Below are 48,210 nucleotides of genomic sequence, written 5' to 3' on the forward strand. Positions count from 1 at the left end.
TGAACGAACTAAAGATGGTCTTCAGCGAGATGGGCATCGACGTCTGGGAGGTGATCGACGCCGCCAAGACCAAGCCGTTCGGCTTCATGCCCTTCTATCCGGGCCCCGGACTGGGCGGCCACTGCATCCCGATCGACCCCTTCTATCTGACCTGGAAGGCGCGGGAGTACGATCTGGCGACGCGGTTCATCGAGCTGGCCGGGCAGATCAACACGGCGATGCCGCGTTACGTGGTGCAGCGCCTGTCCGAGGAACTGGACGCGCGGTTCGCCAAGGGGCTGAACGGCGCGCGCATCTTGCTGGTGGGCGTGGCCTACAAGAAGAACGTCGCCGATGTGCGGGAGAGCCCCGCGCTGAAGATGCTGGAACTGCTGGAGGAGCGGGGCGCCGACCTCCGCTTCGTCGATCCGCATGTGAGTACGGTGCGCGCCTCGACGCATCCGCGTCATGGGGCCTATGCGGCCTCGGAACCCTGGCCGGCGTGCGACGCCGCCGTCATCGTGACGGATCACGATGCGATCGACTACGCCGCGCTGGTTGCCCACGCGCCCTTGGTGCTGGACACCCGCAACGCCTGCGCACAACGTGGACTTCGCGGCGACACCGTGGCCAAAGCGTAGCCCAGTTTTCGGCGCGCGGTTCTAGAAGTTCGGGGTTGCACCGTTCTACATGCTAGAACTGTACCATCGATTCCGACGCGTCGGCAGGGTACTCCCTTAGGTGTGGTCGAGTCCCTCGAGCGTTACGGTTAGCCGTGGTGCGGCTCGCAGGGGTTCTAGGCTCCGCCAGTTGGCTATGGCCCGCGCGAGTGTTTCATCGCCGCTATACTTTTCGCTTGGTCTTAGTCGTTCGATGGCAGCCTCATTGCCCCCGTCGAGTTTAAGGAAGTTACAGACCTCGAGAAATCGATCGCGGTAGGCTACAGAATACAGGTCCTCGTAGCGGATCAGATGCACCGGTTTACCGCTGGCTCGCACCCGCTTGGCCTGGTCCAAGACGTCCGCCTTTAACTCTCCGCAGAAGCGTTTGATCTGCGGGGGCGTGATTGTAATCGGTCGAACTATCTCCTCGGGATCCACCCGGTTCCAGTGCCCGAGGCTCTTGGCCAAAAAGGTGGATACGGCGACATCGAACAAGTTGGATCGGTAGAGAAAGATGAGTCGCGACACTTCGGGATGGCTCATCAGTGCTTGATTTGACGCCGGCGGGAGCTGCGTCCAGAGATGTTTGATAAAGTCGCGCTCTATCAGCTTGGTGTTTATACGCTTGACAAATTCGGGCCCCTCTTTGCCAATCCCTGCTCTAGCCATGGATTTGCCAAACGGCTCCATCTCGCCGTCCAAGCTAGCGTATTCCCTCAGTGCCCTCGCGAGTTCGCTGGAGCCAGAGCGCCCATGGGCCCATATGATAAAACAGGACAGGTCCGATCTCCGCTTAACGTTGCTGTGTCCAAACACGTGTCACAGTCATATCAAGAAACCTCGGCTGGACAGCCACCCATTGACCTGGTCCGCGAGCTCGGAGGCGTCCCGGCCGTCGGTGCGCAAATGCAGATCAACCTGTTCGGGCACCTCATAAGGCGAATCCAGGCCGGTAAAGTTGGCGATCTCGCCACGCAGGGCCTTGGCGTACAGGCCCTTGGGGTCGCGCTCGGCGCAGACGTCGAAGGGCGTGTCGACGAAGATCTCCACGAACTGGCCCTCAGGCATCAATTCGCGCGCCATTCTACGCTCGGCCCGGAAGGGCGAGATGAAGGAGACGATGACCAGCAGGCCGGCCTCGGCCATCAGGCGGGCCACCTCGGCCACTCGGCGGATGTTCTCGACACGGTCGACCTCGGTGAACCCCAGATCGCGGTTCAGCCCGTGCCGCACATTGTCGCCGTCCAGGATGAAGGTGTGCCGCCCCTGGGCGTGCAGCTTTTTCTCCAGCAGGTTGGCGATGGTCGACTTGCCCGAGCCCGACAGGCCAGTGAACCACAGCACCGCCGGCCTCTGGTGCTTAAGGGCGGCGCGCGCCTCCGCATCAACGGTGATCGCCTGCCAATGCACGTTGGCTGCGCGGCGCAGCGGATGCAGGATCATCCCCGCCCCCGCCGTGGCGTTGGTCATCCGGTCGATCAGGACAAAGGCGCCCGTCACCCGGTTGTCGGCATAGGCGTCGAAGGCGACCGGGGCCTGGGTCGACAGATTGCACAGACCGATCTCGTTCAACTCCAGCGACTTGGCGGCCTCGTGGGCGAAGGTGTTGACGTCCTGGCGATGCTTCAAGTCGGTGACCGTCGCCGGAACCTGATCGGTTTCGGTGCGCAGCCAGTAGGAGCGGCCCGGCAGCATGGGCTGCTCGTCCATCCAGACGATGTGGGCGGCGAACTGATCGGCGACCTCGGGCCGCTCGGTCGGGCGGCACAGCATATTGCCGCGCGACGCCTCGACCTCGTCCGCCAGCACCAGAGTCACCGCCTGGCCCGCCGTCGCGCGTTCTTGATCGCCATCCGGGCCGATGATGCGGCTGACCTTGGTCGAGACGCCCGACTTGGCCACCGTGACCGGATCACCGGCGGCTATCTCGCCCGACGCCACCGTTCCGGCGAAGCCGCGGAAGTCCAGATTGGGCCGCGACACATACTGGATCGGCAGGCGGAAGGGCGCGGCGCCCGCCCGGTTCGCCGTGGGCGCTCGCTCCAGCAGCTCTATCAGCGTCGGCCCGTCGTACCAGCCCAGCCGGTCCGACCGCTCGGCGATGTTGTCGCCGTACCGGGCCGACAGCGGAATGGTCTCGACCCGCTCCAGCCCCAGATGCTCGGCCACCTCGGCGTAGTCGGCGACGATGTCGTCGAACACCGCCTGGTCGAAGCCCACCAGATCGATCTTGTTCACCGCCAGGATGACGTGACGAATGCCCAGCAGCGACGCGATGAAGGAATGCCGCCGCGTCTGGGTCAGCACGCCCTTGCGCGCATCGACCAGCACGATGGCCAGATCGGCGGTCGAGGCGCCCGTGGCCATGTTGCGGGTGTACTGCTCGTGCCCCGGCGTGTCGGCCACGATGAACTTGCGGGCGGGCGTGGCGAAGAAGCGGTAGGCGACATCGATGGTGATGCCCTGCTCGCGCTCAGCCTCAAGCCCGTCGACCAGCAGGGCGTAATCGACGTCGTCGCCGGTCGTGCCGTGCTTGCGCGAATCCCGGGCCAGGGCGTCGGCCTGATCCTCGAAGATCTGGCGGGTCTCGTGCAGCAACCGGCCGATCAGGGTCGACTTGCCGTCATCGACCGAACCGCAGGTGATGAAGCGCAGAAGCGTCGTCTCGGCCATCAGAAGTAGCCCTCGCGCTTCTTCTTCTCCATCGAGCCCGCCTCGTCGCGATCGATCAGCCGGCCCTGGCGTTCGGAAGTGCGCGACACCTGCATCTCGGCGATGATGTCGTCGAGTGTCGCCGCCTCGGACTCGATCGCCCCGGTCAGCGGGTAACAGCCCAGGGTCCGGAACCGCACCACGCGCTGCTCGATGCTTTCGCCGGGCCGCAACGCCATCCGCTCGTCGTCGGCCATGATCAGCATGCCGTCACGCTCGACCACCGGCCTCGGCTTGGCGAAGTACAGCGGCACGATCGGAATGGCCTCGCGCTGGATGTATTGCCACACGTCCAGCTCGGTCCAGTTCGACAGTGGAAAGACCCGCATCGACTCCCCGTCCGCGACCCGCGTGTTGAACACGCGCCACATCTCCGGGCGCTGGTTCTTCGGATCCCAGCCGTGGTTGCGGTCGCGGAAGGAGAAGATCCGCTCCTTGGCCCGCGACTTTTCCTCGTCGCGCCGGGCGCCGCCGAAGGCCGCGTCATACCGCCCGGCGTCCAGCGCCTGGCGCAGCCCCAGGGTCTTCATGACGTGGGTGTGGACGCTCGAGCCGTGGCTGAACGGGCCGACGCCGTCGCGCACGCCGTCCGGGTTCATGTGGACCTTCAGGTCCAGGCCGTGCTCCGCCGCCATCCGGTCGCGAAAGGCGATCATCTCCCGGAACTTCCAGCCGGTATCGACGTGCAGCAGCGGGAACGGCACGGGACCAGGGGCGAAGGCCTTGATCGCCGTGTGCAGCAGCACCGACGAGTCCTTGCCGATCGAATACAGCATCACCGGCCGCGCGCAGGTCGCCGCCACCTCGCGGAAGATGTGGATCGCCTCGGCTTCGAGGGCGTCGAGATGGGAGAGAGAGGTCAAGCTGTATCCGGAGAAACATAGGAGCGCGTCGAGGCGAAAGCCTCGTTCTCGGTCCGGGTGGGCATCATTGGCAGGGGTCAGACAGCATCGAAGGACGCGGCATAGGCTCGAGAGCAATTCGAGACAAATGCAAGATAGTCATCGAGCGTCGCCGGATTGGCGACCCCTTCGCGAACCATCAGCAAATTGAATTGCCCCCGATTCATCCAGTCGCGACCTGCAAAACGAAGTCCGCAGTTGGAGAACAGCTCGACAACGCGTTCAAACGACGGCGTGCGGTTATAGTAGTCCGTGGTTTCGACCTCGAGCAGCATGACGTCAACTCGCGAGAGCGCGTCACCGAAACCTTCGACAACGCGGTCGGCGTTCCCTTCCACATCGACCCACGCCGCGATGCCGCCTGACGCGGCTTCCTTGGAGACATAGTCGTCCGCGCGCTGAACTGACACCCCAACGATGTTAGCAGCCGGATATTTGCGATGCATGTTAAGCGACGACACCCCCGTGATCTCAGGGCTCGGGATGTAAAACCGCTCAACCACCGATGCGGTGTCGCCCAAGGCGAAGGTGTTGAGGCGCAGGCGCTCGTCGCGAATGTCTCGGAAATGGTGATACAAGAAGGGGTTCGGCTCGAAGGCGTGCACGATCCCCGGAAAGCCGGCGATGAAGCGTCGAGTGTGACGGCCATCGTTCGCGCCAATTTCGAACAGATGCTGGCAGGCCTCCGCCAATTGCAGAAAGACCCGCTCCAAAGATCTCACCGACCCCCGCCGCCGTTTCGAGAATCCGGTCATGAAGTCGTCGAATCCCGGCGAGAAGGCGGAGCCGAACATCGCCGCCTCGACCATTCCCAAGGACCCGGCGCGCGCCGTTTCGGTCATTCGTCGTTCGTCTCCTGAGCGGAATCGGCCTTCGCGGATTCGGCATGGTAGTTGATGATCGTGAACCGCTCGATCTCGGCATCGCGCTCCAGCCAACCCTTGGACACTGCGCTCACGATCTCTCTGATAGCGCCTAACCGACCTGATCGAGCGCGTTCCTTCAACTTCTCGACGTAGGCCGGATTCTCATAGGCCCCCTGGGACTTCAGACCTCCAAACAGCCGCTTGGCACGGGGCGCATACCGTGCCTTCCACTCCGCAGCCTGCGCATAGAGAGCGCCGCGTTCAGCAGAGACGCGACGCAGGTATCCTTCGTACTCGGAACCGTCGATCTCAAGCTCCCCTTGGCGAGCCTCCCAGTCCGCATACCCGTAGCGCTGCAGCAGAGGGTCGAAGGCCGTTCGAAAGCGTTCGATGTCGCGCGTCGAAAACCACTTCATCCACTCGCCGGTCCGGCCGCCGCGATGGTTGCGGGCGATATCGCCAGTCAGGGCCACGGACCTCAAGCCATCAATCCGGCCGGCCACGAAATCCTCGTAGCGAATGAGCCGCGTGGCCGGATGCCGCCGAACCTGATCCAGCGTTTCGAACGCCGCGGCATACTCCTGAGGATCGAGAGCGCGTGACCCGTGGCTCCGATAGATGGCCTCAATGGCGGTGACATCGATCGATGTGTCCCCTTCGGCCTTGCGTCGGAATGCGTCCATGAGATCTTCGCGCAGACCCGTTAGGGCGAAACTGCGAGGATTGGCCACCGCGCGGAAGGGCAGCCAGCTGACCACCACGTCGCGGGGATCACGCAAGGTTGCCATGATACTTGACGCGCTGATCAACCACTCCGGCGGAGGTTTGGCACCCAGAACTATCTTGATTACGATATCGAGTTGACCCTCGTTCGCCAGGGACTCGATGGCCGGATATTCAACAGGCGAGGGCTCCAAAAATGTCACCGCGTCCGGTTGAGCCTTCAAGGTTGTGGCGTAGACGGCAGTGGTCCCGCTCTTGGGCACGCCCGTGATCCATGTCAGTCGGCCGTTAGGCACTTCCCGCCCATCAACCGTAGCGTCCGCGTCCAATGCCTGCGCTACCTTGGTCATGCGTTCGGGATCTCTCGGTCCGTAGTGAAGAACGCCAGCTTGTGCTCCTCGGCGTAGCGACGCTTGAGCGCTTTCAGCTGAGCCGACTTGGCTCCGGCCGACTGGACTTTGGAGTTGCTGCGCCAGGAAAGCGCGATCAGCAGGACTGCGACGTCCTGAAGGACAGTGGATCCGCCGAAAGCTGCCGAGACTCGGGCCTTGAACTCCAGATCGCCCCGCGTCCGCACGGGCGCGAACCCACCCAGCCGATCGAACACCTCGCGGCGATACAAACTGGTCACCGGTCCATCGCCTATGAAGTGAAAGTCGTTCTCGAGGATCAGGTCGCCATTGCGGTCCATGCGCACATGCCGGGCGAAGGTCGCCATGGCCTCTGGGTGGGCGGCGAGCAGTTCGACCTGACGAGCGACCTTGTCTGGGTGGGCCCAGTCGTCGGCGTCCTGAAAGGCAATGAACGCGCCCTTCGCCTCGGCCAGACCGACGTTACGGGCGACATAGGGGCCAGCGTTCTGCTCCAGGCGAACAAGACGCACCCGCGGGTCCGGCACGGCGATTTCCAGCGGTGGGTCGCTGGCGTCATCGACCACGATGACCTCGATGTCGAGATAGGACTGGTCGAGTATCGAGGCCAGGGCGTAATCGATAGTCTCTCCTGCCGCGTGAGCGGTCATGATCACTGAGACCAGCGGCCCGTGGCGCGGCCCTACCGTGGCGCCGGCGCTGAACGCCCCCAGACGAATTGGCGCGTCGGGACGCGAAATGTTTAAAGGGCGTAATCCCGATACGGCGAAAGTTGTATTAAGGGCGGTCACGACATGCGCAAGGTCGCCATCCCGCTGAAATCGAGCTTCAGAGCGCCACAGCCGCCGCTCTTCGTCGGAATCGAGGAAATCGAGTGACAGCAGTTCAGCTGGCAATGGCTGTTTGGCATGCAGCAGGATTGCCGAAGCCATCTGGCGCGTCGCTTTGAGCGTTTGAGACGGGAGGTTCCGCCAACGTCCGGCGTGTATGCGGACATCTTCCCGGCCGATGACGATCTGCGCCAGCAGCCTCTGGTACTTCGAAGCCTGACGGCGATTGTCGCTAAACACCATCAGCAGATAGTCTTCGGTCCAGGCTGCGCCGCTTGCAAGGCCGATCTCGGCCATAACCACCTCGGCTCCGAGGTTGTTTCCCTCATCAGCCAGAGGAGCCGCCAGCGCGATCGCGCCGGCGAAATCGCTGCGCCAGAGTTTGACCCGCGCGAGCTGGATCGCGGTGTCGGGGTCTCTATCACCCAGAGCCATCAGAGCGCGCCCCACCAACTCGGCCGGCTCATCCAGACCGAGGCCGCAAAGCTGCGCGAATAAGACCCGGGCGATGTCGACATCAGGACTGTCGGAGGCCAGACACCGCACCATTGCGGTCGCAAGCGCCTCATTCGCGAATCCAGTTTCGCTGAGCGCCGCGAAGGCCTGGATCAAGAAGGCGGTGTCCGCATTCACCAGTCCAACGTTGAGGTTGTCGGCGTCGACGCCGATCAGACGGGCCACCTCGTTGCGGCAGACGCTTCGAATATCTGACCAGGCCTCGGAACTGCTCATGCCGGGGCTCCGTCGAAATAGGCCCGCAGGCGGTCAGCCACGACCTGCCGTTGCAGCGGCGTCCATCCCAATTGCTGAGCAATTGTCAGGATTTCCGCCTGTTCGCCGTCGATGATGATTTCTTCAGCTCGCCCCTCTTCCACCGCGCGTCCGTATTTAAGAACCATCGTTGCAGCGGGGTGGAGGCGCACGCGCGCGTCACCCAAAGCCTGCTCGATGGCTCCAAAACCCCACGGTGCTGCACCGGCAAGAAATTCTGCAGGGCCCTTGGTCTGTTTGGCCTCGGCATACAGCGTATCACTCGAGGCGCTCTCGGCTTGATCGTTAGCATCGACCAGCCATTTGTCGGACCGGGCGACGGCTAGGGCTGGCACGCCATTAGCTTTCAGAAAAGCCGCCAGACGCAGATCGGCTATCCCTCCGTCGCCAAAATCGGCCAAACGCGGCTTAACAACCGAGGTATGAAATGCGGTTGTGCCGGTACCTAGCACCGAAACTGCAAGAGTCTGATCCAGAGGCCGCTGAAAATGGACAACGCTGCGACTGAAAAAACTGGCTGGTACTCGAGGATAGATGGCGCCGTGCACCCCGACCGCTGCTTTTAGTTCGAAGCTCTTTAGCGAATTGACCAATCGCCACACATAGTCGCTCGGATAAACGATATCGTCGTCGACGCTGAAGAAGAAAACATCCGACTTCAAGTGGTCAAGGATAAAAAACTTCCCGTTATCACGAAGGTCGCCGTGATCCTGACTTCGGAACACCGTGATATTTGCCTTATTGAGGCACTGAGGGACACTAACGTGATTGTTTAGGTAAACAAAAATATGGTCGACTTGGCCCTGCAAACTATCGATGGCTAGCGATAAAGACTTCTCCCGCCCCGGGATCGACGCCATGCCAGCGATGACCGGACTGCCGTACCGGCCACTGGGCGGCAGATCGGGGATTGCCAGGATGTTGCGGCGCAATCGTGCAGACAGAACCACGACACTGTGACCCTGCGGACTGCCGCTGCTGAACAAAACACCTACGACAGCACGTCCGTCGTCAGGCGTTCGGAATTTGACCTTCAGCGTCTGAACCCCTTCGCCGGATTCAGCAGGCGCGGTAGCCAGCTGACGCTTGTCACCGTTGCCGGCCCAGGCGGTACACCCGCCGTCGGCGATCACGTTCATCTCGAGCACATATGCCGCGCCCGGCTCAAGCTCAACACGCTGCAACAGGCCAGGGGTACTTCGATCGGAGTCCCGAGACATGCGAAGGCCGCCCCCCGGATGCGCTGACCCCGATGCCGCCTGGTTCCAGAACCATGGCGAAATGGGCTCGGCGAGGTAGGGGTTCGCCAGAAGGTTGGTCGTCTCGTCTGTCATTTCACGTCCTCAGCTTAGGATGGCATCCACTCGTGAGTTCCACCTTAGATGTACAACGGCATGATCGAGAGCGGTTGCTAACAGCACACCGCCAGCTGCAGGTCACCCTCTATTTTCAACCAAATTTTATCGCAGCTTCTCCTCACAGGCAGCCGCCGCGAAATCAGGATTGCCGACGTTTCGGATTTGCGGTCAGTGGATGATGGCCTGCTCCTTCCCGGGCTGACGGAAATTTCCCCATGGAAACATTTGCGCTCTTCATCGTGGTGGGCTTCCTGGCGCAGGCGGTCGATGGCGCCTTGGGGATGGCCTACGGGGTAGTGTCGAGCACGGTTCTGCTGGCCTTCGGCGTCCCGCCGGCCGTGGCGTCAGCTTCGGTGCACGCCGCGGAGGTTTTCACGACCGGGGCGTCGGCCTCAAGTCATATGCTTCATCGCAACGTCACTTGGCGCCTGTTCTTTCCGCTAGCGATCGCTGGAGTGATCGGCGGCGCTGTGGGCGCGTATGTCCTGACCGGGATCGATGGAGAAATCATCAAGCCCTTCATACTCGTTTACCTCGCCATTCTCGGTGCCTGGATCGTCATCCGGGGCCTCAAAGATATCCTGCCACGACATATTCGCAGCGTCTGGGGCGCACCGCTGGGTCTGGTCGGGGGCTTCATGGACGCAGTCGGCGGCGGGGGCTGGGGGCCGACCGTCACCACCGCCCTGGTCGGGGCCGGCAAGGAACCCCGACGCGCCATCGGTACAGTGAACACCGCCGAATTTCTGGTCACGATCGCGATTTCGGCGACCTTTGTCTGGGCGCTGCTAACGGGCCACTGGGAGGACGCGGGCGATCTGCGCGATCACGCTTGGGCGGTGGGCGGGCTCATTATCGGGGGGTTGATTGCAGCGCCTTTCGCAGGCTGGATCGCCAAGTCGATGCCGACCCGGGTTCTGACCCTGATGGTCGGTGGGCTGGTGCTCCTGCTGGCGGGGTACCAGGGGCTACAGCTGGCGGGCTGGGTCCCGTGATGCAGGTTAAGGCGCTATATGCTTAAGCAGCACCCATTCATCGGCTCATTAGATAGGTGCCAACGTATGATGATAATCGGCGTCCGCCGCGCTACGATATTGGCGCTAAGCCGACAGCTTGGCGCGGTTTGAACGCTCGATGTGTCGACGCAATTCCTCGACGCTGGCTTTCAGTGTGACAAGGTCGTGCGAGCTGATGTCATAATTATCGGAGTAGCGAGCTTCGACATAGGCGCGCTTGAGAAGCTCAAAGCGCCGACGATCAGCTCGCCGATCGCGATGCCAAGCTGATGCCAGAGAGTGATCAATGTCCTCGGCAAGGGACCGTAAAAATGTTAGATTGTGGGAGCGGGGAAAGTAAAGCGTGTGGACAAGCAGAAAGCATATATAAGCTCGCTCGACAGCTTGATGAAGCATGAAAGCAGCGTCACGGCTATTACCACGGTCTGCAAAAAACTCCGCGCCCGACATAGCCTCACTCATCTTGGGCATCCACCGATCGAAATATTCTTGCGCGAGCCGGCGAGCCTCCTCGGGGTCGGGGGTTCTGGGCTTGGCGAGGGGATGGCCGGGGAGCTCGTAGAGGGTGACGCCGTCCTTGTGGATGTCGGTCCAGAAATACTCGCCGCGTTCCAGGCCCTGGTTCACCTCGGGGAGGGTGTGGACGATGAGGTTGACGGTGCGACCGATCGAGAGATCGCGCAGGATCCTGTCCTCGGCGATCCACCAGTAGTCGGCGATGTCGGTGAGCCTAGGATGGCTGACAATAATCAGCAGGTCGAAGTCGGAGAGGTAGCCGTTCTCGGGTTCGTCGACCCAGTCCGAGCGTGAGTAGCTGCCGAACAGGATGATCTTGAGCACCTGGCCGTTGCGGCGCCAGTCCGAGGTGGCGCCGCCGCCGCGTTTCAGCGCGGCGTCGAACTCGTCCAGTAGGATGGTGCGGATGCGGGCGAGTTCGTCCTGCTGCTTGTCGGGGAGATGGTCGAGATCGGCCTTCATGGGACGAGTCTAGCGTCTTGGCGGGCGGAGGCGAGCCTTTATTTGGGGGATTTGATTGGCGCGGACGCGGCTTCGATTTGAATGACCACGGTGATCACCTTCCGGCGTAGGCTCGTCCCCCGCCTCCTGCTAGGCTGGGTTTAGGCCTGGGCAGGGCCGGGTAGAGGGGTGTGAAGACCTTGGCGTTGAAGGCGAAGATTGTTCAGCTGTCCTCGGTGGCCATGACGCCGATGGCGCTCAAGATACGGGCGCAGCGCGATGCGCGCTGGGGCGAGGCGGTGGCCCGCAAGAATTTCCCGGACTACGAATGGCAGAGACTGAGCTATGTGGGACGCCGCCTAAAGGGCTCGCCCTCCCTGCTTGAGGTCGGGCCGGGGCGGGGGTTCCTGAGCCGGATGATCGCCAAGGGCGGCCGTTATGCGCGCCATGAGGTGGTCGATGTCGCCGAGGCGCCCAAGAGTGTGGCCGGCAGGTTCGGACCGAAGGTCGTGTATCGCCGCCAGAGCGTCACCGACCTGACGGACGCTGACGGCGCCTTCGATACGGTGCTGTGCACGCACGTGCTGGAGCGGCTTGATGACGAGGAGCTGGCACGGGCGCTGGACCAGCTGCGCCGCGTCTGCGCCCGCCGCCTGATCATCACTCTCCCGTTCGCCCAGCCTCTGCCGCTGCCGGACTATCTGCATCAGCGGTTCGATACCGAGACGCTGGAGGCCCTGTTTCCGACGGGCGCCTTCACCCTGCTGTTCAAGGAGCCGGTGACCCGTGTTCCCTGGGTCGTGGTCGAGGAACACAAGGCCGTCGCCTGAGCGACTTGTAGGCGTTTGCGGCGGGGTCACTCATTCAAGGACCTCCGCGTTTTCCGCCTGTCTACGGCTGCCTGCGCTGCGAGCAGTTGCGAGGCCGACAACGGTAATCGCCGCGCATCAGGCGTAGCGGCCAGAGAGCGCGACAGGTGATCAGGGCGCCCGGGGCCATGGCCTTGGACTTCGGCGCGTCGCTCATCGGCGCGACCCGGAGGGCCGAGCCGGGAGGGAGCTAGGGCTTGATGCCGTGATGCGGCCGCGGAGGGGGCTAGTGGCCGGCGGTTTCCTGACGGGCCTGAGCTAACCGGTCCGCGGCGCCTTGGGCGATCCTGAGGAAGCGCTCGCGGTCGGCGGGGAAGGGCGACAGCCGCGCGGCCTTTCGTGCTTCGTGTTCGTCGCGCTCGGCGCGCTCGAGATCGGTGAGGGACGTCATGGCGGTCTAACCGCTGGGGGCGTCTCGCGGGTTCAGCGTCACCGCAAAAAGAGTCCGGGCACACGTCATGGCGCGGGCGGCCAGAGATCTCGACAGGCGGCCAGGGCGCCGGCGGCCATGCCCTTGAACTTCGGCGCCTCACTGATCGGCACGACCAGGAGGGCCGAGCCGGGAGGGAGCTGGCGTTTGATGCGATGATAGAGCCGGGAGCGGGCCAGGGTGCTGACCACCAGCTGAAGGTGAGGGTCGAGAGGCGTGACGTGGTCGGCGGGAAAGACGACGTGGTCGGCGCCGGCAGGCAGATAGACGAGATAGGGGGTCGGGGCTGGGGCCGGGGACGACATCGGTAGCCTCGCTGTCGGGTTCGAAGCACAGGTTCTGAAGGAAGCGGCCTGCGGGGCGTCGGGTTCACGGGGGCGTCGTGTCGCCGAGGCTTTGCGGACTGAACCCGCTCTTGCGGTCTGGTGCGGCCCGGGTTCGCTCCGCGTCTGCCCTGCTCGCCACCGGTGTCCGTCGCAATCTCTGGGTGGCCGCCTGAAGTGAGGGTCGTCCGTTCTGGCTCCCTGTCGCCGAAGAGTAAGCGCCTCGACCCTGCCGGACCTTTAGCCAGGCTCCGAACGTTGACGCCTAGTGGCGGGCGCCGGGCCCGGCGCCAAGCCGAAGAGACGCCATGACGCCGCACCTCAACCGCATCTCGACCGCGACGCCGCCCCATGACGTGCATGAGGCCTTCGTAGCCTTCGCCACCCACAAACTGGCGAGCACGCGGAGCCTGCCGCTCTTTCGCCGGCTCGCGTCCCGCAGCCAGATCGACCATCGATGGTCGGTGCTGGCGACCGAGGGCCCCGGGGAGCGGGTCTCGGACGTCTATGTGGAGGGTCAGTTTCCGACCACCGCCCGGCGCATGGCGCTCTACGAGGCCCACGCGACCGATCTGGCCGAGAAGGCTGTGCGGGGGCTGGCGATCGAGGACCTGAGCAGCATCACCCATGTGGTCATCACCTGCTGCACCGGCCTGTCGGCCCCCGGGATCGACCTGCAGCTTGTCGACAGGCTGGGCCTGGACCCGACGGTCGAGAGAACGGTGATCGGCTTCATGGGCTGCTATGCGGCGGTGAACGCGCTCAAGCTGGCGCGCCACACGGTGAGATCGGAGCCCTCGGCGAAGGTCCTGGTCGTTAGTCTCGAACTCTGCACCCTTCATCTTCAGGACACGCTCGATCTCGAGGAGATGCTGAGCTTCCTGATCTTCGGCGACGGCTGCGCCGCCGCCCTGGTGTCGGCCGAGCCCGTGGGCCTGGCCCTGGACGGCTTCAAGGCGGTGACGGCGGCCGGTACCGCCGACCAGATCACCTGGTCGATCGGCGACCAGGGGTTCAACATGGTCTTGTCGGGGCGCGTGCCGGGCTCGGTGGGCGCGGCCCTGCGCGATCACCGCGACAGCCTGTTCGGGCCCGAAGGGACGGTGGCGATCTCGCTGTGGGCGATCCATCCCGGCGGGCGCACCGTCCTCGACGCCGTGCAGTCGGCCCTAGGGCTCAGCGACGAGGCCATGGCTCCCTCGCGCGAGGTGCTGCGGGCCTACGGCAACATGTCCTCGGCCACCCTGCTGTTCGTGCTGGACCGGGTGATGGCGTCGGCGAGGCCGGGCGAGCGCGGCTGCGCCATGGCCTTCGGCCCGGGCCTCACCGCCGAGACCATGATGTTCAGCGGCGCGGCCTGATGCGACGGGATTTCTCGGTCCGGTCCGGGGAGGCCGAGCTGATGGACGGCTTGGACACGGCCTATGAGGTGTTCCGCGACTGTCTGGCGGACCTGGGCCGGGTCAACCGGCTGACGCTCGCCCACCGGCCGACGCTCGCCTATCTCGAGACCCTTCGCGGGATCGGCGCCTTCGACCTGGATCGTCCGGTCGAGATCCTCGACATCGGCAGCGGCGGCGGCGACCTGCTGCGGCGGATCTCCGGCTGGGCCGCACGGCGGGGCGTCCCTGTCGCCCTGACGGGGCTCGACCTCAGTCCGTGGTCGGCGCGGGCGGCGTCAGAGGCCTGGCGGGGCGGACCGGAGCCGCGCTGGGTCACGGGCGATGTCTTCGACCACCCGTGCGCCGCCGATGTGATCGTCACCTCGCTGGTCACCCATCACCTGACCGGCACGGAGATCGTCCGCCTGCTGGCCCGGATGGACGCGGAGGCTCGGGTCGGCTGGTTCGTCAACGATCTCCATCGCCATCCGCTGGCCTTTCACGGCTTCAGGGTCTTAGCGGCGGTGATGAGATGGCACCCCTTCGTGCGTCACGACGGGCCCGTCTCCATCGCGCGGGCCTTCACGGTGGATGACTGGCGACGCTACCGGAGCTTGGCCAGGCTCGATCCCCATGAGGCGCGGATCGCCCGCCGCTTCCCGTTCCGCATCTGCGTCTCGCGGGAGCCGAAATGACCGGCCCCGTCGCGGTCGTGGGGGGCGGGCTGGCCGGCGCCTCCGCCGCCGTGCGGCTGGCGACGGCGGGGAGGGCGGTCGTCCTGTTCGAGCGGACGACCGGGCCGCACGACAAGGTCTGTGGCGAGTTCCTCAGCTTCGAGGCGATCGAGGCGCTGCGCGAGATCGGGCTGGAGCCCCGCGCCCTCGGCGCCGTTCCGATCGACCGGGTGACGGTCTGCGTCGGCGGTCGCCGAACCACTTCGACGCTTCCCTTCGAAGCGCTCAGCCTGTCACGGCGTGTTTTGGACGAGGCCTTGCTGGAGCTCGCGGAACGCTCCGGCGTCGAGGTTCGTCGCGGGAAGCGCGTCCGGGCCCTGGCGCCGTGCGCGCAGGGCTGGGCGCTGGCGCTGGCGGCGGGGGCGGGGACCCTGACCGCGTCCGACGTCTTTCTGGCGACCGGCAAGCATGAGGTGCGGGGGTACGGCCGACCGCCGGGCGGCCACGACGATCTCATCGGGTTCAAGCTGCACCTGGCGCCGCCGGCGTCGCTGCGGGACGCCGTGGCCGGCGAGGTCAGCCTGCATCTCTTCGACGGCGGCTATGCCGGCCTGGAGCCCATCGAGGGGGATCTCGCCAATCTCTGTCTGGTGGTCCGCAAGGCGCGGTTCGCGGCGCTCGGACTCAGCTGGCCGCGCCTTGTGGAATCGCTGGCGCGGACCTGTCCCTTCCTGGCCCCCGTCCTGGGCTCGTCAAAGGCCGGGACCGCGAAACCCCTGGCTATCGCCGCCATTCCCTATGGTCACGTCCAGTCGGCGGCCGAGCCGGGACTCTGGAGACTGGGCGACCAGGCGGCGGTGATTCCGTCCTTCGCGGGGGAAGGCATGGCCATCGCCCTGCACAGCGGTCGCCTCGCGGCCGATCGCCTGCTCTCGGGGGCGAGCTCGGGCGTCTACCAGCGAGCCCTGGCGACGGATGTCGGGCGACGGGTTCGGGGCGCGACCTGGCTGTCCAGGGCCATGGTCACGGGGCCGGGCAGGATGGCAGCCTCGGCGCTGTTGGCCGCCGTCCCGTCCGCGCCGGTCCGGATCGGACTTTGGACGCGGTTGCCCACGCGCGTCGCCACGGGCCGACAGGCGCGCCTCGAGCCCGTGTGAGCCTCCTGAAACCGCGTGACCGGCCCTCAGGTCAGGCGGAATCGGCCCAGGTCGGGTGCGATGTCAGGCGACGCCCGCACCAACAGTCACGCCATAGAGTTCGCCCGTGACATAGCTAACCTCCTGCGAGGCCAGCCGCATATACGCGGGCGCGATCTAGACCGGCTGGGCCGGTCGCCCGAGTCGCTTTGCTCGCCGAACCGGACGACCTTCTTCTGGGGCTGCCCGCCTTTAGGCTGGAGCGCGGTCCATATCGGGCCCGGCGCCACCACCTTGGCGAGAACGCCCCGCTCGATAAGCTGTTCGGCCAGGACTAGGTGTGGGCGACGATCCCCGCCTTGGTGGTCGCCGGAAAGAGGACAAGGGCGTCGGCCCTGGTAAGCTCAGCTGGCTGTCCTTGCTGCCGCGTTGGTGGACGCCGGCCACGACGCAGTGGTCGCGGCCCGATTGACACGGCACGCAGGTGGTAACGCCTGCAAGCGCCCGCCGACGCGCATCCGGTTTTCGACGCACGCCTGGGTCCCCGCGCTGGCGGGCATGCGGCCGCGCGCGGTAAGGACGCCGAAGAGGACGGCGCCGTCGAGATGTTTCACGACTTCTCCGTCGCGGGTCCAGCCTCCGGCCTTCTTCCAAACCCATGCCTGTGTGAACACTGGAGATGGAACCTCAGGCCCAAGATCCACTGGCGGGCGCCCTGTTCCAGGCCGCAGGGATGGGGTTGCCGAAAGAGGGCGGAACACCGCGGGTTCTAAAGCGTGAGCGCCGACGCGATGCTGTCGCACGCGCGCTTGGTGCTTCACCGCCGAGAGGTCGTTCGATTCCGTATCGGCTGAATCGCGGAGCCCTCAGCGAACTCGCCGACTTTATCTTAGCCGAATGTGGCGGACGGAAATCTGCGGCCAAGCGTCAGGCGGCGTAACGCTCGGCTGTTGGGCGCCGAAGAACGTGCCCAGGAATACCAAGACGACACTCGTGGGGCAGGGTCTCGCAAGTTGACCGACAGGGCGGATATACGACCGCGACGTGGGCGGAGTTCATCGAACGATTTCGTCGATACCAAACGTCAAGCTCTTGCCGGTCTATCGGCCGGCTGACCCATTGCGTCGCGCAGGTTCTTCATCGTGGCGTAGCACTCGCACGCCTGTCGCTCTAGGGCGGGGACGTCGCGTATCCGGATGCGGCCGCGCGCATAGTCTAACATCCCGCGCCGCTTCATTGAGATCGCGACGCCCGAGATGGTCGTGCGCTGGGTCGCCACCATCGTGGCGAGCATCTCCTGGGTCATTTCCAGTTCGTTCAGACCCGACTTGTCCTGGCAGACGAGAAGCACCCGCGCCAGACGGTGTTCCGCGCGGTGCACCGCGTGACAGGCGATCTCCTGTCGGGCCTCCGTGAGCAGAAACTCGATGTGCCGCCCTATCGCCCGACGAAAGGTCAGGCTCGTGTTGAACGCCTTCCGATATGGTTGGGTCGGCACCCGCCAGAACGTCCCCGGCGTCTGGACGATGACACGGGAGTGCATCAACCCGCCCCCGCAGGCCTCGACGAAGCCGGCGCCGCTTTCGCGCCCCAGAATCGAGCTTACGACGTGCTGACCGCTGAACAGCACCGACACGATCGACACCAGGCCCCGGCGTGGAAAGTAGACGTTGTCGATCTCGGAGCCGGGCTCGTAGAGCACCTCGCCCGCCTCAACCTCGCTTTCGACCAGATGCGGGCGCAACCTCGCCAGGTCGTCGGCAGGGAAACTGTCGAGCAAGAAATTCCCTGTGGGAACCGCGTCCGACGACGGCTCCGCTGTTCTTTTGACGCTCATCGCCCCTCCCGAACGACTATGTCGAGTTCTGTCAGACGACGACGCTTCAAGTTGTTACGCCGTTCATCTAGCTGAAAGAGATGAGATGCGCCATGGGACGTTTTCTCGATCGACTCTCGACGGAAGACCCCACCTACCGATTGGAGGAGACCGCTGACGGCTTCGCGTTGATCCGCCGGGACGGTCAGGCTGAGGCGTTTAACGCCTTCGCGCGGAACCTGATCGATCAGGCTACGGACGAATTCGCTGTTTTCGCCACATCGGATGGGCATCTCGGCTACGAGCGTGTGTTCTTGATCCCCGCCTGATCCAAGCCGCGCTGGCGGCATCGGCGGCATGACGCGGAGGTCGGGTTTGCGCGCCGGCGTCACGTGATCAACCAATTCCCCCCTCCATCAGGGCTCGAAGCGCTCGCCGAGTTGAACCAGACCCCGGCGAATTCAGCTTATCATCGTGCTCAGCGGCACTGCCTCTTTCTTGGCCACGGCGTCGTAGGTGAGGTTTTCAAAGAAGGCCGCGCGGATCGCGTTTCGGCTGCGGTTGTGGAGCCCATCGAGGCACGCCTTGAGCCTCGCGCGTCTTGCGAACTCTGAATGGAGGCGACGGCCTGCGCGGCGCATCGTCGGCGAGATTGAGGGCTCCATCGACCAGCTTCCAAGGGCTATGGGGCCGGGTTGCCGTGGTGGGGGCCATGGGGGGGGGGCCGCGGGGGCCGCTGTATTGTGGAAATCGGGCCGGCGTGGCGGTGTTGGCTTGGCGCTACTGACGACCGGGATAGCCCGCTCGATGCGTCCGGTTCAGAATCGTCGATGAAGGCCGAGCCGGATCACGCGGCCGCGCGGGTCGGCGACCATGGGGTCGTATCCGAGGGCGTACTGGGCCAGGGGCGGATCCTCGTCGGCCAGGTTGGTGACGCCGAGGCTGACGTCGAGCCCGGCGCCCAGGGTTCGGACATAGTGGACGTCGACGAGGGTCTGGGAGGCGATGTCGGAGCGGGTGATGCCGGCGCGGTCGTTGCGGTAGCCTTGGGTGTAGCGCGCCGACATGGTCAGGGCGTTGCTCGCGTCCCGCCAGCCCAGGTCGATGCGCCCGCGGTTTCTCGGCATGGACCGGGCGAGCGTGTTGAGATTGGTCGATCCCACCGCCGAGAGGGGCGGGGCGGCGTCGTCCTCCCGGAGCGCGTAGCGATCGATGTAGGTCCAGTGGGCCGATACGGACAGCGTGCCGGCGGCGAGGGGGCGATGGTACCGCGCCGCGAGATCGAGGCCCCGGGTCTCGACCCGCGAGGCGTTGACGAAATCCAGCCAGATCAGGGTGAGGGTTCCATCGGGGCCACGGCTCAGCCGTGACTGGGCTTCCGTTCCGCTGAGGCCGTCCGCGGTGTCCCGGGCGGACCGGTCGATGACCGCCTGGGCCGATTGTTTGACCACCAGGTCGCGGGTGTCGACGTGCCAGGCGTCGACGGACAGGGTCAGGGCGTCCGTGGGCGTCCAGTCCAACCCCAGGCTCGCGTGTTCCGAGCGCTCGGGGGCGAGATCGGCCCCGCCGGACGCCAGGGTGTTGACGAAGACGAAGGCGCCGCGATCGAGCACCGACGGCTGGGCGGCCTGGGTCCCCCGGGTCTGGAAGACGGACGGGGCGCGAAAGGCCCGTCCGGCCGAGGCGCGGGCGGTGAGCTGGGGCGTCAGGCGCCAGGACATCGCCAGCCTGGGGCTCAGCGCCGCCTCGTCGCCCTGGCGCTCGTGACGCAGGGCCAGCTGCAGCTCCAGCCTGTCGTCCAGCCGCGCCCGGGCCTCGGCGAAGGCCGCCCGGCTGTCCTGGGCGCCGGCGAAGTCCGGAGAGAGGCCGGCGGTCAGGAGCTCGCCGGCGTTCACCAGATCGCTCCAGTCGTGGCGGAACCGGGCGCGCCGCCACTGCGCGCCGAAGACGGCCTCGAGCGACAGGCGGTCGCTCCGATACAGGGTGCGGCCGGCGTCGAGGTCGACCGTGTGGAGGCCCGCGACGCCCCTGAGGCCCGTGGAGCCGATCAGACTGTCGACGAGGGCGTCGGAGTTGGGCGTGCCGACGCCGAGCCGGGCGCTGCCGAAGGGGTTGAAATAGGCGCAGCCGCCCTCGCCGGGCGCGCCGGTGTCGGGATCGCAGTCCGGGCCGCCGAAGCCCAGAAGGGCGGCCTGGAAGGCGGAGCCGATGACGTCGGGCTTGTCGTAGCGCACCTGCTGCCGGCTGGAGGCGGCGGTCACGGACCACCGCCAGCCGAGGTGGTCGCCCGAGGCGCCCCCCGCCAGCCGCCACGTCCGGTAGTCGAAGTCGGCGACCGAGGCGCCGGCCTCGGCCCCGAGCAGCCGGCCCCGGAACAGGACCGTTTCGCCGAAGGGATTGTCGGGGTGGTCGGCCGGAACCACCAGGCTGCGCGCCAGGATGGGCAGGGACGGCGACTGGCGGGCCCGGGTGCGGGTGTCCGAGCCGGCGGCCTGGGCCCAGACCTCCATGTCTCCCCAAGGGGCCCGCAGATCGGCGAACAGCTGGGTCCGGGTCTCCTCGGGCGCCGGGTCGAAGAAGTCGGAATAGTCCAGGCGGCAGAAGGGATCGGCCGGCCCGGTGCGGAAGGCGGATTCGAACCGGGGGTCGTCGCAGTCGGGATCGGGAACGAAGGCCCCGGCCCCGGGCCGGAAATAGGAGCCCGGCTGGCCGTAGCTGGTCACCGCGGTCCAGGGCGCCCGCCCGTGGGTTTCCGCCTGGGTGAAGGCGCGCTCGTCGGAGGACAGGGGAGACCGATGAAAATGGGAGGCGGCCACGACCAGCTCCGCCGGGCCGAGCGGCCGTCCGGCCAGCCCCTGGACCAGGGTTTCTCCAAAACCCCGGCCGAGATCATGCCGGAGATCCAGTTCGGGACGCCGCGGGCCCCGCCGGGTGACATAATTGACGACGCCCGCCACCGCGTCGGAGCCGTAGAGGGCCGAGGCGCCGTCCGTCATCACCTCGATCCGTTCAAGGGCGATGAGGGGGACGAGCGAATTGATGTCGACGAAGCTGGAGCCGTCCGTCGCCACCACGGCGCTCGACGTCCAGCGGACGCCGTCGACCAGCACCAGGCTGGAGCCGAGGCCCAGATTGCGGAAATTGAACTGGGCTGTTCCCGAGGACTGGGGCTGGTTCAGCTGGTCGATCTGGAACTCCGAGCCGGAGTTGGCGGTGGACAGCCCGGGCAGCCGGGCGGCGTCGCCGCCCATCCTGTCGATGTCCTCGCGGGAGATCAGCGCCAGGGGCGTCAGGCGACGGCCGCCCGCCAGGCGCGATCCGGTCACCACCACCTCGTCCAGGCGGGTGACGTCGGATGCGGTCTGGGCCCTCGCCGGGGTTGCGGTCCCAAGGGCGGCCAGGGGGGCCGCGACGAGAGCGGCGCAGATCGCCGCGGCGCGGGGGTCGCGCCGAATCGGGGGACGAGACATGGGGGCTCTATAGAAGCGGCGGGAAGGTCGGACCACCGGGCCCGATGTGCGGGAATGACGGTCGTCAGTCCCACCGGCGATGCCGCCCGAAGACGGGACGACACGACTTTCGATCCGACGGCGAGGGGAGGCGGCCGACAGGGCGGCGGCGATACCGCGGAGGCGGGGCCTTGTCAGTCTTTCCGCAGGATGACGCTGACCCGGCGCCCCAGCTCATCCATGGCGAAGGGTTTGGTCAGGACCTGCATACCGGGATCGAGGTAGCCGTGGCTGAGGACGGCATTCTCCGCATAGCCCGTGATGAACAACACCTTCAGCCCGGGTCGCGCCAGCCGGGCGGCGTCGGCGACCTGCCGCCCGTTCATGCCGCCGGGCAGACCGACGTCGGTGATCAGCAGATCGATCCGTCGGTTGCTCTGCAGGACCGCCAGGCCGCTGCGGCCGTCGTCCGCCTCGATCGTCGTGTAGCCGAGCTCCGACAGAACCTCGGAGGTCAGCATGCGGACCGTGGGCTCGTCATCGACGATCAGCACCGTCTCGCCCTGGGTGGTGTGTGGGGCGTCGGCGAGGGCGGCGAGCTCATCCCCGTCCTCGGCGCCGCCGAGATGGCGGGGCAGATAGAGGCAGACCATGGTCCCCTCGCCGGGCTCCGAATAGATGCGGACCTGGCCGCCGGACTGTTTGACGAAGCCATAGATCATCGACAGGCCCAGACCGGTGCCATGGCCGATGGGTTTGGTGGTGAAGAAGGGCTCGAAGGCCCGGGCGATGATCTCGGGCGGCATGCCCCCGCCCGTGTCGGACACGCACAGGGACACATACTGGCCGGGCTCCAGCTCGCGCTCGGCGGCGGCTCGCGCGTCGAGCCACCGGTTGCCCGATTCGATCGTCACCGTGCCGCCGCCCGGCATGGCGTCGCGCGCATTGATGCAGAGGTTCAGAAGGGCGTTCTCGAGCTGGCCGGGATCGACCAGGGTCGGCCAGAGACCTGCAGCGTGTACCGACTCGACCGTGATGTCGGGCCCCATGGTCCGCTGGATCAGCTCCTCCATGCCGCTCGTGAGCTTGCGGATGTCGGTGGGCCTGGGATCGAGCGTCTGCCGCCGGGAGAACGCCAGCAGACGATGGGTCAGGGAGGCGGCGCGCCGCGCCGCGCCCTGGGCCGCGGTGATGAACCGGTCGGTGTCCGAAATCCGCCCCTCCGCCAGCCGCTTGCCGATCATGTCGAGGCTGCCGGTGATGCCGGTCAGCAGATTGTTGAAGTCGTGGGCGATGCCGCCCGTCAGCTGGCCGACCGCCTCCATTTTCTGGGATTGGCGGAGCGCGGACTCCGCCTCCATCAGCGCGGAGGTGCGCTCCTCGACCTGCCGTTCCAGGGAGGCCGCCAGGGTGGCCAGATGCCGCTCGGCGCGTCGGCGCTCGGTCGCGGACCGGGTCCGTTCCGCCACGTCGCGGATGAAGGCCATCTCGTCATCCGGCCAGGCCCGTGCGGTCTCGTGATTGAGATAGAGCAGCGCGACCAGCCCGCCCTCTTCGGTCAGGGGCATGTTGATCACCGCCCTGGCGCTGATCGATTCGAGCGCGCCGGCCGTGGCCGAGGTGCGCGGATCGGTGCGCGCATCGACGATCTGGACCGTCTCTCCGCGCTTGAGGTCCTCGATGTAGGTCCCGAAATCCCGGAAGCTGAGAACGCCGGCGAGCGTGTGGATGCCGGGCGCATTCCAGTCCCGGTCGATCGTTATGGTCTCGGCGTCGCGGTCGACCAGGCCGTAGCCCGCGCGGCTGACCTCAAGGGTCCGGCCGAGGATCTCGGCCACCGCGAACGAGATGTCCGCGGGGTCCTTCAGGTCACGCAGGGCGTCGCCGAGCTCGATCAGGGCGGTGCGCATGCGCTCGGCGCGAACCTGGCGGGTGATGTCGGTCGTGACGCCGGCGATACGCATCGGACGTCCGTCAGCGTCGGGAATGATGACGCCTTTGGCCGACATCCATCGGGTCTCGCCGGCCGGGGTGACGATCCGGTGGACAATCTGGTAGTCCGCGCCGTTCTCGATCGTGGCCCGGCTCTGCGCCCGCACCGCCTCGCGATCGTCGGGGTGGATCAGCGACTGACGGTCCTCGTAGGACAGGGGCCGGTCCCTGGGCCATCCCATCAGCAGACGATAGCTCTCGGACGCCGTCAGCGACCAGGTGGCGACGTCGACGCTCCACGCCCCCATCCCTCCGGCCTGCATCGCGAGCGCGAGCTCGCGATCGCGTTCCCGCTCGCGGGTCATGGTGGCGGTGAGCTGCGCCGTCAGGGCGTCGTTGTCGCTGGCGAGCGTGTTGAGCGTCTCGAGTTCTTCCGTGACATCGACCAGGCTCGCGAAATAATAGGCCAGGTCGCCGTGGGCGTCGGACACGGGCGCCATGACGAGCCGGTTCCAGAACGTCGTGCCATCCTTGCGATAGTTGCGGATGTCGACCTTGATCGGCTGCGCCCGATCGACGGCCTCGCGGATCTGTCCGACCGTTGCGGGGTCCGTCTCGGGGCCCTGGAGGAAGCGGCAGTTTCGGCCGAGGATCTCGGCGCGGTCATAGCCGGTCAGACCGCAGAAGGAGTCATTGGCGAAGACGATGGGATTGTCGGCCAGACGGGGATCCGTGATGATCATCGGCATCCGCGTGGCGCGGACGGCGGCGACGAACGGATCAGTGCCACGGTCCAACCCGACGACTTCGTCGGCGATCCGTTCGGCGTCGCGGGCTCGCAGGGACTGCTCGCCGGATGCGCTCTCCACGTCCTTGGCCAATCTCATCCCCCGAGGGTGATGCCCCAGACGCGTGCCGCGCCAAACGGAACAGAGACCCTAGAACACGGTGAGCGCGGTTCCGTTCTCAGTCGCGCCGAAAAGCGCGAGATCGTCATCGTGCAATATCGGCCGGCGGGTCATGCCGTGGCCGGGGCCGAGCCATACACTCCTTATGAACCGGGTGAATCAACCATTGATTCCATTGTTGAATGGCGCTCGGAACCGGGGAGATCATGCGCGGTTGGGCCTGGAGCGCGTCGGGAGGCCTGGGCCGCCTGGCCGGCCGCCGCCTGTCCGTCACTCGGCCGGGTCTCTCCATTCCTTGTGGCGAAGCTGGCGGTTGTTGAGCGCGGCCCGCGTGCGGGGGGGGGGGGGGGGGGGCGCCAGGCTCGACGCGTCCTCTGCGGCCTGCCGATACCCGGGCAGAAAAGAGAGACGACCGTGACGCCAAAGCGTGACTAGCCGGACCCGCGGAAAGCGCGTCACTCGGGACCGGCTGGGCGCGGCCGCCTCGCTCATGATCACCACCCAGGGGCACAGGGCGACGACCCTGCGAAAGATCGCCCGGGCCGCCGGCATGTCCACGGGGGCGGTGTTCGCCAACGGGCGGGACAAGGCGGCGATTTACGCCGATCTCTTCGGCGCAGCGCCGGTCGATCCCCCCGTGAGACGTCTTGCGCTCGCTCTGCTCGCCAAAGCCGCGGCGGGGGCGGCCGATCGACCCGGCCGCCGCGGTCGAGATCCTAGAGACGGACCGGAGGATACAAGAGGCGCGCGCCGACGTCCCCGATCCCCTCTAGCCGGCGAAAGCGGGTCGGCGGATCGACCGCGCGAGCCTCCGGGGCGCAACAAGGGTTTTTTACCTTTGTCTGGCTTGAATGGCGGCGTGTTTTCGGAGCGTCTCTCATCATGTCCTGTGTCGCCTGCCGGGAGGGGAATGGTTTCGACCTCCCGATCACCATGGCCTTCCAGCCCATCGTCGATGTGACGACGGGGTCAGTGTTCGCCCAGGAGGCCCTGGTGCGGGGCGCCGGCGGCGAGGGGGCCGGCGTGGTGATGGCGCAGGTGTCTTCGGAGAACCGCTACGCCTTCGACCAGCTGTGCCGCACCACCGCCATCGAGCTGGCGTCCGGGCTCGGCCTTGCCGAAGACGGCGAGTCCCTCTCGATCAACTTCCTGCCCAACGCCGTCTATGAGCCCAGGGCCTGTATCCGGGTGACCCTGGCGGCGGCGATGCGGACGGGGTTTCCGCTGGACCGGATCATCTTCGAGTTCACCGAGAACGAAGCGATCGACACCAACCATCTGCTCAACATCCTGCGGTCCTACCGGGCCATGGGGTTTCGCACCGCCATCGACGATTTCGGGGCCGGATTCGCCGGCCTGGGTCTCCTGACCAAGTTCCAGCCCGACATCGTCAAGCTGGACATGGACCTGATCCGCGGGATCGATCGGGACACCGTCAAACAGGTGGTCGTGCGCAACACCCTGGCAATGTTGCGCGATCTTGGGATCCGGCCGGTTTGCGAAGGGGTGGAGACGGCCGACGAATACGGCGTGCTGGTCGAGCTGGGCGTTGAGCTCATGCAGGGCTATCTGTTCGCGAGCCCCGCCCTGGCCCAGAGGCCGCGGGTGGCGTGGCCCGAGTCCGCGGTGAGCCTGGCGGCCGGCGGCGCAGGGGCCCTCTGACGGCGCCGGGAAACGGACCCTTCGTCCCGTTCAGGGGCGCGGCGAGAGTTCAAGGCCGTTGCCCGATCGGCACGCTCACCAGGCCGACGCGGCGCCGACCGGGCTGCGCCACGAAGGTCCCAGCGGCGCGTGCCGCTGTGTGGGGGCGAGGTGAGAGGCCCGACCGCCGACAGACGGGCCGGACCTCCCTGCCCAGGCTGGAAACGCGGAATGTCCGGGCCCCGGATGTCAAACACAGCACCCTCCCAGCGCCAAGGAAAAACGGAGTCTCGGAGACGGGGGGATCCGAGACTGGAACTATTTGTCCGTCGGGAGGATTCGTCGGAGCATAACAGGGAGACCGCCATGTCCGATCGAGAGCTCATCGAACCCACCCCCGGCGACAAGCGCTACACCCGACGCGATGACAAGGGCCAGTTCACCGAACAGGCGGACGTCGGTCGCGCGTCAGCCCAGGACCAGAAGCGCGAGGCCAAGGCGGAGGCGAAGCCCGGCCAGGGCGACCGGGGCGACCGCCGGTCCTAGCCGGCGCGCCGCCGGGCCGCGGCGCGGGGTTTGGCGGCGGCCGCCTTGCTTGACGCGGGGCGGCGCGCCGACGTTCGCGCGCCGGACTTGCCCTGTAGGCTGGCCCGGAGCGCGGCCATCAGATCGGTGACCTCGGCCGTCTCCGGCGCGGGGGCGGCGACGGTCGGCTGTCCACGCTGCTTGGAAGCGATCAGCGCCTTGAGCGCCTCCTCGTAGCGGTCCACGAAGTCGTCCGGCTGGAAGGGACCCGACTGTTGCTCGATGATGCGCCGGGCGATCTCGATCATCCCGGGATCGGGGGCCTGGTCGGAGATCGGGGCGAAGACCGCCTGGGCGTCCCGGACCTCGTCGCGGGTGCGCAGGGAATAGGCCAGTATCCCCTGATCCCGGGGCTCGAGGGCCAGGAGCCGCTCCCGGGTCGAGAGGACGACCCGGCCCAGGGCGATGCGGCCCTCGGCGCGCATGGCTTCGCGGATGACCCCGAAAGCCTCCTCGGCCAGCTTGCCGGAGGGGGCCAGGAAATAGGGGTTGTCCCAGTAGAGCCGGTCGATCTCCTCTTCCGGCACGAACCGCTCGATATCTATGGTCCGGGTGCTCTCGAGCCTGACCGAGCGGATCTCCTCGTCGCTCAGCAGGATGTATTCGTCCTTGGCGACCGCATAGCCCTTGACCAGCGACGAGCGATCCACCGGACCCGTGTCGGGGTCGGTGGTCACCATCTTGATGCGGTTGTTGGTCTCCGGATTGATCAGGTTGAAACGAACGTCGCCGCCCGAGCTGGTGGCGGCGTACAGGGAGACCGGACAGGTGACGAGCGACAGTCTGAGATGGCCCTGCCAGGTCGGTCGGAACGCCATGGGCTCGCCTCCGTCGACGCCGTTCGCGACGCCGGCGACTCAACTCGTCCGCCGCTGATTCGCTCCCTCAGTCGCAGGGCGCCGCCTGACCGTCATCCAGATCGATGACGAAACAGTGCTCCTGGCCGTCGTCGAGGCCGATCACGAAGACCCGGATGTCGTCCTCGTCGTCGACCGGAGGCGAGTATAGTTCGGCGTAGCCCACGGCGGCGGCCTCGAAGCTGGGCGCTTCGACGACGTGGCCGTGGGCCCGACCCACGCCCTGGGCGTAGGCGAGATAGCGATGCTGTTCGAGCGGGATCATGAGCGCCTCCGTCCAGCCATAACGCGCGAGCCGGAAAAGGGATTCATGGTCTCGCCGTCCGGCTCACGGGAAGGGCCGGCTGAGCCAGGGCGAGCCGCGCAGTCCGAAGCGCCACGGCGTCTCGGCGCCGCGACGAATGCCGATCCGAGTCCCGGTCACGACCGAGGCGGGCGTGGCGGGGGGCGACCAGGAGAACGGAGACGCGCAGGCGTCGGCGCCGTTAAAGACCCCGGTGACTCCGAGCGCCTGGCAGAGCCGGCCGGGCCCGCGGGCCAGATGACGATCCGGGACCGCCGGACGGCGCTCGCGCATCCGGTCCAGGCCCAGGGTCGGTTCCAGCGCGCGAATGAGCACCGCGCTGCCGGGGCGGGCGGCGTCGCACACGACGTTCAGGCACCAGTGGAGACCGTAGATCCGGTAGACATAGGCCCGGCCTGCCGGGCCGAACATGGGCAGGTTGCGCGCGCGCGGCCCCCCGAAACTGTGCGAGGCCGGGTCGTCGACGTCATAGGCTTCGGTCTCGACGATCACGCCGCCGACGCCGTCCACCGCCAGCGACCAGCCGATCAGCCCCTCGGCGGTTCGAGGGGCGGCGAGGCTGAACCCCGGGACGTCGCGAGGGGTCTCGGTTCCGGGGTGGCTCAGACCGGCTGGTCCGGGTGGGTCTGGGTCCCCGGCAGCCCCGTGTCGACCCGCTGGAGGTCGTCCTCGACCTCGACCACGTCACCGATGGACTCGTGGGGCTTGGCCAGGGCGACGGCGGCGTCCTGCGCCTGGACGCCGGTCTTGGCCGGGACCCGGACGACACGATCGCCGCCCAGGCCCCCGATCAGGGTCACGTCGAAGATGCGGACGGTCATCAGCCGTCGCCCATGCGCGATTTGAGGCCTTCGGCCATTTCCAGATGGGCCTCGATCTTCGGCAGGACCGTGCGGGCGTGCTCGGCGAGCTGCGGTGCGTCGGTATTGTCCGAGAATCCGCGGTGTAGCGTGACCGCCTCGTTGTGGGCCGCGATCTGCTGGTCGATATAGACGCGGTCGAACTCGTCCGCCGAGGCGGAGCGCAGATTATCGAGCATGCCCTGGCGGCGCTCGTCGAGCTCGCTCGGCAGGGTGACGTCCGGAGCGGCCTGGGGAACGAGCGACTTGAACCGCTCGCTGGCGGCCGTGTGGTCGGTCTTGATCATCTCGGCCAGGCGACGGACGTCCGCGTTCTGGCTCTTCTCCAGGGCGATATCGGCCGCGGCGATCTCATACATGTCGCCTTCCGCCGCGTTCGGCACATAGCCGCCGACGGTGTTGGCCCCCAAGGTGGCGGCGGAGGCCTGGCCGACGGGCGCGGCGGCCGCGTCCTGGGCGGCGTCCACGGGGTCCTGGCTGTTCTCGCCGCCGCAGGCGGCGAGGGCGAGCGCCGAGACGGCGAGGAGGGTGGCGGTCGTCTTCATGGGAAGCTCCTTGATCAGCTTCCGGGGCAACACGGGCACGCCGCCAAGGTTCCTGTGTCGGATATCGGTCAGCCGGGTGGGACGGCGGCCCAGATCGCCCCCCGTCTCTGTCCGGGTCGGGCGGTTGACGGCGCGCGCGACGGCCCGGTCCCCATGAGCTAGCCCAGTCATCTATCCGGGAGCCCGCGGAGCCCAAGCAGAGGACAGCGGCGCGCCGTATCCGCATCACTTCGGGCAAGTCGTCGGTGGCTCTGACGCTCCCCCGGATTGATCACCTCTGACAGCAGGGCGGACGGGTCTTGCTGTTATCCTCTCCCTTTCAGACTGCAAACGACACGCATCTAGCTTGGCTGCAGGAACAACTGATCCTGGTCTCGCTTGACGCCACTCACAGCAAGGAAAATACGCCAATGTTCATGCACAACAAAAGACTGATGTATACCGTCCGGGTCGCCGAGCCGAACCCGGTGCTGGCCAATATGATGCTCGAGCAGTTCGGGGGCGCGGACGGCGAACTCGCCGCCGCCATGCGCTATTTCACCCAGGCTCTCGCCGAGGACGACGCCGGCCGCAAGGACATGCTGCTGGACATCGCCACCGAGGAGTTGAGCCACCTCGAGGTGATCGGCTCCATCGTCGCCATGCTCAACAAGGGCGCCAAGGGCCGGCTCGCCGAGGGCGTCGAGCGGGAGGCGGACCTGCTGGTTCAGCTCAACGCGGGCGGCGACAGTCACATCACCAGCCTCCTCTACGGCGGAGGGCCGGCGGTCGTGAATTCCGCGGGCGTGCCGTGGAGCGGGGCCTATGTCGACAGCCGCGGGGAACCCACCGTGGACCTCCGGTCGAACATCGCCGCGGAGGCGCGCGCCAAGATCGTCTACGAGCGGCTGATCAACATCACCGATGACCCGGGCATCAAGGACGCGCTCACCTTCCTGATGACGCGGGAGGTGGCTCACCAGAAGTCGTTCGAGAAGGCGCTGTACGCCATCGAAAACAATTTCCCGCCCGGCAAGCTGCCCGGTCACCCGGATTTCGCGGACAAATACTACAACATGTCCCAGGGCGACGGTGACGCCCGCGGGTCATGGAATGAAGGTGAACAGTGGGAATTCGTCGAAGAGCGCGACCAGCAGGCCGCGGTCGATGGCGGAGACGGCCTCGCAACCGTGAAGATCGACAAGGACGACAAAAAGATCCTCGCCGCGGTCGCCGCCCGCACGGCCTCGGATCCGTCGATCAATCCGATCACCGGCGCCGACCTGGGCGCCGGCCCGGGGGCGGGCTCCACGACGCCGCTCGAGCCGGCGTCCTAGACGGACCCGCGCGTCGTCGCTCGGCCCCAGGGGGCGGGGCGGCGACGCCCGGCCGCCCGCCCGGCTGCGTTGGGCCGAAATCCTGATCGCCGTGCCGCGCGGAAGAAGCGCGGGGTAGCGCTCGGCGCGCCGCCAAGCCCAATTTCTGGGAGGGCGCGGCGCCGCCGCTCAGTGGGGCGGCCGGCCCGCGCATTGTCGACGTCGCCGCGCGAGCCGTGGGGCTCCAGCCTTCCCTTGCGGCCCCCGGTAGCCGGTGGGTCCCCCCGAGCTGCCCCCCCGGCTGATCCACGCGACCGTGACCTGGACAGGCTGGCGTCAGAGCGAAGCGATCGCGGCGGCGATCACCGCCACCGCGATGACGGCGGCCCCGGCGTACCAGTAGCTCGGCGGGAGGATCGGTCCCCTGCCGCCGTCGGCGCCCGGGGACGGCAGCGGAGCGCTCGGGCCGGGGCTGGGATCGCTGGGAATCGACGCCGCACCACCCGCCTCGGAATCAACGCCCGGTCCGGCCATGCCGGGGTCGACCACGGGAGACGCGCCGTTGGGCCGCCGCCGCCAGTGAGCGTCCTTGTCTTGAAGCGCATTGGTCATGACGGTCGAAAGTGTCCGCGCTTCCGGAAGTTCCGCGGGCGCCCCCCGTTTCCGCGCGACGGCGCCGCGCCGCGGGGTCCAGCGACGGTGGCGGACGTTCGCGTCGTCTTCCGGACTCAAGGCGCCCAGGGTGCGATCGCGGCGTTGGGTCGCCATGACATCACCCTCGAATTTCCCCCCGCCCCGCACAGGTCGCGCGCGCTCCCGCGGCCGCCCCACGGCCGTGTTCATCCTGATCGCGATCGTCGGCGCCTTCGTCATCTGGGCCCTGGTCGCCCAAAACCTCTGGAACTCCGGGGACCCGCCCGGAGACGACGCGTTCATGCCGCCCAGTCCGCCGGCCGCGGATCCCGTGGAGCCGCCTGCGACGCCCCAGGCCGATCCAACCGGGGACGCGTCGCGCGGGCAGTCCGCGGTTCTCGGCGACGGGTCCGCCGTCAACGGGTCGACCCAGGCGCCGGGCAAGGGTGAACGCCCGTGACCTGACAGGGCCGCGCGCGCGACGCCGTTGAGCCGGTCGGCGAGGGCTTTCGATAAGGCGTCGTCGCGAGCTCCACGCGGGGCCGAGCTGCTCAGCGAAGCAGGCCGGCCGCCCTTAGAGCGTCATTGATGGTCGCGCCCACGGTGCTCGGGTCAGCCCCCCTCCACGACAGGGGGGTGAGAGGCTCGGGCGCCGGATCACCGGCCGGCTCGGCGGCGTGGTTGAGCACGTCCCGCTCGACGAGCCCCCATCCCAGCGCGATCTCGAAGGTCGAGGAGAGCCCCGTTTCCGGCGTGTGTCGTGAGGCTTGACCGCATCCGTTGGGGCCGTGCGCCCTGACCGGCGCCCCGTGTCCGAGACCGGGGACGCGATGCAATTCGACCGCGGGGTCGCCCTTGGAGGACCGCCAGACGACAAAGTCGCGCCCGTCGGGAGTGCGGGCGGTCAGCGCCGGGCCGGCCGCCTGGTGTACGTCGCGCCACTGGGCGGCGGCCGCCTCTCCGGCGGAGGGCCTCACCACCCGGTCGACCTGGCCGTGCCAGACGGTGACGGTGGGCCATGGCCCCGGATGATCGGTGGCGCCGCGGACGAGGTCGCCGAGCCTCTCCGCGGAGAGCGGAGAGGCCGTCGTCATCGCCTCGAGGGCTTCGCCGACTGAACCCGCAACGCCGTAGGGAAGCCCCGCGACGATGGCGCCGCCCGCGAACATCTCGGGATGGGTGGCCAGCATCACCGAGGTCATCGCGCCTCCCGCGGAAAGCCCCGTGACGAACACCCGGGCCCTGTCCAGGTCGAAGGTTCGGATCGCGTGGGACACCATCTGGGCGATGGAGGCCGCTTCCCCGCCCTGACGCTGACTGTCCCCGGGCTCGAACCAGTTGAAACAGAGGTTGGGATTGTTCGACCGGGCCTGTTCGGGCGCCACCACGACGAAGCCGAAACGATCCGCGAGATCGAGCCATCCCGCCGGGCCGGCGTAATCCTCCGCCGACTGGGTGCACCCATGCAGGACGACCACGAGCGGCGCGCGCGGCCCCCGGGTCCTGGGAGCCCGCACCTTCATCCGCAACTGGCCCGGATTGGAGCCGAAGCGGGCGATCTCCTCCAGGCTCCCGGCGCGCGGCGCGAGCCCGCCATGGGCCTGCGGCCCGGATCGGGAAGCGATGCGGCCTAGTCGGGTCATGGACGTCCTCCAGGACCCTCCTGGCCCGCCTTCCATATGGATGCTGCGCCGCAGCAATGCATGGTGCGCCGCAATAATAATTGTCGGGCGCGACAGCGGCCGCAGGCGGGTCAGCGATCCCGACGGTTAGGCGAGGGCGCCCTGCGATCCCGACCGCAGGGCCGACTCCACCTCGCCGAACAGGGTCATGGCCTCGTCCTCGTCAAGCTGGTCGAGATCCGCGTCGACGAGGAGGGCGTTGAGTTTACGGACCACCAGGCCACACTCGGCGCCCCCCCGCTCCGGGAAGGTCACGGCCCGGACCCATTGGGCGATCGCCGAGATCGACTGCAGGGCCTCCTGGTCGGTCATCCGGCTGTCGCTCAGGGCCGCGACCGCCGCGATCTCCCTGATCTCCCTGAGAGCGCGACGGCAGGTTGTGAGCGGCGGCGACGTCATGGCCGCTCAACCGGCGGCGCCGGAAAGGGTTCAACGCCTTCGGCCCCGAGCCGACGACCGCGAGGCGCGGGCCGTCTCGTCGAAGGATTGATCGCCCATCGCCACGAGGATGCGGGGGCGCGGATTTAACCTGGGTGATTGAGGAGACGGAGGACCCTGGTCATGTGGCCCCGTCAATCGGGAGCAGACGCATGAGGGCGATCGTTCGGTGGACCCGGGCCGCGTGGAGCCGGGTGGCTCGCCTGCTGACGGGGCCGGAGCCCAGGATGCGCGGAGCCAGACGTTCGGGTCGCTGACACCCACCCCTTAATGTCGGTTGATCACCTGCGCCGCGGCTTCAGATACAGATAGGCGGGATCGAACTGGGCGGTTTCGCTCAGTCGCGCGAAGTTGTGGACCGCGACCCACCCGTCCCGGAATTCGACCAGGCCCTCGCTGCGCAGCTGTTGAAGCGTCCGGTTCACATGCACGGGGGTCATGCCCAGACACTCCGCGAGCTGGGCCTGGGTGATGTCCAGCGGGTAGCGGCTGTCCAGAACCAGACCGACAAGGTCGAGGCGGACGTAAAGTTCGCAGAACAGATGCGCCAGGCTCTCCAGGGCGCTGCGTCGCCCCAGGGACAGCACCCATTCGCGGTGGATGGCGGCGTCGAGATTGGTCCCGAACCAGTAGATTCTGGTCAGGTGGGGGTGGCGCTCAGTGATCTCGAGCAGCCTGGGGTGGGGGATGATGGCGACATCGCACGCGGTGAGGGCGATGACCTCATGATCGAGCTGTTTGAGCGTGAAGCTGTGGAGATCCATATAGTCTCCGGGCGTCTGGAGCTCGGTGATCTGGCGCCGTCCATCAGCCAGGTCCTTGGCGCGACAGGCCAGGCCCGAGACAAGGATGTTGGAGACGCCGAGCGGCGTGTGGGACGGCGCGATCGTCTCGTCGGGGCGGTACCGCCGGATTTCCGACACGGAGGCGCGGACCACCGCCTCCTCCTCGTCGCTGATGTCGTGGCGCGCCCGCAGTTTCTGAAGATGCCGCTCGATCATTGGGAAGGTCCAGCTCGACGTCGATGACTTGAAGAAAACGGCGCGGTGCGCAGACGGCGCTGACGCCTCGGGACGATCGACATCCGCCTGCCGTTTGGATCTGCCGCCGTCACGGTGTCAGCGCGCGGGACCGTATGCCTTGAGCGGCGGGGCGTCGAGCCCCGTCGGGCGCTCACGGGGAACAGCCCGCGCCTGCGGCGGTTGTCGGCCGATGATCGAGCGCAACGGCTCTCTTCCGGCGATAAGACCTAGCGGGTGCGGGCGTGGTTTCGCATCCGGGAGCGGTTCCGCCGGATGAGGATCTTGTTCACCACCTTCGAGGGGGGCGGCCATGTCCCGCCCGCCCTGGTGATGGCTGAGGCCCTGCGACGGCGGGGCCACGATGTCCTGGTGATTTCCGACGAGGCCAATCGGATCGACGCCGAGGCGATGGGACTGCGCTTCGGGACCTGGGTCCGGGCGCCCAACCGCAAGGCCAAGGGCGCCGCCGACGATCCGCTCCAGGACTGGCGCCGTCGCTGGCCGCCGGGGATCGTCAAATCCGTGGTCCGCTCGGTCCTGTGCGGCCCCGCGGCCGCCTATGCCGCGGATACGCGCGACCGGATCGAGGCCTTCCGACCCGATCTGATCATCACCAATGAGTTGCTCCTCGGGGTCATGATGGCGGCCGAGAGCGCGGCCGTGCCGATCGCCGCCCTGACCGCCAATGTCTGGTGTTTCCCGACCCGATCCGATGTCCCGCCGTTCGGCCCGGGCTGGGCCCCGGCCCGCTCGCCGCACGAGACGAGACGCGAAGCGGTGGCCCGGCGCTGGATCGCGGCCTGGTACGACGCCGGTCTCGGCGACCTCAATGCGGCCCGAGCGTCGCTCGGGCTCCCGCCTCTGGCGAGGACCCTCGACCAGCTGGCGACGCTTGAGCGGGTGGTGCTGGGGACGAGTGCGGCGTTCGATTTCGGCGCCTCGCCCGCGCCGCCCCCCTTTGTCCACGCCGGCCGGCTGCTGCCCGAACCGGACCTCCGCCTCGCGCCCCATGTCCGCGACTGGATCGACAGGGGAGGGCCCCAGGTGTTGGTCTCCTTCAGCACCACCTACCAGGGCCAGGCCCCGGTCCTGTCGCGGTGCATCCGGGCGCTCGAGAGGCTCGGGGTCCGCGCTCTGGTGACCACGGGCCCCGCGGTCGATGTCACGAGTCTGCCGCGCGCGCCGAATGTGCTGGCGGTGAGCCACGCGTCCCACGACGCCCTGATGGGCAGGATGGACCTGATGATCTCCCACGGCGGCCATGGCACCGTCATTCGCGCCCTGGCGGCGGGGACCCCGGTCCTCTGCCTGCCCATGGGGCGCGATCATCCCGACAACGCCCGGCGGATCGTCGAGCGCGGCGCCGGACTGACCCTGTCCCGCGGCGCCTCCAGCGCAGCCATCGCCCGCGCGGCGTCGCGCCTTCTGGGCGAGGAGCGCTACGCCGCCGGAGCGCGCCGTCTGGCCCGGGCCCTGGCGGTCGATCCCTCGTCGCGCGACCGCGCGCTCAACGCCCTCGAGACGCTGGCCGGCCGGGTCGCGGCGGAATGGCCGCACCCGGACCGGGGGCGAGAGGGTCTGGGTCCCAGCCTGGACGCCGCGGCCTGACCCCCGTGGCGCGGTATCAGGTGTCCCATGAGCAGGCGGAGGGCTTCGTGGAGCGGAGCGCCGCGACGGGGAGCGAGGCTGTGACCCTGGCGCGGGCCTGGGAGGCGCAAGGCCGGCCGGGCGTCGCAATCGAAGATCGCGAGACGGGGGAGATCTGGTCGCCGGAGGCCTTTCTGGCCTGGCGTGACGAGCGCTGCGACGCGCCAGGGGCCGAAGACCCCTTCACCGGGTAAGGGCGAGCCCTCAGTGGGTCCTCCACCGGCTGCGTTCGGGTAGGCGGAACCGTCCGATCGCCACCAGGCCGTCCGGCTCATAGATGCGTTCGATCTCTCCGTTGAGTTCGTGACGCGCCAGCCGCTCCATGAGGCGAGATCCGAACCCCTCGCGCGTGGGCGGCGTCACCCTGGGCCCCCCAGTTTCCCGCCACTGGAAGGAAAGGCCCGCGTCCTGCGTGAGGGACCACCGGACATCCACGCGACCTTCCGGCCGCGAGAGCGCGCCGTATTTGAGGCTGTTGGTGGTGAGCTCGTGGATGCACATGCACAGGGCGAGGGCGGCCTCCGGCGGCAGCAGGATGGAAGGGCCGCTCGAGGTCATCCGCTCGTCCGGCTGTTCCCCGCAGCGGGCCACCACGTCCCGGATGTCGATTTCGCTCCAGGTCGTCTGGGTGAGCAGGTCGTGGGCCCCTCCCAGGGCGGCGAGCCTGCGTTCGAACTTCACCCGCGCCTCGGCGTCGCTTCCCCGGAAGGTCTGCGCCGCCAGGGCCTGGACGGTGGCCAGGGTGTTCTTGACCCGGTGGTTGAGCTCGTGGATCAGCAGGGTCTGGCGCTCCTGACGACGCTCCAGTTCGTGGGACGCCTTGCTGACGCCCTCCTGGACCCGGTCGAAGTTGAGGATGCGACCGGGACGAAGCGCCACGGTTTCGCCGCGGCCGAGAGCGCGGACGTCGCGCTCCAGCGCGTCCAGCTCGCCGGAGATCGCCCCGGACTGTCGGGTCGCGACCACGAGGCTGATGCCGACGAAAAGGACGAGCAGCACGGTGACCCCGCCGACACTGGTCCAGATCGGGGCCTCGAAACGTTCGCGCGGAACGACCACCATGGCGGTCCACCCCGAATGCCTTGAGGTCGCATAGGCGACCACGGTGCGCTCGCCATCGAGCGACCGGCTGGGCACGACCCCCTCCCGGGCGGCGTCGAGCGCTGCGCGCATGTGCGGCGTCGCGAGGGCGCCGAGATGGGTGGCGTGGTCACGGGACCGGGCGATCACCCGCTGCTCCCCGTCGACGATGGTCACCATCGAGGACTCGGGCAGGACCTCGCGTGTGAACAGACCCACGAAGCGCGCCGGGTCGAGGACCACGGACGCCACCAGCGCCTGGTCGCCGGGCGTGGGCGTGTCGATCGCCACGACCCTCCGGCCCGACGGGGCGTCGGTGAACAGGTCGGACACCGGCAGGCGCTGGTCGCCTCGCGCGGCCTGCAGGACCGGGCGAGGACGGCTCCGGACCGTTCCGTCGTCGTCTCCCGAGGTCGTGAGAAGCCGGGCCCCCGAGGCGTCGGTGATGGACACCCAGCTGTGCCGGCCCAGCCCCAGCTCCCCGGCGCGCTCCGCCACGCGCGGCCAGTCCCGGTCCGCGACGGCGTCGGAACTGGCCAGGGCCTCCGCCGTGACCCGGGCCCGCGCCAGGTCCATGTCGACCGCGCTCGAGACGGCGCGCGCCGTCGCCAGCAGGGCCCGTTCCTGAGAGCGGTGGGCCTCGACCATGCTGAGGACCACGAGGCACCCCATGGCGACCACGGCCGGCGCGGCGACGCCGAGGATCATCAGGGTCAGTCGTTCCCGCAAAGACCGGGCCTTGCGCATGGATTCCCTCTTGCCGAACAGACCTGTGACCCCGGCTGAGCGGGGCCCCGCCGGGCCGTCCCCCTCAGGTCATAGCGCAACCGGCGGGGGAGCGAAGTCCCCCCGTTCCCCGAGGTCGATTTTGCGGCGAAGTGCGCCCGACGCGACGCACCGCATCCTAGCGGCGGCCGGACCGTTGAGACTTCGCACAATCCGCCGAGACCGCCATGGATGATATCGCCCTCGCCAAACTGATCGTTGAGAATGTCAGGAGCTACGGCATCATCGCCTTTCGCCGGGACGGCGTGATCACGGCCTGGGCCGCGGGCGCCGAGGCGATCACCGGCTTTAGCCGCGACGAGGCGCTGGGAATGTCGGTGACGGCGCTGTTCACCGAGGCGGACCGGGCCGCGGGCATGTCCGAGGCAGAGATCGAGACGGCCCTGCAGGTCGGTCGCGCCGAGGACAGTCGGTGGCACCTGAGACGGGACGGGAGCCTGTTCTGGGGAAACGGCGTCACGATCGACCTGGGGCGGGACGGGCTGCTGGCCAAGATCTTCCGTGACGAGACGCCGGCCAAGAAGGCCGAGGAGCAGCGTGTCCTGCTGCTCAACGAACTGAACCATCGCGTGAAGAACACCCTCGCCACCGTCCAGTCGGTCGCCGACCAGGTGCTTCGCGGCGCGGGGGTCGCCCGGGAGATCCGGCAGAGCCTGACCGAACGACTGATCGCCCTGTCTCGGGCGCACAATGTGCTGGTCCAGGAAAACTGGGCCGGGGCGGACCTGCGGTCCCTCGTCTGCGAGGTCCTGGGCGCCTATGAACGACAGCCCTCGCCACTCACGCTCATGGGGCCCACGGTCCGGCTTCATCCCTCCCAAGCCGTCAGCGTGTCCTTGGTGTGTCACGAACTGGCGACCAATGCCGCCAAACACGGGGCGCTCAGCCGCCAGGAGGGCCGCGTCGAGGTGGAATGGAACCTGGCCCACGATGGCGAGGGGAGGCGGTTTCTGACCCTCCTGTGGCGCGAGCGGGGCGGCCCCGCCGTCAGCCCTCCCGATCGAGAGGGATTCGGGACCAAGCTCATCCGGCGCGCCTTCGCCGACCAGAAGGGCGGAAGCGCCCGGCTCGTGTTCGAGCCGGACGGACTGCAGTGCATCGTGGTCCTGCCCCTCCGGGATGAGACGTCCGGCGAATTCGGCGGCGACGGGGTTGGAGGTCCCGCTGCGCCGGCGCCTTGCGACGGGGCGGCCTCCGCCTAGGCCCCGCCCCTTCTTCGGGCTCTCACGCGTCTCCTAGCCCCTAGGCCGGGAGGGGAGCCGGGCGGCGGCGCCACCCGAGCTTCGGGGCCCGGGTCAAAGACCCTTGGAAGGATCGTCTCCGGGCGTATCGGGGTCCACCTCGTCGTCCCGCTTGCGTGACTGGCGCTGGCCCCAGGCCAGGGCGAGCCCCAGCAGGATCGCCCCGCCCAACACTACGAACAGCCACATCGGGGCCCCGTCGGTCATCGCATCTCTCCCTCTTCCTCTGGTGAAAGCGACTTGGTTTCCCTAGGTGAAGGCGACCCGGGTTTCGAAGGTTCCGCAGCCCCCCCCCCCCCCCGGACGCGGCGGAGGGCCCGCGCCCGTCCGGAACGTTTGGGCCCCCTGGCAGGTTGAGATTGCCCAAGCCAACCCCACGGAGACCCGCCATGGCGACCAAGACCCTGGACAATCTCTTCTATGACACCCTGCGAGACATCTATTACGCCGAGCGCAAGATCCTGAAGTCCCTGCCCAAGATGGCGCGCGCCGCCCAGGCCCCGGAACTGAAGGCCGCCTTCGAGAAGCACGAGGCCCAGACCGAAGGCCAGATCGAGCGCCTCCAGCAGGTCTTCGAGATCATCGGCAAGGCCGCGCGCGGCAAGACCTGCGACGCCATCGAGGGCATCCTGGCCGAGGGCGAGGAGATCATGGAGGAATACGAAGGCAATCCCGCCCTGGACGCCGGTCTGCTGGCGGCCGCCCAGGCGGTAGAACACTATGAGATCACCCGCTACGGGACCCTGAAGCGGTGGGCGACGGTGCTGGGACTGAAGGATGCCGCCCGGCTTCTGGAGCAGACCCTCGAGGAGGAATCCCAGACCGACGAGGACCTCACCACCATCGCCGACGCCGCGGTCAACGCCGAAGCCCTGAAACCGGCCGCCTGAGATGCAGGCGGGGTTGCGTGACGCCATCCCGCAAGGCGCGGTTCATCTCTGCGTCGACATGCAGCGCCTGTTCGCCGAGGACACGCCCTGGCGAACGCCGTGGATGCAGCGGGTGGCGCCGGTGGTCGCGATGATGTGCGACCACCGGCCCGCGCAGACCGTCTTCACCCGCTTCGTGCCTCCGTCCGGACCGGACGAGGCGCGGAGGGCCTGGCGGCCCTACTGGGAGCGATGGAGCGCCATGACCCTGCGAGAGCTGGGCGCCGACTATGTCGAGCTCATGCCGGAACTGGCGCGCTTCACGCCGCCGGCCCTGGTGTTCGACAAGCGCGTCTATTCTCCATGGTGGAACGGGCGCCTCCACCAGGGCCTCCAGGCGCGCTCGGTCGACACGCTCATCGTGACGGGGGGGGAGACGGACGTCTGCGTTCTGGCGACCGTGCTGGGCGCCGTCGACCTGGGCTATCGCGTCATCGTCGCCGCCGACGCCCTGTGCAGTTCCGCGGACGCCGACCACGACGCCGCGCTGCAGCTCTATTCCGAGCGGTTCGGCGTGCAGATCGAGACGGCGCCGACCGCGGAGATCATCTCGGGCTGGGAATGACGATGGGCGCCTTCCAACTTCGCTACCAGGGGCGCGAGGCCCCGGACCCCGAGACCCTGACGGCGGTCGACGTGATGGAGGCCCTGGCCCTGGCGAGGCTCAAGGTCCTGGCGGCCGGCGACGTCCCGGCCTGCCTTTGGGTCGATGGCGCCGTCGTCCACGTGTTCCGTCCCGGGGACGACGAAGCCGCGGCCCCCAATGTGGAGCAGTTGATGGCGGCGGCGGGCGTCTATGTGTTCACCTCGCCGCCGAGCCTCCCGAGCCGCGGAGCGTCTAACGGCTGGGGTTCTCCCCGGCCGCTTTGAGATCGACGTACTTGTTGGTGAGGTCGGCCAGGTAGGCGTCGACCCAGGCCGCCATGGCCTCGTCCTCCCCGAGGGTCTCGCACAGAAGCGTCAGGGCGTCGTCGAACGAGCCGCGCTTGGCCAGGACGACAGGGATTTGTAGGCCGCGACCTCGAAGTTCTTGAAGGCGAAACTGGCGAAGGCGTTCTTGAGGACCTCGTCCTCCGCGAAGGCGTGTCCCACCGCCGCCCTGTTTCCCGACACGGTCATGGCCGCATCCTTGAGGCCCGGGGCGCTATCGCCGCAACCCGCCAGCCGCGTCTCGAGGCGGGCGATCTGGCCTTCGGTCTCCCGAGGATGGTCGGCGAGGCCGGCCTCGACCTCCGGATAGTTCCTGGACCGGTCGATCTGGCGGCCCAGAAGGGCCATGGCCTGGTGCTCGACCGCGTGGGCGTTCTTCAGGCCGGTGATGAAGACCTCTCGCAGGACGTCATCGGGATTCGACTTGGGCATGAGTGTCTCCAGGGTCCGTATTCCCGCCAACCGGCGGGACGCGCGGAGCTTCCGCGCTGCCGGGCGGGGAACGGACCTGCCGCCGGCGCGCTCTTGTGCGATGCAACATATGAAGCGGAACACCGTCGTCGCCGGAGGCGTCGACCTGGCCTGGGTCGAGCAGGGCCGAGGCCCGCCGGTCGTCTACCTCCACGGGGCGCTCACCACCCTGGAGGAGGGCTGGCTCGGTCCGCTGCCCGATCTGGCGACGGAGCACCGGGTGATCGCCTTCGATCGGCCGGGCCACGGTCTGAGCGGGACGGCCCCCGGCCTGGGCGCGGTCTGGCGCCAGGCCGCCGTGATCCGCGGCGCGGTCAGGGCCCTGGACGTGGTCGATCCCGTGCTGGTCGGCCACTCCTTCGGGGGCGCGGTGGCGCTCGCCTACGCCCTGCAGTTTCCCGACGAAATCCGGGGCGTGGTCGGCCTGGCGCCCATCGCGCTTCCCGAGGCCCGGCTCGAGACCGCGCTTTTCGGCGTGCGGTCATGGCCGGGCTCCGGTCCGTGGATCAACGCCATGGCCGCGCCCGTCGACGCCGCCCTGCTGCCGATCCTGTGGCGCGCCATGTTCCTCCCCCAATCCATGCCGGACCGGTTCGCCTCGGATTTTCCCCGCGATCTGGCGGGTGGCCGGTCCCAACTCCGCGCCGATGGCGAGGAGGCCCTGGCCATGCCGATGGAGCTTTCGAGGAGCGCCCTCGCCTATGGCGGCGCCCGGGCGCCGCTCATCATCCTGCAGGGCGAGCGCGACGCCGTGGTGAGTCCCTGGCGGCAGGGGCGGATGTTGGCCGCCCTGTGGCCCCGCGCCGAATTCCGTGGGCTCGCGGGGCTGGGTCACATGGCTCATCACTTCCGCCCCGATGCCGTCATCCAGGCCGTCGAGGACCTGGCCTCCGGGTCACTCGCGCGGCGGGCGGAGCGTGCGCCGGCCTTCGCCTGAGCCCCCGCCCAAGCCGAAGCCTCAGGCGGGCAGGGATCGGGCGAACTCCAGAATGAGACTGTTGTAGGCCTCCCGGCGTTCGAGGAAGCCCATGTGATTGGCGTTCTCCACCAGGGTCAGCCGGCCCTGGGGGGCGGTTCGGGCGATGTGGGCGCCCGCCTCGGCCCGGGTCACGAGGTCGACCTCTCCGGCCAGCACCAGCAGGGGCTTGGCCTCCACCCGGGTACCCGCCCCCGCCTCCCAGCGGAACATGGCGAGATTGCCGCCGGCGAGAACGCCGGGGGGATTGCGGGTGGCCAGGAGGGTCACGTGTTGCAGCTGGCTGTGGGTCACGCAGCGCCCGAAGCCCAGCCTCTGGGCCAGATGGGCCGAGCCGCTGAGATAGCTCTGCCACGCCGCCAGACGGGCCAGGGGCTCCAGCCAGATCGCCAGCCGCATCAGCGGTTCCAGGACCGGCCAGCGCAGGGCCTGGGCGAGACCCGGCGCCACCATGGTCTTCAGGGGATTGGTGTGGGTGGTGTTGACCAGCACCACGCCTCTCACGCGCGCCTGAAAGGTGTCCGGATGGTCGCGGGCCAGAGTCTGGATGATCATGCCGCCGATGCTGTGTCCGACCAGGATGACCGGGGCGGGACCGGCCTGATCCAGGATGAGCCGGAGGTTGTCCGCCATCCGGCTCAGGCTGACGGGCCCGCGCAGCCGCGAGCGGCCAAGCCCCGGCAGATCCCAGCTTACGACCCGGAGGTGGGGGGAGAGGTCGCGCTTGGCGTAGTCCCAGATTGTGCTGTCCATGCCCCATCCGTGGGTCAGGACCAGCGCCGGCGCGTCACCGGGGCCCGTGCTCTCCACATAGAGGTCGTCCCCGTCGGCGCCGGCCATCATCTCCCCCTCGCCCCGCCTCGCGGAGGTCCGGTCGACGTCGGCGCGAGCCAGGAGGGCCACCAGGGGGAATCGACCCAGCGGACCAGGCCAGCAGGGCCAGGGACGTCCACAGCTTCCAGTCTTCCCGAATCTTCACCCAGGCGCCCAGGGGATCCTGGACCAGTTCGCCCCGCCACCAATCCCAGAGCAGATAGGCCCCCGCGGCAAGGACGAGCAGGGAGAGGAGCCCGAAGGCCAGGCGGGCGAAGGCGATCAGGGGCATGCTGTGGGTCCAGGGGCCGGAGGCGACCGGACCCGACAACCGCGGGCCCCGGCGGGCGTTCCCTCAGGGCGGAATGCCGGCGTGTCCGCGAGACGCCGGAGGAACCAAGTCTTCCCGCCGGGCTTGAGCCCGGAGCCGAACGTCCCACCGGAAACCCCATGGCCGCCGCCGTCCCGATAAGTCCGAAACCGGTCTCAGGCGCTCGCGACGGCGAGCTCCCGGCCTTCGTCAGCAATGGGCTGATCGGTCTGCGTATCCGCGAACAACCCCTGGCGGCCGGCGTCGCCATCGTCAGCGGCGTGGCCGGACTCCATCCCGAACGCCGCGTCGAGGCCGCGGCGCCGGCGCCCTATCCGCTTGCGGCCGACCTGGCGATCGACGGGGTCTGGCTGAGCGACCAGCCCTGGTCCGTGACGGAGCTGGAGCAGTCCTACGATTTCGCCTCGGGGGAACTCACCAGCCGGTTCGTGTTCGCCGCCCCCGGCGCGAGTGTGCGGGTCGAGGTCCTGACCTTCGCAAGCCGGTCGGCCGCGACTCTGGTGCTGCAGGAGATCCGGGTGATCCCCGACAGACCGTGCGACCTCGTGGTGAGGGCGATCACCGAGACGGCCGGGCTGCGCGGCCGTGTCCTGGAGCGTCGGTGCGACACCCCGGGCGAGCCGGAGCCCGTCGTGGACGGCTATCTGCTGTGGGAGACCGAGGGCGGCCTCAGCCGGTGCGGCGTGGCCCTGCACACCGAAGCCTTCGAGGGGGATGTCCCGAGACGCGCCGTCCGGCCCTGGGACGAGAGCGGTCCGCTGGTGACCGAATACAGGGGGCGGGCGACGCCGGGCGCCCCCCTGGGGGTGCGTCAGATGGCGGCCCTGGTTCCGTCCGTGGTCCATGCCCGACCGCAGGAAGAAGCGGTGCGGCGTCTGGCGCGCGGCCGCCAGACCGGCTTCGAGACCCTGCGCGCGCGCAATCGCGCGGCCTGGGACGAGCTCTGGAAGGCCAGGGTCGTGGTGCGCGGCGCCGGCGCCGAGGTCCAGGCCCTCGTCGATGCGGCCTTCTTCTATCTCAACAGCTCGACCCACCCGGCGTCTCCCGCCGCCACCTCCATCTTCGGCCTGGCCGCCTGGCCGGACTATCACTACTATTTCGGTCACGTGATGTGGGACGTCGACGCCTTCTGCGCGCCGCCCCTGAGCCTGTTCCAGCCCGGCGCCGCCCGCTCCCTTCTGGATTTCCGCAGTCGCGGGCTGGACGCCGCCCGCGCCAACGCCCGACTGTCGAAGCGCGCGGGTCTGCAGTTTCCCTGGGAGGCCGCGCCCCTTTCGGGCCAGGAGGCCTCGCCCGGCGAGGGGTCGGGGGCGGCGCACGAGGACCACGGATCCCTGCACGTGGCCCGCGCCTTCGCCCTTCATGCCGACATCACAGGCGACCAGGCCTTTCTGCGCGAGCAGGCCTGGCCGGTGCTTCGCGGCGTGGCGGACTGGATCGTCAGCCGGTGCGTCCTGACCGCCCGAGGCTATGAGATGCCGCGCGCCATGGGCCCGGCCGAGGTTCCCGAGCCGCCCGACAACGACGCCTCCACCCTGATGGCGGCGGGCCAGATCCTGCGCCGGGCGGCCCGGGCGGCTGAGCAGCTGGGCGAGCCCGTCCCCTCGACCTGGCTGGAGACGGCCGGCTCTCTCTACCTCCCGGTCCGGGCGGACGGCGCGATCGCCGCCCATGACGACTTCCGCATCGACGAACCCAAGGGCGCCACGCCCTCGCCCCTGGCGGGCTATTTTCCCTATGATCACTCAGGACCGGCGACGCAGCGGCAGCGGACCCTCGACCTCTATCTCGCGCGGTGGAGGGACTATGTCGGGACGCCCATGTTCCCCGCCCTCTACGGCGTCTGGGCCGCCATGGCGGGCGACCGGGACCTCGCCCTGACCCTCTTCGAGGAAGGCTATTCGGCCTACGACAGTGGCCGCTTTCACCAGTGCCTGGAATATCGTCGGGATCACCCCGACAGCGAGACGCCGGCGGGACCCTTCTTCGCCAATCTCGGCGGACTGCTGCTCGGGCTCGTGCTGGGCTACACCGGCCTGGTCATCGATGACGGGGACCCCCGCGCCTGGGCGCGGCGCCCCGTGGTCCTGCCGCGGGGATGGTCGGCCATCGAGGTCGACCGGCTGTGGGTCCGCGGCCGCGCGGCTCGGCTGGTCGCCCGCCAGGGCGCCGACCGGGCCGAGCTCAGCTTCGACGATCCGCCCTCCGGAACGGGCTGACGGCGCCCGCGGTTGACGGCGCGAGGAGACCTCTCGATGTCGACATCGCCCGTTTCGAACGCCGGCCCCTCCGGCGACACGCCCTCGACCGTCTCCGGCGAGCTCGAGGAGATCCAGCATACTCTTGACCGGGTGCGCGACGGCGGCCTCGGCGAGGAGGTGGGTTTCGAGGCGATTGCGCGCATCGTGAGACGCCGGCGCGTGGCCGCCGAAACCTACCAGAAGCCCTGGGGCTGACTTAGGTCCGGGTGAGGATCGCCCCGACGGCGGCGATCCGCTCCACCTCGCGATAGGCGGGCTGGCCGAGGCTCTCGGGGAAGACGTCCGGATCGATTTCCTCAAAGTCAATCCGGCAGCCCGTCCGGGCGGCCAGGTCCTCCAGGGCCGCCTTGACGGCATCGCGACCCTGGACGATGGCGCTTCCCGTATAGAGCAGAAACCGGCCGCCCGGGTTGAGCCGCGGGATCGCGTCCCGGGCCCAGTCCAGGGCCAGGCCTTCTCCCCGCTCGCCGCCGCCGTCGCGGTAGAGGCGGGTCTGGGCCCCGGCGATATAGGGGGGATTGGCGGCGATCACATCGAAGGTGGGGGTTGGGGCGGTAGTCCGCTGCATTCGACCAGCCGGATATCGACGGCGTTGTGGCGCGCATTGACCCGCGCCAGGTCCAGGGCCCTGGCGTTTACATCGCTTCCCCAGACCTCGGCCCCGGGGAAGCGATCGGCCATGACCATCGCCCCCACCCCGGCGCCCACGCCGATGTCCAGCAGGCGACCGACGCCGCCGCGGCGGGCGAGCGCATCGCGCAGGAACCGGGCGTAGCGGTAGGTGTCGGGGCCGAGAAAGACGTCGTCGGCCGCTCTGCTGGGGGCCGAATGCAGATAAAGGCGTCCCGCCACCCGCGCGGCCCGGACCGTCAGCCTGTGGCCTCCGCCGTCCGGCTCGAGGACCCCCGCCCGGGTCAGGAGCGTCTTGAGGCATCCTCGCCACCCTCGGGGGCCAGGCCCTGTTCAATGTCCAGAACGCCCTGGCGGCGGCCGCCATGGCCGTCGCCGCCGGTCTGACGCCGGAAACGGCGGCCGGGGCGTTGCGGACCTTCGCCTCGACCTATGAGCAGAATCCCGGACGCCTCAATGTGTACGACGGCCACGGGTTTCGCGTGGTCATGGATTACGCCCACAACCCCGACGGCCTTCGCGCCCTGGGAGGTCTGATCCGGGCGATCAAGCCGGAGGGAGGCCGCAGCATCGCCATGCTCAGCGTGCCGGGCGACCGGCGCGACGACGAGATCCTGGCCATGGGCGAGATCGGCGCGGTCTTCTTCGACGACCTGGTCTTCAGGGAGACACCCGACAATCGCGGCCGCTCGCCCGGCGAGGTCATCCGCCTCATGACCGAGGGCGCGCTGGCCGCGAACGCCGAACCCGGACGAATCCGCGGGGTGCGCCGGGAGGAAGACGCGGTCCAAGCCTCCCTGGACCTCGCCCGGCCCGGGGACCTGGTGGTGCTGACGCCCACCCGGGTGGACGCCGTGTGGCGCCAGGTGCTGGACTATCGACCGCCGCGCCAGGTCGCCCCTGAGCCCCGCTTCGAACCTATTGTGGACCCTCCTCATGGATGACGCCGGCGGCCCCCTGATCGTCATCGGGGGACATGAAGACAAGGAGGGCGACCGCGTCATCCTCAGGGAGGTGGCGCGCCATTTGGAGGGACGGCGCCTGGTCATCGCGACCGTCGCCTCCCATGAACCGGACGGCTATTTCGACAGCTACCGCAAGGCTTTTTCGGCGGTCGGGGTGACCGATCTGGTGGAGCTCTATGTCCATGAGCGGTCCGAAAGCCTCGGCGGCGATGTCCCGGCCACCCTCGGCGGCGCCGGCGGGGTGTTTTTCAGCGGCGGCGACCAACTGCGCATCTCGAGCCAGATCGGCGACACGCCCATCGATCGCAAGATCCGCGAGCTTCACCAGGCGGGGGCGGTCATCGCCGGCACCTCCGCGGGCGCCTCGGTGATGAGCGAGACCATGCTCGTCAAGGGCGCCAGCTCGGAATCGCGCAGGATCGGCGATCTCCACATGGCGCCGGGCCTGGGGCTGGTCCGGGACGTGATCATCGACCAGCATTTGCCGAACGCGGCCGTTATGGCCGACTGTTGGGCGCGGTGGCCCACAACCCCCGCCTCCTGGGCCTGGGCGTCGATGAGGACACGGCGGCGGTCGTCACCGGTCGACGGCTGCGGGTGATCGGAAGCGGCGCCGTCTATGTCGTGGATGGTGAGGAGGCGAGCCATTCCAACATCGCCGAGGCGGGGGCCGACCGCGCCCTGTCCATGTTCGACGTCCGGGTGCATGTGCTGTCCAGCGGAGACAGTTTTGACCTGGAGAAGAGACGGCCCCGGCCGGGCGGTCACGACGGCTAGACCGGCCAGGGCTTCGCCGCCTTCTATCCGGCCCCGGACACACTGCCCGGCGAGGGAACCGAAGGCCGCCCGGCTTGATTGAGGACGCCTGGGGTAACGCGCGGAAAGGCCGCGCGTCCCGACGCATGAGGGGCACGCGTGTACAACAACACCGGCTACGAATTCATCGGCTGGGAGGCGCTGCTGCAGGTCTGGCTGCCGCGCGCCCTCGGGGCCATCGTCATTCTTATCGCCGCTTGGTTCATCGGCAAGGCGATCAAATGGGCCATCGCCAAGGGGGTCGACCGCATTCCCGGCGCCGCCAAGGCCAACCTGTCGGACAATCCGAAACATTCCGTCGGCGCCAGCCTGGGCGATGTGGCCTTCTGGCTTATCGTGCTGTTCGGCGTGGTCGCGGCGCTCGGCGTCCTGAACCTCGGTGGCGTGGTCACCCCGCTCAACACCC

The 48,210-nt window shown here is 68.2% G+C and carries 53 protein-coding genes; 25 read left to right on the forward strand and 28 right to left on the reverse strand.

The window, feature by feature from the left end; translation table 11 throughout:
* A partial coding sequence (locus EES48_RS14410) for a nucleotide sugar dehydrogenase (protein ID WP_276309641.1) occupies positions 1-620 on the forward strand: 620 nt, incomplete at its 5' end.
* 96 nt (positions 621-716) lie between these two features.
* On the opposite strand, the gene EES48_RS14415 is transcribed toward EES48_RS14410, so the two are convergent.
* The 7 genes from EES48_RS14415 to EES48_RS14445 form a co-directional block, all read right to left on the reverse strand.
* Positions 717-1,343: a hypothetical protein gene (locus EES48_RS14415; RefSeq protein ID WP_122468903.1), complete on the reverse strand. Its 627-nt coding sequence runs from the start codon at positions 1,341-1,343 to the stop codon at positions 717-719.
* A gap of 123 nt (positions 1,344-1,466) precedes the next feature.
* The gene (cysN, locus tag EES48_RS14420) at positions 1,467-3,314 is read right to left on the reverse strand and encodes a sulfate adenylyltransferase subunit CysN (protein ID WP_122468906.1); all 1,848 of its coding nucleotides are present in this window, start codon (positions 3,312-3,314) and stop codon (positions 1,467-1,469) included.
* Complete coding sequence (gene cysD, locus EES48_RS14425) at positions 3,314-4,216, reverse strand: sulfate adenylyltransferase subunit CysD (RefSeq protein WP_122468909.1); 903 nt, start codon at positions 4,214-4,216, stop codon at positions 3,314-3,316. The genes cysN and cysD overlap by 1 nt, the downstream gene beginning before the upstream one ends.
* A 77-nt stretch (positions 4,217-4,293) precedes the next feature.
* Complete coding sequence (locus EES48_RS14430; protein WP_122468912.1) at positions 4,294-5,097, reverse strand: FkbM family methyltransferase; 804 nt, start codon at positions 5,095-5,097, stop codon at positions 4,294-4,296.
* The gene (locus EES48_RS14435; RefSeq protein ID WP_162998187.1) at positions 5,094-6,194 is read right to left on the reverse strand and encodes a sulfotransferase domain-containing protein; all 1,101 of its coding nucleotides are present in this window, start codon (positions 6,192-6,194) and stop codon (positions 5,094-5,096) included. Before EES48_RS14435 ends, EES48_RS14430 begins: the two co-directional genes overlap by 4 nt.
* On the reverse strand, positions 6,191-7,777 hold the full coding sequence (locus EES48_RS14440) for a glycosyltransferase family 2 protein (RefSeq protein ID WP_122468918.1): 1,587 nt from the start codon (positions 7,775-7,777) through the stop codon (positions 6,191-6,193). Before EES48_RS14440 ends, EES48_RS14435 begins: the two co-directional genes overlap by 4 nt.
* On the reverse strand, positions 7,774-9,150 hold the full coding sequence (locus tag EES48_RS14445; RefSeq protein WP_122468921.1) for a hypothetical protein: 1,377 nt from the start codon (positions 9,148-9,150) through the stop codon (positions 7,774-7,776). Before EES48_RS14445 ends, EES48_RS14440 begins: the two co-directional genes overlap by 4 nt.
* A gap of 239 nt (positions 9,151-9,389) precedes the next feature.
* On the opposite strand from EES48_RS14445, the gene EES48_RS14450 reads away from it, so the two are divergent.
* Positions 9,390-10,169: a sulfite exporter TauE/SafE family protein gene (locus EES48_RS14450; protein WP_122468924.1), complete on the forward strand. Its 780-nt coding sequence runs from the start codon at positions 9,390-9,392 to the stop codon at positions 10,167-10,169.
* A 105-nt stretch (positions 10,170-10,274) separates the two neighbouring features.
* On the opposite strand, the gene EES48_RS14455 is transcribed toward EES48_RS14450, so the two are convergent.
* Positions 10,275-11,168 carry a HEPN domain-containing protein gene (locus tag EES48_RS14455; protein WP_122468928.1) on the reverse strand — a complete coding sequence of 298 codons (894 nt, stop codon included), beginning with the start codon at positions 11,166-11,168 and terminating at the stop codon, positions 10,275-10,277.
* A gap of 185 nt (positions 11,169-11,353) precedes the next feature.
* On the opposite strand from EES48_RS14455, the gene EES48_RS14460 reads away from it, so the two are divergent.
* The gene (locus EES48_RS14460) at positions 11,354-11,977 is read left to right on the forward strand and encodes a class I SAM-dependent methyltransferase (protein WP_205679491.1); all 624 of its coding nucleotides are present in this window, start codon (positions 11,354-11,356) and stop codon (positions 11,975-11,977) included.
* Positions 11,978-12,242: 265 nt separating this feature from the next.
* On the opposite strand, the gene EES48_RS14960 is transcribed toward EES48_RS14460, so the two are convergent.
* Together EES48_RS14960 and EES48_RS14465 are read right to left on the reverse strand one after the other, a co-directional pair.
* A complete protein-coding gene (locus EES48_RS14960) occupies positions 12,243-12,407 on the reverse strand; it encodes a hypothetical protein (protein WP_162998188.1) in 165 nt (54 codons plus the stop codon).
* 65 nt (positions 12,408-12,472) lie between these two features.
* Positions 12,473-12,751 carry a hypothetical protein gene (locus EES48_RS14465; RefSeq protein ID WP_122468931.1) on the reverse strand — a complete coding sequence of 93 codons (279 nt, stop codon included), beginning with the start codon at positions 12,749-12,751 and terminating at the stop codon, positions 12,473-12,475.
* Between the two features lie 326 nt (positions 12,752-13,077).
* Between EES48_RS14465 and EES48_RS14470 the strand changes: the two genes are divergently transcribed.
* Genes EES48_RS14470 through EES48_RS14480 form a run of 3 tightly spaced genes read left to right on the forward strand, consistent with a single transcriptional unit; the run spans position 13,078 to position 15,982 of the window.
* Entirely contained in the window at positions 13,078-14,130 is a 1,053-nt protein-coding gene (locus tag EES48_RS14470) for a type III polyketide synthase (RefSeq protein WP_122468934.1), read from the forward strand.
* Positions 14,130-14,846 carry a methyltransferase domain-containing protein gene (locus tag EES48_RS14475; RefSeq protein ID WP_122468937.1) on the forward strand — a complete coding sequence of 239 codons (717 nt, stop codon included), beginning with the start codon at positions 14,130-14,132 and terminating at the stop codon, positions 14,844-14,846. Before EES48_RS14470 ends, EES48_RS14475 begins: the two co-directional genes overlap by 1 nt.
* Positions 14,843-15,982 (forward strand): NAD(P)/FAD-dependent oxidoreductase, encoded by a 1,140-nt coding sequence (locus tag EES48_RS14480; RefSeq protein ID WP_122468940.1) that lies wholly within the window; start codon positions 14,843-14,845, stop codon positions 15,980-15,982. Before EES48_RS14475 ends, EES48_RS14480 begins: the two co-directional genes overlap by 4 nt.
* Before the next feature lie 1,063 nt (positions 15,983-17,045).
* Here the strand turns inward: EES48_RS14480 and EES48_RS14495 are convergent.
* A complete protein-coding gene (locus tag EES48_RS14495; protein WP_162998189.1) occupies positions 17,046-17,741 on the reverse strand; it encodes a Crp/Fnr family transcriptional regulator in 696 nt (231 codons plus the stop codon).
* Positions 17,742-17,890: 149 nt separating this feature from the next.
* Between EES48_RS14495 and EES48_RS14500 the strand changes: the two genes are divergently transcribed.
* A complete protein-coding gene (locus tag EES48_RS14500; protein ID WP_122468946.1) occupies positions 17,891-18,106 on the forward strand; it encodes a hypothetical protein in 216 nt (71 codons plus the stop codon).
* Between the two features lie 489 nt (positions 18,107-18,595).
* Here EES48_RS14500 and EES48_RS14510 read toward each other — a convergent pair whose 3' ends face one another.
* Positions 18,596-21,247: a TonB-dependent receptor plug domain-containing protein gene (locus EES48_RS14510; RefSeq protein ID WP_122468952.1), complete on the reverse strand. Its 2,652-nt coding sequence runs from the start codon at positions 21,245-21,247 to the stop codon at positions 18,596-18,598.
* 173 nt (positions 21,248-21,420) lie between these two features.
* Complete coding sequence (locus EES48_RS14515) at positions 21,421-24,039, reverse strand: PAS domain-containing protein (protein WP_240623392.1); 2,619 nt, start codon at positions 24,037-24,039, stop codon at positions 21,421-21,423.
* A gap of 517 nt (positions 24,040-24,556) precedes the next feature.
* Here EES48_RS14515 and EES48_RS14520 point away from each other — a divergent pair.
* The 3 genes from EES48_RS14520 to EES48_RS14530 all read left to right on the forward strand — a co-directional run bounded on the left by EES48_RS14520 (position 24,557) and on the right by EES48_RS14530 (position 26,253).
* Entirely contained in the window at positions 24,557-25,027 is a 471-nt protein-coding gene (locus EES48_RS14520; protein ID WP_162998190.1) for a TetR family transcriptional regulator, read from the forward strand.
* Positions 24,949-25,728, forward strand: coding sequence for an EAL domain-containing protein (locus EES48_RS14525; RefSeq protein ID WP_122468962.1), 780 nt, complete (start codon positions 24,949-24,951; stop codon positions 25,726-25,728). Before EES48_RS14520 ends, EES48_RS14525 begins: the two co-directional genes overlap by 79 nt.
* Positions 25,729-26,073: 345 nt before the next feature.
* Positions 26,074-26,253 carry a hypothetical protein gene (locus EES48_RS14530; protein ID WP_122468965.1) on the forward strand — a complete coding sequence of 60 codons (180 nt, stop codon included), beginning with the start codon at positions 26,074-26,076 and terminating at the stop codon, positions 26,251-26,253.
* Here EES48_RS14530 and ku read toward each other — a convergent pair.
* The 5 genes from ku to EES48_RS14555 form a co-directional block, all read right to left on the reverse strand.
* Complete coding sequence (ku, locus tag EES48_RS14535; protein ID WP_122468968.1) at positions 26,250-27,110, reverse strand: non-homologous end joining protein Ku; 861 nt, start codon at positions 27,108-27,110, stop codon at positions 26,250-26,252. The genes EES48_RS14530 and ku overlap by 4 nt on opposite strands.
* A 67-nt stretch (positions 27,111-27,177) precedes the next feature.
* Entirely contained in the window at positions 27,178-27,414 is a 237-nt protein-coding gene (locus EES48_RS14540) for a DUF5961 family protein (RefSeq protein WP_122468971.1), read from the reverse strand.
* A 63-nt stretch (positions 27,415-27,477) separates the two neighbouring features.
* On the reverse strand, positions 27,478-27,963 hold the full coding sequence (locus EES48_RS14545; protein ID WP_240623393.1) for a DNA-3-methyladenine glycosylase: 486 nt from the start codon (positions 27,961-27,963) through the stop codon (positions 27,478-27,480).
* A 92-nt stretch (positions 27,964-28,055) separates the two neighbouring features.
* Positions 28,056-28,274 (reverse strand): hypothetical protein, encoded by a 219-nt coding sequence (locus tag EES48_RS14550; RefSeq protein WP_122468977.1) that lies wholly within the window; start codon positions 28,272-28,274, stop codon positions 28,056-28,058.
* Positions 28,274-28,858 (reverse strand): DUF4142 domain-containing protein, encoded by a 585-nt coding sequence (locus tag EES48_RS14555; RefSeq protein WP_122469046.1) that lies wholly within the window; start codon positions 28,856-28,858, stop codon positions 28,274-28,276. Before EES48_RS14555 ends, EES48_RS14550 begins: the two co-directional genes overlap by 1 nt.
* A gap of 416 nt (positions 28,859-29,274) precedes the next feature.
* Between EES48_RS14555 and EES48_RS14560 the strand changes: the two genes are divergently transcribed.
* Entirely contained in the window at positions 29,275-30,174 is a 900-nt protein-coding gene (locus EES48_RS14560) for a manganese catalase family protein (protein WP_240623394.1), read from the forward strand.
* Between the two features lie 315 nt (positions 30,175-30,489).
* On the opposite strand, the gene EES48_RS14565 is transcribed toward EES48_RS14560, so the two are convergent.
* Positions 30,490-30,921: a hypothetical protein gene (locus EES48_RS14565; RefSeq protein WP_122468984.1), complete on the reverse strand. Its 432-nt coding sequence runs from the start codon at positions 30,919-30,921 to the stop codon at positions 30,490-30,492.
* Between the two features lie 67 nt (positions 30,922-30,988).
* Here EES48_RS14565 and EES48_RS14570 point away from each other — a divergent pair, with 67 nt between their 5' ends.
* On the forward strand, positions 30,989-31,246 hold the full coding sequence (locus tag EES48_RS14570; protein ID WP_122468987.1) for a hypothetical protein: 258 nt from the start codon (positions 30,989-30,991) through the stop codon (positions 31,244-31,246).
* Positions 31,247-31,337: 91 nt separating this feature from the next.
* Here EES48_RS14570 and EES48_RS14575 read toward each other — a convergent pair whose 3' ends face one another.
* From EES48_RS14575 to EES48_RS14585, 3 genes are all read right to left on the reverse strand, one after another.
* Complete coding sequence (locus tag EES48_RS14575) at positions 31,338-32,429, reverse strand: extracellular catalytic domain type 1 short-chain-length polyhydroxyalkanoate depolymerase (RefSeq protein ID WP_162998191.1); 1,092 nt, start codon at positions 32,427-32,429, stop codon at positions 31,338-31,340.
* Positions 32,430-32,555: 126 nt separating this feature from the next.
* Positions 32,556-32,867 (reverse strand): hypothetical protein, encoded by a 312-nt coding sequence (locus tag EES48_RS14580; RefSeq protein ID WP_122468993.1) that lies wholly within the window; start codon positions 32,865-32,867, stop codon positions 32,556-32,558.
* A gap of 320 nt (positions 32,868-33,187) precedes the next feature.
* Entirely contained in the window at positions 33,188-33,907 is a 720-nt protein-coding gene (locus EES48_RS14585) for a Crp/Fnr family transcriptional regulator (protein ID WP_122468996.1), read from the reverse strand.
* A gap of 294 nt (positions 33,908-34,201) precedes the next feature.
* Between EES48_RS14585 and EES48_RS14590 the strand changes: the two genes are divergently transcribed.
* Positions 34,202-35,536: a glycosyltransferase gene (locus EES48_RS14590; protein WP_122468999.1), complete on the forward strand. Its 1,335-nt coding sequence runs from the start codon at positions 34,202-34,204 to the stop codon at positions 35,534-35,536.
* A 5-nt stretch (positions 35,537-35,541) separates the two neighbouring features.
* Positions 35,542-35,769 carry a hypothetical protein gene (locus EES48_RS14595; protein WP_122469002.1) on the forward strand — a complete coding sequence of 76 codons (228 nt, stop codon included), beginning with the start codon at positions 35,542-35,544 and terminating at the stop codon, positions 35,767-35,769.
* Between the two features lie 10 nt (positions 35,770-35,779).
* On the opposite strand, the gene EES48_RS14600 is transcribed toward EES48_RS14595, so the two are convergent.
* Entirely contained in the window at positions 35,780-37,402 is a 1,623-nt protein-coding gene (locus EES48_RS14600) for a sensor histidine kinase (RefSeq protein WP_122469005.1), read from the reverse strand.
* A 206-nt stretch (positions 37,403-37,608) separates the two neighbouring features.
* On the opposite strand from EES48_RS14600, the gene EES48_RS14605 reads away from it, so the two are divergent.
* Entirely contained in the window at positions 37,609-38,643 is a 1,035-nt protein-coding gene (locus EES48_RS14605; RefSeq protein WP_122469009.1) for a sensor histidine kinase, read from the forward strand.
* A gap of 93 nt (positions 38,644-38,736) precedes the next feature.
* Here the strand turns inward: EES48_RS14605 and EES48_RS14965 are convergent, their stop codons facing one another.
* Positions 38,737-38,889: a hypothetical protein gene (locus tag EES48_RS14965; RefSeq protein WP_162998192.1), complete on the reverse strand. Its 153-nt coding sequence runs from the start codon at positions 38,887-38,889 to the stop codon at positions 38,737-38,739.
* Between the two features lie 182 nt (positions 38,890-39,071).
* Here EES48_RS14965 and EES48_RS14610 point away from each other — a divergent pair, with 182 nt between their 5' ends.
* The 3 genes from EES48_RS14610 to EES48_RS14620 are packed head-to-tail and all read left to right on the forward strand — an operon-like array spanning position 39,072 to position 40,481.
* Positions 39,072-39,572 (forward strand): YciE/YciF ferroxidase family protein, encoded by a 501-nt coding sequence (locus tag EES48_RS14610; RefSeq protein ID WP_122469012.1) that lies wholly within the window; start codon positions 39,072-39,074, stop codon positions 39,570-39,572.
* A gap of 13 nt (positions 39,573-39,585) precedes the next feature.
* Complete coding sequence (locus EES48_RS14615; RefSeq protein ID WP_240623395.1) at positions 39,586-40,176, forward strand: cysteine hydrolase family protein; 591 nt, start codon at positions 39,586-39,588, stop codon at positions 40,174-40,176.
* The gene (locus tag EES48_RS14620) at positions 40,173-40,481 is read left to right on the forward strand and encodes a hypothetical protein (protein ID WP_162998193.1); all 309 of its coding nucleotides are present in this window, start codon (positions 40,173-40,175) and stop codon (positions 40,479-40,481) included. The genes EES48_RS14615 and EES48_RS14620 overlap by 4 nt, the downstream gene beginning before the upstream one ends.
* 90 nt (positions 40,482-40,571) lie before the next feature.
* Here EES48_RS14620 and EES48_RS14625 read toward each other — a convergent pair whose 3' ends face one another.
* Entirely contained in the window at positions 40,572-40,973 is a 402-nt protein-coding gene (locus EES48_RS14625; protein WP_205679493.1) for a DUF892 family protein, read from the reverse strand.
* A gap of 109 nt (positions 40,974-41,082) precedes the next feature.
* On the opposite strand from EES48_RS14625, the gene EES48_RS14630 reads away from it, so the two are divergent.
* A complete protein-coding gene (locus tag EES48_RS14630) occupies positions 41,083-41,949 on the forward strand; it encodes an alpha/beta fold hydrolase (protein ID WP_162998194.1) in 867 nt (288 codons plus the stop codon).
* 21 nt (positions 41,950-41,970) lie between these two features.
* On the opposite strand, the gene EES48_RS14635 is transcribed toward EES48_RS14630, so the two are convergent.
* On the reverse strand, positions 41,971-42,891 hold the full coding sequence (locus tag EES48_RS14635) for an alpha/beta fold hydrolase (protein ID WP_162998195.1): 921 nt from the start codon (positions 42,889-42,891) through the stop codon (positions 41,971-41,973).
* Between the two features lie 360 nt (positions 42,892-43,251).
* Here EES48_RS14635 and EES48_RS14640 point away from each other — a divergent pair, with 360 nt between their 5' ends.
* Together EES48_RS14640 and EES48_RS14645 are read left to right on the forward strand one after the other, a co-directional pair.
* Positions 43,252-45,351, forward strand: a complete 2,100-nt coding sequence (locus tag EES48_RS14640; RefSeq protein ID WP_122469028.1) for a glycoside hydrolase family 65 protein — start codon at positions 43,252-43,254, stop codon at positions 45,349-45,351.
* 36 nt (positions 45,352-45,387) lie between these two features.
* Positions 45,388-45,588: a hypothetical protein gene (locus EES48_RS14645; RefSeq protein WP_122469031.1), complete on the forward strand. Its 201-nt coding sequence runs from the start codon at positions 45,388-45,390 to the stop codon at positions 45,586-45,588.
* 1 nt (position 45,589) lies between these two features.
* Here the strand turns inward: EES48_RS14645 and EES48_RS14650 are convergent, their stop codons facing one another.
* Positions 45,590-45,961 carry a hypothetical protein gene (locus EES48_RS14650; protein ID WP_162998196.1) on the reverse strand — a complete coding sequence of 124 codons (372 nt, stop codon included), beginning with the start codon at positions 45,959-45,961 and terminating at the stop codon, positions 45,590-45,592.
* Positions 45,922-46,245, reverse strand: coding sequence for a methyltransferase (locus EES48_RS14655; protein ID WP_162998197.1), 324 nt, complete (start codon positions 46,243-46,245; stop codon positions 45,922-45,924). The genes EES48_RS14650 and EES48_RS14655 overlap by 40 nt, the downstream gene beginning before the upstream one ends.
* A 143-nt stretch (positions 46,246-46,388) precedes the next feature.
* Between EES48_RS14655 and EES48_RS14660 the strand changes: the two genes are divergently transcribed.
* The 4 genes from EES48_RS14660 to EES48_RS14670 all read left to right on the forward strand — a co-directional run.
* Positions 46,389-46,967: a glutamate ligase domain-containing protein gene (locus tag EES48_RS14660; RefSeq protein ID WP_122469040.1), complete on the forward strand. Its 579-nt coding sequence runs from the start codon at positions 46,389-46,391 to the stop codon at positions 46,965-46,967.
* On the forward strand, positions 46,960-47,589 hold the full coding sequence (locus tag EES48_RS14665; protein ID WP_205679494.1) for a cyanophycinase: 630 nt from the start codon (positions 46,960-46,962) through the stop codon (positions 47,587-47,589). The genes EES48_RS14660 and EES48_RS14665 overlap by 8 nt, the downstream gene beginning before the upstream one ends.
* A complete protein-coding gene (locus tag EES48_RS15055) occupies positions 47,586-47,765 on the forward strand; it encodes a hypothetical protein (RefSeq protein WP_205679495.1) in 180 nt (59 codons plus the stop codon). The genes EES48_RS14665 and EES48_RS15055 overlap by 4 nt, the downstream gene beginning before the upstream one ends.
* A 138-nt stretch (positions 47,766-47,903) precedes the next feature.
* Positions 47,904-48,210 (forward strand): mechanosensitive ion channel family protein (locus tag EES48_RS14670; protein ID WP_420807947.1); only part of this gene is annotated, 307 nt, incomplete at its 3' end.

Source organism: Brevundimonas lutea (genome assembly GCF_003704105.1).
Taxonomy (GTDB): Bacteria; Pseudomonadota; Alphaproteobacteria; order Caulobacterales; family Caulobacteraceae; genus Brevundimonas; species Brevundimonas lutea.

What these genes read in the sequence shown, in the direction of transcription:
- EES48_RS14525 (WP_122468962.1), top strand. Translation starts at nt 24,949, where the DNA reads ATGTCCTGTGTCGCCTGCCGGGAGGGGAATGGTTTCGACCTCCCGATC.
- EES48_RS14560 (WP_240623394.1), top strand. Translation starts at nt 29,275, where the DNA reads ATGCACAACAAAAGACTGATGTATACCGTCCGGGTCGCCGAGCCGAAC.
- EES48_RS14470 (WP_122468934.1), top strand. Translation starts at nt 13,078, where the DNA reads ATGACGCCGCACCTCAACCGCATCTCGACCGCGACGCCGCCCCATGAC.
- EES48_RS14590 (WP_122468999.1), top strand. Translation starts at nt 34,202, where the DNA reads ATGAGGATCTTGTTCACCACCTTCGAGGGGGGCGGCCATGTCCCGCCC.
- EES48_RS14625 (WP_205679493.1), bottom strand. Translation starts at nt 40,973, where the DNA reads ATGCCCAAGTCGAATCCCGATGACGTCCTGCGAGAGGTCTTCATCACC.
- ku (WP_122468968.1), bottom strand. Translation starts at nt 27,110, where the DNA reads ATGGCGTTCCGACCGACCTGGCAGGGCCATCTCAGACTGTCGCTCGTC.
- EES48_RS14960 (WP_162998188.1), bottom strand. Translation starts at nt 12,407, where the DNA reads ATGACGTCCCTCACCGATCTCGAGCGCGCCGAGCGCGACGAACACGAA.
- EES48_RS14430 (WP_122468912.1), bottom strand. Translation starts at nt 5,097, where the DNA reads ATGACCGAAACGGCGCGCGCCGGGTCCTTGGGAATGGTCGAGGCGGCG.
- EES48_RS14640 (WP_122469028.1), top strand. Translation starts at nt 43,252, where the DNA reads ATGGCCGCCGCCGTCCCGATAAGTCCGAAACCGGTCTCAGGCGCTCGC.
- EES48_RS14630 (WP_162998194.1), top strand. Translation starts at nt 41,083, where the DNA reads ATGAAGCGGAACACCGTCGTCGCCGGAGGCGTCGACCTGGCCTGGGTC.
- EES48_RS14530 (WP_122468965.1), top strand. Translation starts at nt 26,074, where the DNA reads ATGTCCGATCGAGAGCTCATCGAACCCACCCCCGGCGACAAGCGCTAC.
- EES48_RS14605 (WP_122469009.1), top strand. Translation starts at nt 37,609, where the DNA reads ATGGATGATATCGCCCTCGCCAAACTGATCGTTGAGAATGTCAGGAGC.
- EES48_RS14520 (WP_162998190.1), top strand. Translation starts at nt 24,557, where the DNA reads ATGATCACCACCCAGGGGCACAGGGCGACGACCCTGCGAAAGATCGCC.
- EES48_RS14480 (WP_122468940.1), top strand. Translation starts at nt 14,843, where the DNA reads ATGACCGGCCCCGTCGCGGTCGTGGGGGGCGGGCTGGCCGGCGCCTCC.
- EES48_RS14575 (WP_162998191.1), bottom strand. Translation starts at nt 32,429, where the DNA reads ATGACCCGACTAGGCCGCATCGCTTCCCGATCCGGGCCGCAGGCCCAT.
- EES48_RS14645 (WP_122469031.1), top strand. Translation starts at nt 45,388, where the DNA reads ATGTCGACATCGCCCGTTTCGAACGCCGGCCCCTCCGGCGACACGCCC.
- EES48_RS14580 (WP_122468993.1), bottom strand. Translation starts at nt 32,867, where the DNA reads ATGACGTCGCCGCCGCTCACAACCTGCCGTCGCGCTCTCAGGGAGATC.
- EES48_RS14600 (WP_122469005.1), bottom strand. Translation starts at nt 37,402, where the DNA reads ATGCGCAAGGCCCGGTCTTTGCGGGAACGACTGACCCTGATGATCCTC.
- EES48_RS14445 (WP_122468921.1), bottom strand. Translation starts at nt 9,150, where the DNA reads ATGACAGACGAGACGACCAACCTTCTGGCGAACCCCTACCTCGCCGAG.
- EES48_RS14540 (WP_122468971.1), bottom strand. Translation starts at nt 27,414, where the DNA reads ATGATCCCGCTCGAACAGCATCGCTATCTCGCCTACGCCCAGGGCGTG.
- EES48_RS14965 (WP_162998192.1), bottom strand. Translation starts at nt 38,889, where the DNA reads ATGACCGACGGGGCCCCGATGTGGCTGTTCGTAGTGTTGGGCGGGGCG.
- EES48_RS14510 (WP_122468952.1), bottom strand. Translation starts at nt 21,247, where the DNA reads ATGTCTCGTCCCCCGATTCGGCGCGACCCCCGCGCCGCGGCGATCTGC.
- EES48_RS14665 (WP_205679494.1), top strand. Translation starts at nt 46,960, where the DNA reads ATGGATGACGCCGGCGGCCCCCTGATCGTCATCGGGGGACATGAAGAC.
- EES48_RS14435 (WP_162998187.1), bottom strand. Translation starts at nt 6,194, where the DNA reads ATGACCAAGGTAGCGCAGGCATTGGACGCGGACGCTACGGTTGATGGG.
- EES48_RS14440 (WP_122468918.1), bottom strand. Translation starts at nt 7,777, where the DNA reads ATGAGCAGTTCCGAGGCCTGGTCAGATATTCGAAGCGTCTGCCGCAAC.
- EES48_RS14660 (WP_122469040.1), top strand. Translation starts at nt 46,389, where the DNA reads ATGGCCGTCGCCGCCGGTCTGACGCCGGAAACGGCGGCCGGGGCGTTG.
- EES48_RS14585 (WP_122468996.1), bottom strand. Translation starts at nt 33,907, where the DNA reads ATGATCGAGCGGCATCTTCAGAAACTGCGGGCGCGCCACGACATCAGC.
- EES48_RS14610 (WP_122469012.1), top strand. Translation starts at nt 39,072, where the DNA reads ATGGCGACCAAGACCCTGGACAATCTCTTCTATGACACCCTGCGAGAC.
- EES48_RS14455 (WP_122468928.1), bottom strand. Translation starts at nt 11,168, where the DNA reads ATGAAGGCCGATCTCGACCATCTCCCCGACAAGCAGCAGGACGAACTC.
- EES48_RS14555 (WP_122469046.1), bottom strand. Translation starts at nt 28,858, where the DNA reads ATGAAGACGACCGCCACCCTCCTCGCCGTCTCGGCGCTCGCCCTCGCC.
- EES48_RS14550 (WP_122468977.1), bottom strand. Translation starts at nt 28,274, where the DNA reads ATGACCGTCCGCATCTTCGACGTGACCCTGATCGGGGGCCTGGGCGGC.
- EES48_RS14500 (WP_122468946.1), top strand. Translation starts at nt 17,891, where the DNA reads ATGGGACGTTTTCTCGATCGACTCTCGACGGAAGACCCCACCTACCGA.
- EES48_RS14620 (WP_162998193.1), top strand. Translation starts at nt 40,173, where the DNA reads ATGACGATGGGCGCCTTCCAACTTCGCTACCAGGGGCGCGAGGCCCCG.
- EES48_RS14565 (WP_122468984.1), bottom strand. Translation starts at nt 30,921, where the DNA reads ATGGCGACCCAACGCCGCGATCGCACCCTGGGCGCCTTGAGTCCGGAA.
- EES48_RS14475 (WP_122468937.1), top strand. Translation starts at nt 14,130, where the DNA reads ATGCGACGGGATTTCTCGGTCCGGTCCGGGGAGGCCGAGCTGATGGAC.
- cysN (WP_122468906.1), bottom strand. Translation starts at nt 3,314, where the DNA reads ATGGCCGAGACGACGCTTCTGCGCTTCATCACCTGCGGTTCGGTCGAT.
- EES48_RS14465 (WP_122468931.1), bottom strand. Translation starts at nt 12,751, where the DNA reads ATGTCGTCCCCGGCCCCAGCCCCGACCCCCTATCTCGTCTATCTGCCT.
- EES48_RS14450 (WP_122468924.1), top strand. Translation starts at nt 9,390, where the DNA reads ATGGAAACATTTGCGCTCTTCATCGTGGTGGGCTTCCTGGCGCAGGCG.
- EES48_RS14650 (WP_162998196.1), bottom strand. Translation starts at nt 45,961, where the DNA reads ATGCAGCGGACTACCGCCCCAACCCCCACCTTCGATGTGATCGCCGCC.